We start from the raw sequence: 57,671 nt of genomic DNA, 5'->3' as shown, positions 1-57,671 counted from the left end.
TTGCTTTGGCGACATCCACCACTACCCCGCAATCCATTTCCTGCGATTCCAACTCGATCCACTTGCCGTTGAGCCGCACCTCAGTCCGTTGATTCGTCGAACTATAAAACCCCTCGGGCAGCGCGCCGTCCATGTCGGCCTCGACCAACCGGCAATCCTGTCCGGCAGTCGGCACCGCGCCGTGGTCGGAAATTTGGGCCAACAGCTCGTCGAGCTCGGCCTGCGAATCGGCGTACACCCCCAGCACGGCGTGGCTCGGGTCGTTGCGGTTGGTACCAACCGTAATATGGCGAATTTCGAAGGTTCCGCCGCTAGCGGTGATGGTGTCGAGCACCTTGGGAAGCAGCAAACTGTCGATGATATGGCCGCGGAGCTCGACTTCCTCCACGAAGTCTGGTTTCGACTGCGAATTCATGGCACTTCCTGGCAGAGGGATGGAATAGCTGGCTTTCTCCGTACGACGCAACTACTTATACTGTTTACACTTTTGGCCGCTGGTCGAGTACCCGAAACAACCGCAAAAGGGGTGGCCGCAGACACCAGGTCTGCCGCCGCGGCGGCCGAACGATCTCCCACACACTGGAAACGCGATTCCTATGGAACCTGCTGAACAAGACGACAAATGGGCAGCCCTGACCGATAGTCTGGGCATCGAGCGGAGCGAAGAATCCGAAGCGCCGGCCGAGGAAGAAGCGACCGCCGCCGCCCCGACTCCCGCTCCCGAGCCCGAGGTAGAACACCGCATTCCCTCGCGGCCCGCGAGTGCCTGGGATTCGCTGGCGACCGATTTTGGCCTGGAGCCTGCTCCGGAGCCAGAGCCAGAGCCCGAGCCAGAACCTACCCCGGCTCCCCAGCCCGCCCCAACTGCCAAACGGGGTCGCGGCAGATCGTCGGCCGGCAAGTCGAAGACAAAGGCCGAAAAGCCCACCATCGAAGAGACCCCCGAACCAGTTGCCGAGGCCGAGGCGGTAGACGAAGCAGTGGCCGCAAGCGAACCGGTAGAAGTGGTCGAGCCTGTCGCCGAAGCCCCCGTGGTGGAAGAGACCGCGGAAGCCGAACCCGAGGCCGAGAAATCGGCGTTTGCGGGATTCGCCGGCACCGGACTGACCCTGCCCGACTGGTTCCCGTTTGGTGGTCGCAAGAAGACTCCCAAGCCGGTTGAGGAAGAAGCAGCCCCGGCTGAAGCAACCGAAGCTCCAGCCACGGAAGAAGCCGAGGCCACAGAAGACTCCACCGACGAGAGCTCCGCCGAAGGCGAAGAAGCCGCCGAGGGTGGCGAAAAGCGTCGTGGCCGCAGACGTCGCGGACGTCGACGTGGTAAAGGGCGCAAGAAAGAAGCTACCGAGGAAACCGCCGATACAGGTGATAACGAACTCGCCGAAGCCATTTCGGAAGTCGACGAGAGCAGCCCCGCGAGCGATGACGACGACGATGATCGCCCCGCCCGCAACATCTCGCACAAGAACATACCCGCCTGGCAAGAAGCCATTAGCGTGGTGGTTGATGCTAATATCGCCGCCCGCGGCGAACGCAAGCGCACGTCGCGTGGCCGTGGCGGCCGCGGTGGTCGTGGTCGCCGACGTCCCAGCGGTGGTGGCAGCAGCAATAGTGGCGGCAGCGGTAGTAGTTCGCCGAAGCAGGAAAGCTAGCGCTGCTGGCGGTCAATCGCGACTGCCGACCAGCATGCGGCAAATGAATTCATCCGCAACGTGTTGTTTCGCCAAGCGTGCGAAACAACACGTAATGCACAACTGTCCCCAATTCCGGGGGGCCGATTCCCCCGAATTTCTTCGACAAAAATGATAATCCGTCGGGCCGGATGATTATCGGTGTTGCCTTTAATCTAGGGGCAATCAATACTTGAATTGAAGACTTGGGGTACGAACACCGCGGCAGGGAGATTTCATTTCGCGAGTTTTTGTATCAGTCGCGAGTGAACCTATAGCCGGTTTCGCCCCTCCCACCTTCCGCCGATCTTTGCCAACTCGCCCTCGGCAGGCGATTTTGCCAGTGTGTTTTTGCAACCAACATCCAATCTTTGGCTGTTGCTGCTGAGCACCAAGAGCAAAGTCGCAGGGTTGAGGTTCTATCGGGTGTTCGCGGCGAGCAGCACCTTCTCGTGGGGTCGAAAGTCTATCCCCCGCCCGGCTACCTACGCCGCACATCGTCGCGCAACGAGTGCGCGTGATGCCACCCGATGGCAGTCCCATGGCACACGTGCCATGCACTGGCTGCTTAGGAACGAGGGCGTCGCTGACAAAGCACCGGTATTTTGACAGTTTGATTTGTATTGGTGTTGCCGAAAGGCAACTCCCTAAAAATCCGTTCGTAGATACCTAGCGACACGATTCCATTCCTTACGACTCGCAATCGCACACGAGTCTTTATTCCTACCGGAGTGAACAGAGATGAGCGACGGACGAACGATCATCGACCTCGTTTCCCAACGCCAGGACCGCGACCAGTTTCGCCGCAAGAATTGGATCGGCACCTTCGAAGAGTATCTCGACCTGGTGCGGGCTAATCCCAAGGTGACGCGCACTGCCTATCAGCGTTTGTACGACATGATCAACTCCTACGGAGTCGACATCGTCGAGCGAGGACGCGAGAAAAAGAAGTACTACCGCTTCTTCGACGACCCCGACAACGGCGGCAAAGACGCCGTGTTCGGGCTGCGCGGATCGCTCGAGCACCTGGTGAACGCCCTCGAGAGCGCAGCAAATGGCTACGGCATCGAGCGCCGCGTGTTGTTGCTCCACGGCCCGGTCGGCAGCAGCAAGAGCACCATCGCCCGGTTGCTGAAGAAAGGTCTCGAAAGCTACTCGGCCACTGACGACGGGGCGCTATACACGCTTGGCTGGGTGAGCGAAGACGATCCGGAAGATTTGGACGCCATTGAGTGGTGCCCGATGAACGAGGAGCCACTGCACCTAATTCCCGAGCGGTTCCGCAGCGACGTGGAACAGGAACTGAATGCAGGCAAAGGCGAGCATGACTTCCGCGTGAAGATTACCGGCGAACTCGATCCGTACTGCCGTTTCACGTACCAGCAGCGACTCAAAAAGTACGATGGCGATTGGACCCGCGTGATCCAGGACGTTCGCGTGAAACGCCTGCTGCTGAGCGAGAAAGATCGTGTCGGCATCGGCACCTTCCAACCGAAGGACGAAAAAAACCAGGATGCAACCGAACTGACCGGCGACATCAACTATCGCAAAATCGCCGAATACGGCAGCGACAGCGACCCCCGGGCGTTCAACTTCGATGGCGAGTTCAACATTGCCAATCGTGGGCTGATTGAGTTCGTCGAAGTGCTGAAGCTCGACGTCGCGTTCCTGTACGACCTGCTCGGCGCGAGCCAGGAACACCGCATCAAACCGAAGAAGTTTGCCCAGACCGACATCGACGAAGTGATTATCGGGCATACCAACGAACCCGAATACAAACGGTTGCAGAACAACGAGTTCATGGAAGCACTCCGCGACCGCACGGTAAAGATTGACATTCCGTACGTGACGATCCTCGACAACGAGATCAAGATTTACGAGAAGGACTACAACAATCGCACCGTGAAAGGCAAACACATTGCGCCGCACACGATCGAGATGGCCGCGATGTGGGCGATCCTCACTCGGCTCGAAGAACCAAAGCACGCCGGGCTGACTCGGCTGCAGAAGCTCAAGCTCTACAACGGCAAGACGTTGCCTGGCTTCACCGAAGAGAACATCAAGGAACTTCGCGACCAGGCAGTCAACGAGGGCATGCTCGGCATCAGCCCCCGTTACGTGCAGGATAAGATCTCGAACGCTCTGGTGGCCCACCCCGAAGCGAAAAGCATCAACCCGTTCATGGTGCTGAACGAACTCGAAGGGGGCCTCAAGCATCACAGTCTGATCAACAACGAAGAAACCAAGCAGGAGTATCGAGAGCTCCTCTCGGTGGTAAAGGAGGAATACGAAAGCATCGTGAAAAACGAAGTGCAACGTGCCATCGCCGCTGACGAAGACGCCCTCGCCCGCCTGTGCGGCAACTACATCGATAGCGTGAAAGCGTACACGCAGAAGGAGAAAGTGAAGAACGCCTTTACTGGGCAGTACGAAGAGCCCGACGAGCGACTGATGCGGAGTATCGAAGAGAAGATTGATATTCCCGAAAGCCGCAAAGACGACTTCCGCCGGGAGATCATGAACTACATTGCCGCGCTGATGATGGACGGCAAGCGGTTCGATTACAAATCGAACGAACGGCTCTACAAAGCTCTGGAACTCAAGCTGTTTGAAGATCAGAAAGACACCATCAAGCTAACAAGCCTGGTTTCGAACGTGGTCGACGCCGACACGCAAAAGAAGATCGACATCGTGAAAGAACGCCTGATCCGCAACTACGGCTACGATCAAGAAAGTGCGACCGACGTGCTGAACTACGTCGCCAGCATTTTTGCGAGAGGAGATAGTAAGCAAGAGTAGGTGGTTTGTAGTCAGTAGTCAGTAGTCAGTAGTCAGTAGTCAGTGGTTCGTTGTTAGTGGTCAGTGGTTCGTTGTTAGTGGTTCGTTGTTAGTGGGGAGAACATGCATGTCATTCTGAGGGAGCTTCCGGCGACTGAAGAATCTTGCCTCACCATCGGCTGACAACCATGAACCAATACTACACCTACATCATGGCGAGCCATTCTGGCGTGCTGTATACCGGCATGACGAACGACCTCGAGCGGAGAGTCCAAGAACACAAGAGCGGAGTCGTTCCGGGCTTCTCCCAGAAGTACAAAACCACTCGCTTGGTTTGGTTTGAAACCTTTACCGACGTAAACGAGGCCATTGAGGCAGAGAAGAAAATTAAAGGGTGGGTGAGACGCAAAAAGATCGCGTTGATCGAAGCGATGAACCCCACCTGGCGAGACCTGGCGGAAGTGAACAGCGAAGCGTGAGATCCTTCGGTCGCTGGAAGCTCCTTCAGGATGACACGAAGCCGCACCAACTCCCAACTCCCAACTCCCAACTCCCAACTCCCAACTCCCAACTCCCAACTCCCAACTCCCCCAACCGCATGTCCCTTAAAATCGAACGCGATCAACGCCGGTTTCGTCAGATTGTCCGCGGGAAGGTCCGCGAGAATCTGCGGAAGTACATTTCGCATGGCGAGATGATTGGTCGCAAGAACAAAGACCTGGTGAGCATTCCGCTGCCGCAGCTGGATGTGCCGCGATTCCGCTTTGGCGATAACGGCAACGGCGGCGTCGGTCAGGGGGATGGTCAGGAAGGTACCCCTGTTGGCAAAGGGGGCCAGCCGCAGCCTGGTGGGCCGGGCGAGGCTGGCAGCGATCCCGGCGGCGGGCACCTGATGGAAGTCGACATGACGCTCGAAGAGCTGGCCGACATCCTCGGCGACGCGCTGGAACTGCCGAACATTCAGCCCAAGGGGACCGCTTCGATCGAGCAGGAGAAGGCCAAGTACAACAGCGTACGCTCGACCGGCCCCGAGTCGCTGCGTCACAAGAAGCGAACCTACCTGAAGGCCCTCAAGCGGCAGATCTCCACTGGGAGCTACACGCCCGACGATCCCAAAGTAACCCCCATCCGCGGCGATCAGCAGTACCGCAGTTGGACCACGATCACCAAGCCCGAGGTGAACGCGGCCGTGATTTACATGATGGACGTCAGCGGTTCGATGACCGACGAGCAAAAGCAGATCGTCCGCACTGCCGCATTCTGGATCGACACCTGGCTCGCACAGCAGTATGGCGGGCTCGAAACGCGGTACATCATTCACGACGCGGTCGCCAAGGCTGTCGACGAGCACACGTTCTACCACACCCGCGAGAGCGGCGGCACACGCATCAGCAGTGCGTATAAGGTGTGTGCCGAAATCATCGAAACCGAGCTGCCGCCAGCCGACTGGAACTTGTACTGCTTCCAGTTCTCCGATGGCGACAACTGGGGCGAGGACAACGAGCGGGCGTTTGCGACACTCAAGGAACGCATCCTGCCGCATGTGAACCTCTACTGCTACGGGCAAGTCGAAAGTCCCTACGGCAGCGGCGAATACCTTGGCCACCTCGAAGGACGATTCGGCGACCAGTACAACACGCTCGTCACGGCCGAAATGCCCGACCGCGATGCCATACTCGACGCGATCAAGATCTTCTTGGGAACAGGAAAGTAAGCATTTATGATTTATGAAGGATGATTTCTGATCGGATACATTCATAAATCAACAAGGCCTTGTTGACTAACTCCACTCGAACTGTGGAAGCCCGAGTTGGGTGAATTGATTGATGATTTTACAGCGCAAGCGGGCTTCCGTTTGTTGGTTTTCGAATACTCGGTTTTTGAGATGGCTCCCAAAGCTTTGTTTCACTCGGTACATGGTCGTTTCCGCCAAGCTTCTACGATGATAGCCCACTTCCTCTTTCCAACTCCTACGCCCCTTGCGTCGAATCTGACGAATTGCCTCGTCCCGGGGCAAAGGCTCCTCCGCAGAGTTGCCATGTTGTTTGATCTTGGCGTTGTGCTGCGGCGGAATCACCGGCTCAATGCCTTCGGATTCCAGCCCTTCATAAACCTTCCACTTGTCGTAACTACCGTCGCCGTGAAACTTTTTTACGGGCTGCTCCACCTGCTCCAGCATTTCGGGAACCGCATCGGCATCGTGGCAACTGTTCTCGGTCAAAATCTCCGCCACAATCTCGCGGGTGTCAGGATTCACCGACAAATGCAGCTTCCGCCATGTCCGCCGCTTCGACTTGCCATGCGTCCGCATCTTCCATTCGCCCTCGCCAAACACTTTCATGCCGGTGCTATCCACCACGATATCGATGTCGCCCCTCTTGTTAGCGATATCGAGCGAAACATTCAGCTTGCTGGCTCGCTTGGCGAGCGAAGAATAATTGGGAATCGCTGCCTCGACGCCCAACATCGCCACCAGCGAGCGGCCGAATCCCTCAGTCTGCCGATAGGGAAGTTTCAGCAGTTCGCGAATCGTCAGCAAGCACTCGATCGCCGTATCGCTGAAGACAAAAGGGCGACCGACTTTTGTCTGGTCGTTAGGATGTTCCCAGTTCTCCAACGCCTCGTCGCTAAACCAAATAGTGATGTTTCCACGCTCGATGAGCGACTTGTTATACTCCTTCCAGTTCGTGACTTTGTAGGTTCGTTTTTCTTTCGTAGCCATGTTCGATCTCCGTAAAAAAGGTACGTGGTTCCATTCCACGTTAGTTTTTACGGAGGTTTGTGACTAATTGTTCAACAAGGCCAATCAACAATCAGAAATCATAGATCGATATGAGCACTCCTAACTCCAACTTGACGCCCGAGCTTGCCGAACAGCAGGCGATCATGGAGCAGCATGCGCTCAACTACGGGCTCGATTTCTTTCCGACCATTTTCGAGTTGGTCGACGCCGATCAGCTCAGCGCGATTGCCGCGCGGGGGGGATTCCCCGTCCGCTATCCCCACTGGCGGTTCGGCATGGAGTACGAACAACTTTCGAAGAGCTACAACTACGGGCTGTCGAAGATTTACGAGTTGGTGATCAACAACAACCCGTGCTACGCCTACTTGATGCGTTCGAACGGGCTGGTCGATCAAAAACTGGTGATGGCCCACGTGTATGGACACTGCGACTTCTTCAAGAACAACTACTGGTTCAGCAAGACCAGTCGCAAGATGATGGACGAGATGGCCAACCATGGCACTCGCATCCGGCGATACATGGATGAAGTCGGCGTGGAGCCAGTCGAAGAGTTCATCGACGCCTGCTCGTCGATCGACGACCTGATCGATATCCACTCGCCGTTCATCAAGCGGCGGGTCGATCGCGAGCGGTACCGTTTCGGCGAGAACAACGAGCCCGAGCCCAAACCCGACGGGCGGTTTCCAGCCAAGTCGTACATGGACTCGTACATCAACCCCCGCACGCCACAGCCGGAGAAGAAAACCGAGGAGGAACCACCGAAGCGGCGATTCCCCGAGCATCCCGAGCAGGATGTGATGCTGTTCTTGCTCGAATACGCCCCGCTCAATCAATGGCAAGCCGACGTGCTGTCGATACTCCGCGACGAGGCTTATTACTTCGCCCCGCAGGGCCAGACCAAGATCATGAACGAAGGTTGGGCCAGCTACTGGCACTCGACCATCATGACCCGCCAGGGCCTCACGCCGGGCGACGTGGTGAACTACTGCGACCACCACAGCGGCACCCTGGCTTCGAGTCCTACGAAGCTCAATCCCTACAAGGTGGGCATCGAGCTCTTCCGCGACATCGAGGATCGCTGGAACCGCGGCGCGTTCGGCAAAGAGTTCGACGACTGCGACGACTACAAGACCCGGCAGAACTGGGACAAACAATTAGGGCTGGGCCGCGAGAAGATTTTCGAGGTTCGCAAAGTACACAACGACCTTACGTTTATCGACTCGTTCTTGACGCTCGACTTTGTTCGCGAGCACAAATTGTTCCGCTTCGGATACAATCAAGATACCGAGTATTACGAGATCGAAAGCCGCGCGTTCCCCAAGGTCAAGCAGCAACTGCTGAACAGCCTGACGAACATGGGGCGGCCGAAGATCGTGGTGGAGGATGGCAATTATCGCAACCGCGGCGAGCTGTACCTCAAGCACACCTACACCGGCGTCGAGCTCGACATGAAGTACGCCAACGATACGCTTTCGAACCTGCATCGCCTCTGGAACCGACCAGTGCATATCGAGACCGTGCTCGAAGAGCGGATGGCGGTGCTCTCGTTCGACGGCAGCGATCACGAAATCGACTGGGGCGACGAATCGCCAGAGGTCGACGAACTTTACGAACATCAGGACCAGAGCTAGGCAACCCGAGAGAACAGGAGAGAAGAGGAGCCGGCGAGATCGCGCAATCTGCTTAGGGGCAATTGCAAACGACTCGCCATGACCCACCATGTCGCTTACATCCCAACTCGAAAAAGAGATTGCGCTCGCCGGCACCAGCGCTACCAATCTGGCCATCCAGCAGCAGGGCGATACGCTCATCTGCGCGCTGGCGGCCATCGATAGCCTTGGTGTTTCGATCCACCGCTTAGAACTTCAGTCGACCAAACTCACAGGGCGGTCGCCCGAGCGGCTCCGCGAAGTGGCCGACAATCTCGCCCGGCGGGTCAGCTATCTGCTCGAAGCGATCGCGCCGATCGAAATCGACGACCAGGCCTGCACGATCCAAATGCGGAGCACCCCGCCGTACCGCAAGGAGAATGCGACGAGTTACTACGAAGTGCTGGTGACCGCGGGGGGCATCTCGCTCCGCCGGTTCAGCAAAAGTCGCGGCACCGCCCGCCAGCCAGAGCCCTTTGACCTAACCCGGCAGGTGCTTTATCGTTTGGTGGACGACTTTGTAGCCGCCGCCGAATCGGCCTAGCCCCGCAGCCAGCGGTGCCTCCACGCTCGGCAGTTGCTACAATAGTAGTAGACACCCCCTACCCTTTTCTCCTCGCGGACGAATGACCATGAACAGCGACCACCTTCGCGAGCACCTCACGCAGTTGCATCAAGAACTCAGCACGGTTCACCAAGTCGACGAGCCCACCAAAGAGATGCTCGTGACGCTGCTGAAGGACATCACCAACGTGCTCTCCGGCGAGGCGAGCAGCGACGACTCGTCGACCGCCCCCTCGAGCGACTCGATCCGCGCCATGATGGCCGACTTCGAGACCGAACACCCCAAACTCGCCCAAGCCCTGGGACAACTGGCCGACGGGTTGGCGAACCTGGGGATTTAAGCACCTCGCGATAATCGAGATGCAATTTCCAATGTCACATCGTTAGAATTGGTCCTATGCAAACCATCCACTTGTCCGACGATCAGTTCGAAAGCCTTACCGGTCTAGCCAAGGCTGCGGGGCACATTGATTTGCAGCATTTTTTGCAAGCTCTGGCTAACGAGCCAGCAAGAGATCCGCGTGGCCCCCTATCAGAGCAAGAACTTGCCGAGAGTCTGAGCATGCTTCAAGCAAGCGAAGCCGACATTGCAGCTGGTCGTACGCAAGATATGCGTCAGGCGATTCATGAAATTGCCGAAGAGTATGGGCTTGATATCAAACGATGAGATACACCGTTCGAGTTGCCACAACAGCCCGGCGTGCCATTCGCGATCTCATCCATCACATTGTCACCGAGCAACATTCTCCTCAGAATGCGAGTCTAGTTCTGAAAGCCATTGACAAAGGTATTGATTCGCTTGCCATCATGCCTCATCGATGTCCACGAGCCCCCGAAGACGCGATTGTTAATTACACGGGGCCTTGTTGAACAATTAGTCACAAACCTCCGTAAAAACTAACGTGGAATGGAACCACGTACCTTTTTTACGGAGATCGAACATGGCTACGAAAGAAAAACGAACCTACAAAGTCACGAACTGGAAGGAGTATAACAAGTCGCTCATCGAGCGTGGAAACATCACTATTTGGTTTAGCGACGAGGCGTTGGAGAACTGGGAACATCCTAACGACCAGACAAAAGTCGGTCGCCCTTTTGTCTTCAGCGATACGGCGATCGAGTGCTTGCTGACGATTCGCGAACTGCTGAAACTTCCCTATCGGCAGACTGAGGGATTCGGCCGCTCGCTGGTGGCGATGTTGGGCGTCGAGGCAGCGATTCCCAATTATTCTTCGCTCGCCAAGCGAGCCAGCAAGCTGAATGTTTCGCTCGATATCGCTAACAAGAGGGGCGACATCGATATCGTGGTGGATAGCACCGGCATGAAAGTGTTTGGCGAGGGCGAATGGAAGATGCGGACGCATGGCAAGTCGAAGCGGCGGACATGGCGGAAGCTGCATTTGTCGGTGAATCCTGACACCCGCGAGATTGTGGCGGAGATTTTGACCGAGAACAGTTGCCACGATGCCGATGCGGTTCCCGAAATGCTGGAGCAGGTGGAGCAGCCCGTAAAAAAGTTTCACGGCGACGGTAGTTACGACAAGTGGAAGGTTTATGAAGGGCTGGAATCCGAAGGCATTGAGCCGGTGATTCCGCCGCAGCACAACGCCAAGATCAAACAACATGGCAACTCTGCGGAGGAGCCTTTGCCCCGGGACGAGGCAATTCGTCAGATTCGACGCAAGGGGCGTAGGAGTTGGAAAGAGGAAGTGGGCTATCATCGTAGAAGCTTGGCGGAAACGACCATGTACCGAGTGAAACAAAGCTTTGGGAGCCATCTCAAAAACCGAGTATTCGAAAACCAACAAACGGAAGCCCGCTTGCGCTGTAAAATCATCAATCAATTCACCCAACTCGGGCTTCCACAGTTCGAGTGGAGTTAGTCAACAAGGCCATTACACGGTGCGAATGCTGGTAGTAGAAAAAACACTCTTGCTGCTCTACCGCGTGGACGATGAGGAAAAGATTGTAACCGTAGTAGGCTTCCGCCACGGTCGACAACTGCCCCTACAAGAATTGCCCTGAAAGGGGATAACGGTCCAATCTCTTTTCTTTCCTGCCGTTTCTTCCCCCGAATAGCCCACACTTCGGCACTTTCTTTTTGTTTCTAGCTGCTTTGCCCGAACCCTTGATTGCGGGGCGGTGTCTCGTCGGCATCTTATCGCTTGGTGGCCCTTGGTAGCATAGAAGGAGAGTGTGATGTCCGACGTTCCGTCGATCCATGAGTTCGATCTGAGTATCATCTGTGAGTACTTTGCCGAGATGCCTCGCCAGGGGCCGGGGAGCACGGAGATTACGAATCGGGCGTTGGATTTCGTCGAGCCGTTGGGGCCGGATGCTCAGGTGGCCGACCTTGGTTGCGGCACCGGTGGGCAGACCATGACCTTGGCCCAACGCGTGCCTGGCAAGATAACCGGATTCGATCTGTTTCCCAAGTTCATCGACCTGTTCAACGCCCAGGCCAAACAGCTGGGACTCGACGATCGCGTCTCTGGTTGCGTCGGCTCGATGGACGCCCTACCCTACTCGCCGGGACAGCTCGATCTGATTTGGTCGGAGGGATCCATTTACAACATTGGCTTCGAACGTGGACTGCGTGAATGGCGCGAGTTCCTCAAACCGGGCGGCTATGTCGGTGTGTCGGAAGCTTCGTGGTTTACCGACACTCGCCCGGCCGAGATCGAAGACTTTTGGATGGAAGCGTATACCGGCATCAACACGGTGCCGGTGCAGCTCGCCCAACTCCAAGCGGCCGGCTACAAGGCGATCGCCTGCTTCGCGGTGCCCGACTCGTGCTGGCTCGACGAATTCTATGCCCCGCACGACAAGGCCGCCGAGGTGCTGCTAGCCAGGCACCCCGAAAATCCAGCCGCGAAGGGCTTCATTGAAAACCAACGCCACGAGCGACGCCTGTACAACAAGTACAAGGAGTACTACGGCTACACGTTCTTTATTGGCCAGAAGCGATAGTCACTTGCGCTGCAAAATGTGAATAACCTGTGAAGCTTATTTCGTCCCCGGCGGCAGTGCATTAAACTTTGGTTGGCATGCTTGGCGGTTGTTTGCCACCGCATGCGCTGCTTGCTATTCAACCGTGGGGACCAGCATGTCATCGATTCGTCGCGTATCAACTCTCTTCTGGCTACACACAAGTTTCGCGTTGTTGTGTGCCGGGTTGCTTTGCCAGGCTTCTGTAGCGGCCGAACCACCTGCGGACGAAACCGTGGGGCCGAAGCCTGAGGGGCGGACCGTCACCCCGGTGAACCAGGTGCTCACTCCCCTTGGCCAGCAACTCGACCTGCCCGGACTGCGCCCGCAAGCGTTGGCCCTGTCGCCGAACGGTGGCATTCTGGTCACTGCCGGCAAGACGAATCAGTTGATCGTGGTCGATCCTACCGATCTGACGATTCGCGACCGTGTCGCGTTGCCAGGCGCGATTCCCGAGAATCGCTCGCAGCCCGAAACCAAGCAAGCAGTGGTGCCGACCGACACCCGCGGGCAGCTCAGCTACACGGGGCTACTCTTCAACTCGGCCGGCGATCGGCTTTACATGAGCGACGTGAATGGATCGATCAAAGTATTCAGCATTTATGCCGACGACAAAGTCGCCCCGGCGATGGCCTGGAAGCTTCCGGCCGCCAACGCCCCGCGACGCAGTGCCGAAATCCCCAGCGGTCTCGCGCTCTCGGCCGATGGCAAGCGACTCTACGTGTGCGGCAACCTTTCGAATCAACTGCTGGAACTCGATACCGAAACCGGCGACGTGCTTCGCACCTTTGCGGTCGGCGTTGCTCCGTTCGATGTGGTGCTGGTCAATAACAAAGCATACGTGAGCAACTGGGGAGGTCGCCGCCCTGCGGAGGGCGATCTCACCGGACCTGCAGGTCGCGGGACCGTCGTGCGTGTCGATCCCGTCAAGCACATCGCCAGCGAAGGCTCAGTGAGTGTCATCGACCTCAAGAGCGGCCAAGCGGTTGCCGAGGTGCTGACTGGGTTGCACGCCAGCGGACTGGCCACTTCGCCCAAGCATCCCTACTTGGTCTGCTGCAACGCTGCGAGCGATCACCTGAGTGTGATCGACACCCGCACGAACGCGAAGGTCGCGACCGTGTGGGCCAAGCCGAACGCGGCCGACCTGCTCGGCGCGGCCCCCAACGCGGCTGCGTTCGATCCCTCTGGCAAACGATTGTACGTGGCCAACGGTTCGCAGAACGCGATCGCGGTGTTCGACTTCGAAGACGACGAACCAGAGGAGACCAAGCTGCTCGGGATGATTCCCGTCGGCTGGTATCCCGGCGCGGTGGTGGTCGACTCCACCCGCAACAAGATCGTCGCGGCCAACATCAAAGGCTTGCCGAAGCAACCCAAGCCGTACAGCGGGGGTGCCGAACCCGATGCCGAGGGTTACAACACCCACCATTACTTTGGCTCACTCACCCAGTTCGACATCCCGGCCGACGAGCAGCTTCCCGCACTCAGCGAGCGGGTCTCACGCAACTTGCGGGCACCGCGGATCGCAAATGCACTGCTGCCGCCCCGGGCCGACCAACCCGCCCGCGCGATTCCCGAGCGGATCGGCGAGCCGAGCCTCATCAAGCACGTGGTCTACATCATCAAGGAGAATCGCACCTACGATCAGGTGATGGGCTCCGTGGCCCGCGGCAATGGCGATCCGTCGCTCTGCATCTTTGGGCCCGAGATCACGCCGAACCATCACAAGCTTGCCGACGAGTTTGTGCTGCTCGATAACACCTACTGCTGCGGCATCCTGAGTGCCGACGGGCATCAATGGAGCACCACGGCATACTCGACCGACTACATGGAGAAGAGCTTCGCCGGCTTCCCGCGCAGCTATCCCGATGGCATGGGAGTCGACGAAAACGACGCGCTGGCCTACGCTCCCTCCGGCTTTCTGTGGGACAACGCGATCGCGCGCAAGGTTTCCATCCGCAACTACGGCGAGTTCATGGGCCCCTCGGTCCACTACCGCGACCAACCGAACGGCGGCACCCCCAACTTCATGGCGTGTTACCTGGCCTGGAAGAACAACACCGATAACGTGGTGTTCCGTAGCTGGCCAAGCGTGGAATCGCTGCGGCCGATTTCGCCGCTCGATTACGTGGGGTGGGAGATGTCGGTGCCCGACCAGTATCGCGCCGACTTTGTGCTTCGCGAGCTGGCCGAGTTCGAGAAGAAGGGAGAGTATCCGCAGCTGGTGATCATCTGCCTGCCGAACGATCACACGAGCGGGACCTCGCCCGGGTGCCCCACGCCGGCCGCGTGCATGGCCGACAACGATCTAGCGTTCGGGCGGATTGTCGAGGGGCTGAGTCACTCGAAGTTCTGGAACGACATGGCGGTGTTCGCCATCGAAGACGACCCGCAAGCAGGCTGGGACCACGTGAGCGGCTACCGCACCATCGCCTACTGTGCGAGCCCTTACGCCAAACGCGGGGCACACGTGAGCACGCAGTACAACACCACGTGCGTGATTCGCACCATCGAGCAGATCCTCGGCCTGCCGCCGATGAACCAGTTCGACGCCAGCGCGACGCCGATGTTCGATTGCTTTGTCGACGAGCCCAACACCAAGCCTTACACCGCCGAGCCGGCGCTGGTGCCACTCGATCAGATGAACCCCGACCCCAAAGCGATCAACGACCCCGTGCTAAAGGAAGATGCGTTGGTGTCGGCCTCGCTAAACTTCCGCGAAGTCGACCGCGCCCCGGAAGACGTGCTGAACCAAATCCTCTGGCGAGCCATGCGCGGCACCAGCGATCCCTACCCGACCTGGGCCGTGGGTGAGGATGTGGAGGACGACGACGATTGAGGGGGTGGGCTTCCTCTGTCGAGAATGAGAACCAGTGCCGAGCAGTTGGTAGAGTGCCATGTTTTTAGCCTTGGACTATGTCACTTTTAATCTCCAAGCTCATTCAATTGTCTAGCAACCAGTCCTGCGTTTGGTGATTGACATTCTCGAAATAGTTCAAGAGCCTTTTGCAACATTTCTTTCGCTTGAATAGTTTCACCGTTGATAATGTGTAATCTTCCAAGGTTTGCGAGGTCATTGGCAATGTTTTCCTTATGACCCAATGACTCATGTATTGACAAAGCCTTCAGGTGCATCAACCTTGCTTGCTCACAGTTGCCGCGTACCTGAAATACTATCCCCAAGTTTCCGAACGCATTTGCAACGCCTGCGAGACTCCCCATTTCTTCGCAAACCGACAAGGACTTCCGTTGCATTTCCTCTGACCTATCTAGCTCATTTAGGTTGAGAAATACAACTCCGAGATTACCATAAGCATTTGCGAGACATTCTTTATCACTCACTTTCTCGCAAATTGCAATTGCCTCTTTATACATGCGCTCAGCTTGATCGAATAGTCTTCGTTTCTGGTAAACTAGCCCTAGATTGTTATAAGCACTAGCGATTCTTCTTTTCATGCCTAGTGCTTTGTTGATTGCAAGTTCCTTTAAATGCAATTCCTCCGCAGCATCAAGATTCCCTTTGACAATGTTCAGAGAACCAAGACGGTTGCAGCAAATTGCCACGCCTTCTTTTCGGTCTAGCAATTGTTCAATTTCTAGCGCCTTGCAATACATTTTTTCGGCACGACCAAGGTTTCCCAAGAATTGATACAAGACTCCTAGATTGGCAAACTGACTCGCCATACATTCGATATTCCCCACTTCCTTACTCAGGGATATTGAACTCTGATGCATCTGTTCCGCGAGTTTGTAATCGCCGCGCATATGGTAGAGTTTTCCGAGATTGCCAAAAACGATTGCCATTCCCCATTTATTATCTTGCGATTTCTCAATAGCCAGGCACTGCTGGTACATCTCTTCGGCTTTATCAAGCTCACCTCGCTGTCGGTACAATATTCCAAGATTGCCATAAGCTGCTGCTGTCTCCTTGCTCTTACTCTCAGATCCGTACATTCCTATCCATCTCTGCATGACGAACCTGGCAGAATCGAGATCACCCGTACGGCTAAAGAACTCAAATCCGAGCATTAAAATGCGAGCATTTCCCGTCACCGTCACAAGCTGTGCAAACTTCTCTCTGGCATGTTCGACCTTTCCCTCCTTGGATAGTTTTGCAGCATCTTCAGCAATCTGCAGTTGCATAGCTTCCAGTTTGCTGCGTGCCTCCTCAGCGGCATTGTGTGCCACTCTTGCTTCCTCTGTCTTCTCCAATGCGACCTGTTTAGCCTTTTCCACTTCTTCAAGTGCTTTTAGCGGAAGCACCACTGTGTCCATTTGCTCACATGCTTTTGGTAGCTCACCTTTAGCATAGGCTCTAAGATGACAGTCTACTTCATTTAAAAAACTCTCTACTGAATCAAAGGAGTGGTACAAGACTAGTTTGGTTTGCTCCAGGTGCTTTCTGAAGTCTATTACCTTGCGTAACTGAACTCCCGGGTCTGCTTCAGATTCAGCATCGACTCGCTTAAAGAACACAAATATCTCAGGCGTGCCACACTTCTTCCAACGCTCCAGTGCGCGGTGAAATTCTTCTTCAGTGTAAGATGAGTAAGGCTTTGCGTCGGGAGCTTCTTGTCCCCAGCGTCGATGCATTGCCAAAATGAACACATCGCACGTGTCGATCTCGCGATTGATAACACCCTGGCTTCTTCGCCCAGTGGAGGCTAGCACATCCTCCCAACCCAATGGGACAAACTCTACATTTGCACCGTCGCCGAACCCGAGATTGAGTTGCGTAATGGCATCCCTGAATGCCCGACGCTCCTCAACTAGATCACCTGGTGAAGCAATGAACACCCGGATCGTTCGCTTCTCGGTTCCGCCCATTTCTTACCACTCCGATTCTCGACAAGCCTAGCAGGATGGCATACCCCAACGCACTGTCAGGTCATAGCATTCAGTGCGATCTCCCCCCTTTCATACCACAAGACCCACGTGTAGGCCAACGATAGCCTTCCCTCAACAAATTGACCTTCGTGCCACCTGGTGATACCGTGCACACTGAAGACGATCCCTCCCACCTCCAAATCCTAACTATGCCCCCCACGCAAGACATCGATCTATCGACCCCGCTTGGTTGGAAACAAGCGTTTTGGTTTCCGGTGCAGAATCGGCTCGCCCGCCGCGAGGTGTTGATCGGTGGACTGCTGCTGTTGATCCCCATCGTCGGTTGGATTTTGAACATGGGGCATCGCATCGAGATGACGCATCGCATGCAGCACGGGCAGCCCGCCTGGCCGGCCTGGACCAACTATCGCCAGTTGTGGAAAGATGGCTGCCCCACGCTGCTCGGCATGATCGAGTACCACGCGCCGGCCGTGGTGGTTGGATTTGCCGGATGGTACTTTCAGCTCGTCGCGTTGCAGTGCCTGGCCAGCGTGCTGTGGATCGTCGCCACGATGGCGGTGCCGGGCTACATGACGCACTACTGCTACGCCCGCGACCCGCAAGAGATCTTCAACCCACTCCGGGCGATGCGTCGCGTCTGGCAAGCCGGCCCCGGCTACTGGCACGCCTGGGCAATCGCACTAGCCGCACTCGCGCTATCGTTCCTAGGACTACTCGGCCTGGGCATTGGGTTTTTATGGACAAGCGTCTGGTTCTGGCAAGTCGCAGGGTTCTCGTTCGCCACGCAGTTTACCGAGGTGTTTGATTTGCGGGGGGAGGAGCAAATGGCTTGAAGGTGCTCCCTCACTAATCCCGCTACTCCCGCTCTTCCCGGCTGATGCGGTTCATCATGTGGTTGTAGCGGTTTCGCTTTTTCTCGTCCAAATCGGGGCCGAAGAGTTCCATGATCAGGTCGGCTAGCTCTTTACACTGGTCGATGCTCAGTTTGCCGTCCTCTTCGGTTTGATAGGCATCGTAGCGATGCTTGATTGCTTTTTGCTTACGTTTCTCTCGGCGACATTCCAGGCAGCAGCCGGGATACGCGTCGATGAAAAACCCGTACTCTTCAAACCACAGCTTTTGCTCTTGGGCAGTAAAGCGAAAGTCTTTTCCGCACTGGCGACACACATGTAGCGTGGCAATGTAGTAGCCCCTGGCCCCCCAACTGCGATTCTGCTTGCTGATGTCGGCCTCAAGAATATCGGTCACGTCCGTCTTCAGGTAGCTGTAACGCCAATAACTACTTAATGCCTCCCGTTCCTTCTTACGAGAAATGTACGGATTGCCTCGCATGTAATTCGGTTTTTTTCTTTTTTTGCCCATAACCGACCACGTTCGTCGCGAAGAGAATAGCACTGCGGTGAAGTCAATCTTCCGCTTGCAGAGTTAACAGACACGCGGGCTTCGCGGAGGGTTCGCCTGCTTGCCAGACAGTTGCTGTTCAACAAGCACCACTGTTCAAGATATCGCCCCTCACTCCGTCCCCCAAACACCCCATCCATGCCCCGGCAGCTCCGTGGCCTCTGGCTGATGCACCAGGTCGCCGGCTAGGGGGCGTAGGCCTGGTGGTACTTGGCAGGCGGTGGGTTGGTCGTCGGTGTTTAGCACGACGACGAGCATTTGGCCGTCGCCGCGCAGTTCGATGGTGACCGCCAGGTTGCTGAGGTTCGTCACGTTCACTTCCGCGGTCGCCAGCCAGGGCCTTGCGCGGCGGATCGCGATCAGCTCACGGTGCAGTTGCCAGATCGGCGAGCTCTCGAGCTCCGCATCCCCGGGCGCGTGCGGCAGCGGCCGCCGGATTTCGGCATCGCCCCCTTCGCGGTCGTACTTCACGCCCTCGGCACCCTGCTCGTCGCCTGCGTACAGGGCCGGCATGCCGGGCATGGTCATCAACACCGCCAGGGCGTGCGGCAGGTGTCGGCGGTCGGTCAGCTTGCTTGCAATCCGCGTGGTGTCGTGGTTGCCGACGAACGTCCATGGCTGGAAGCTCTGGCAAAACTCCGCGTGGCGCGTGAGGGCGTGGGCCAGCTCGAAGAAGTTGCGATCGTTCAGCGAACTCCACAACGCCTTCCACAGTTCGTATTGCGTCAGGCTGTTGAGTTGCGACGCGTCGATCATCGAGCGGTAGTCGCCATGAATCATTTCGCCGACCAATAGCACGTCGGCCTTGGCTTGCCGCACCCGTTCGCCGAACGCCCGCAGGAAGTCCGCAGGAATCGCATACGCCGCGTCGAGTCGAAACGCATCGACCCCGCGGTCGAGCCAATGCCGCGCGACGTCGACCGCCCAGTCGAGCACTTCGGGGTTCGCGTGATTCAATTCCACCAGCCCGCCATGCCCCTCGAAGGTCGCGTAGCTGAACCCATCGTAGCCGGGCTGGTCGAAGTCGATACGAAACCAACCGCTCCGCGACGACTCGCGACCATGCGTCAGCACGTCGACAAAGTGAGGATGGGCGCGGCCGACGTGATTGAACACCATGTCGAGCGCGACCTTGATACCCCGCTCGTGGCACGCATCGATCAGCCGCACCAGATCTCCCTCGTCGCCGAGCCGACGGTCGATGCGAAACGGATCGACGATGTCGTAGCCATGCGTCTCGGACTCGAACACCGGCCCGAGCAACAGCCCGGTCACGCCGAGATCGGTCCAGTAGTCGAGCCAGTCGTTCAACCTCGCCAGGCGGTGCTCGGTGGGCCCCTCGGCCGCTCCCGGCGCTGGATTCCGCTCCTCAGCGGCCAGGAAACCAAGCGGATAAAGGTGGTACCAGATGTCGCTACAAGTCATAGGGCCTTCCGTCGTGGGTGGGGGTGCAGGTTGAACCTACCCGACGACTTCCCATCCCGTCCACCCTGCCATGCTTCGAAGGCTCGCCATGTGCAGAGAATTGCACGACTGGTGGTGAGTTACCGCTGTACTTTTTGGGGAACACTAATTTGCGCTGATCTTCGCTAATGGATGAGCAAGACAGCGTGGGATAGGAGTACTATTTCGCGCCTTGGGGAGGCTCCGACATCCAGTATAATTCCTGGAACGTTCCGAATGCATGAGGCAATTATCACGCAACACAGTCTGCAACGTGCACTACTGAATCCTCCAAATACTATCCAAGGACCTTAGAATTGTCAGAACAACCTCGACGCATTGGAATTGTCGTTGGTATTTCGGAGTTCGCACCCCAAGAACAAATCACACCTATACCATTTGCAACGAAGGATGCTGAAAGAGTCTATTCGGTCCTTCGTGATGAATGCGGCATCGCAACTGAGAAACTCTACCTTTTTACATGCACACGTCCAGAACACTTTAGTGGCAACTATGAACCACCAACTAAGCCAAACATACTCAACTGCGATAACCCAAGACTTTCGGACAGTGGCGGGAGCCGGAATAATGGTTCCCATAGGAGGTCCGAAATATGGACGAGCAAGCGAAGCGGCAGCGGCCGACGTATAGCGATGAGTTCAAGCGAGACGCGGTGCGACTGGTAGTTGAGGAAGGTTATTCGTTCAAGGCAGCCTGCGAGGCGGTGGGGGTATGCGATGCCACGCTGCGGGCCTGGCACGCCAAATTGGCTCCCCCGCCGGAGCCGTGCGGTGACGACGCCACGGTCGAGGAGATGCGAGCCGAGATCGCTCGGCTCCGCAAACAACTCAAGCGGACCGAACTGGAACGAGAAATCCTAAAAAAAGCCACGGCGTACTTTGCGAAGGAGTCGACATGAAGTACGCCTGGATTAGCGAGCATCGCGACTCCTTTCCGGTGGCCCTGATGTGCCAGCTCCTTCAGGTCAGTCGATCGGGCTACTACGACTCGGTCGACCGTCCGCGAAGTAAGCGAGCGAAACGAACAGCAAAGATTCACGATTCGGTCCGGCAGGTCTTCGAGGCAAGCGACACGATCTATGGTCCCCAGAAGATCGCTCACGAACTCCAGCAACACGAGGAGTTGGAGACGGCCTGTCGTAACACGGTGGCTTCTGCGATGAAAGAAATGGGCCTGAAAAGCCGAGTCCGTAAGCGGTTCACGCCGACGACGACCAAGGCGGATCCGTCCAAACAGCAAGCGCCGAACGTCTTGGATCGGGACTTCGATGCGGAGCGTCCGAACCAGAAATGGGTGACCGACATCACGTACTTGCCGACGCTGGCTGGTTGGGTGTACGTGGCGGTCGTCGTTGATCTGTTTAGCCGCAAGGTGGTAGGTTGGTCGATGAGTCATTCGCTGGCCACCCCGCTGGTGAGCGATGCGTTACGTCAAGCCATCGAGTCACGACAACCACGTACTGGCGAACTGCTGCATCACAGTGATCGCGGTTGTCAGTACACGAGTGAGAGCTATCAACGGACCTTGCAGACACTTGGCATCGAGTGTTCGATGAGCCGCCGGGGCAACTGCTACGACAACGCGGTTGCCGAGAGGTTCTTCTGGAGTCTGAAACATGAGTGGACGAAGCACTATGAGTACGCCGACCTTGAGTCAGCACGCCTGAGCGTGTTCAAGTACATTGACGTGTTCTATAATCGCCAGCGACTCCACCAGTCGCTCGGTTATAAAACCCCCGAAGCATTCGAAGCCGAATACGCCCCGGCCGTAGCGGCGTAATAGAAAATAGCCCCCGCCGCTGTCCGAAAGTCTTGGGCTATCGCAAACACACTTAAGTACATATCAGAGTCAGCAACGGAAGAAGATGAACTCTTCTTGTATATAGCGTCTCATGGCGTTGAGATTTCATCGGTGCCGTACTTACTCACGGCAGACACTCGCATGAATGTAGTCAAGGAAACCGCCATTGACACCAACGAAGTAAATGACATCTTAAAGGCTTCATCGGCGAGATGTGTTGTGCGTTTCTTTGATGCTTGTCGCTCCCCATTTGGTATAGCCCGCACTCCCGCTGGCCGAATGAGTTCAGTCTTTGAACATGCCCTCTTTGCGACCGCAACTGGTTGGGCAACCGTCAGCTCTTGCTCGACTGGTGAATACTCGTATGAAAGTGGTGACTTTGAGCAAGGAGTATTTTCCTATTACTTATGCGAAGGCATTTGTGGCAGAGCAGCAAACTCAAAAGGACTAGTACGTCTTTCCTGAAATCCATTCCGCTGCTATATGCTGCGGAATGAAAAAGCACATTGTTTGCCTGGACCACCAGGCCCGTGGAGGTTTGGAGCAGCTAGCACGCTCAGGCGCCCGCGCGGCGCAAGTGGTGCGTCGCTGCCAGATATTATTGAAATCGGACTCGGGATGCACCGACGAAGAGATCGCCGAGCATGTGGGCTGCACGACGCGCAACGTCCGAGCCGTCCGAAAGCGGTTCTGCGAAGAGGGCGTCCAGCGGGCGGTGTACGATGCGCCTCGCTCGGGCCGCCCCCCAGAGTTCACCAAGCGGCAGCAGCAACAGGTAATCGCCCTGGCGTGCAGCGAGCCGCCCGAGGGACGGGCTCGCTGGACGCTGGAATTGTTGTGCGAGCACGCGGTGAAGGAAGGCTTCGTCGATTCGCTCAGCGTGACGGAGGTCTCGCTGTGGCTCAAGGAACACGACCTGAAGCCGTGGCGAAAAAAACTTGGTGCGTGCCCAAGCTGAACGACGAGTTCTGTGAGCGGATGGAGGACGTCCTCGAGCAGTACGAGAAGCCGCTCGACCCGAACGAGCCGGTCGTCTGCCTCGACGAGCAGCCCTATCAGAGGGTCGACGACGCGCGGCCGCCCGAGCCCGCGGCACCCGGCAAGATCGCGAAGCAGGACTACGAGTACCGCCGCTGCGGAACCTGCAGCGTGTTCGTGGCGGTCGAGCCGAAGGCGGGCAAGCGATTCGTTCAGGCCAAGCGTCACCGCAAGCGAGCCGACTTCGCCCGGTTCGTCCGCGACCTCTTGAAGCGCTATCCCGACGCAGAGCGGGTTCATCTGGTGATGGACAACCTCAACACGCACAACGAGAAGTCGTTGATCGAAACCTTTGGCGAGGAGGCGGCTCGGCCAATGCTGGAGCGGATTGTGTGGCATTTTACCCCCAAGCATGCCAGTTGGCTCAACATGGCCGAGATCGAAATCTCGGCCATACAGCGACAATGCCTGGGACGTCGGTTGGCTTCGCTCGACAAGGTTCAAAGCGAACTCTCCCACTGTTCACGCGACCGCAATCGGAAGAAAATCAAAATCAATTGGACCTTCCATCGAAAAGACGCCAAACGCGTCTTCCCTGAACTCTATAGGAAATGACTTCCGGGACGACGTACTAGTCACACTCGAAGGTCTGGTTGAATACACCAAGATCAGTCTCAATAATTGGTGTGATACGCAAACGTTAAAGCAGACGCCCCACTTTCAATCAGACATGTCAGGCATTCTCGTACTATCCTCCCCACACAACACCACACAACCAGCCACTACTCTTGAACCGACTCATCCACTTTCAGTTCTCAGCTCAGGAATACAAAACGAGCTTTCTGCAACCCCGATGGATGCTCGTCATTTAAAGTTTACCAGCAAAGAAGGGGCCTCTAACTTCTCAAACCTAGTCTCACGTTCTATTGACAACATACTCAGCAGTTACGCAGATCCAGTTCTTACAATCACTCCAACTAAAGTTCGCGACAATCGGCTAGACAATGTGAATGGTTCTTGGTCACTCTTCAATGGCCATCTGCGCAATCACAATATCGCTCAAGAGCTGGCGGATCAGCCTACAGCATTTGCCATACGCTTTAAAAGCAATGAAGTAGTGATCCCCGACTCGACATTGATCTTAGCATGCGCTCGATTCACATTCTTCTATTTACTTTGGTATCACCACATTTGCGCGAGTCCTGCAAATTCACCGAAGTTTTCACCCTCCCCACAGTGGCACACGGGAATGATGACTTTTGCCACACCCGCGGCCCTCGATTCTACAAAGATCGACTCTAGCGTCTGTGAGATATGTACCCGGAGCGGTACAGCTATTATTGAATGGACAAAGCAACTTCGAAGCTATTTAGACACCCGCTTAACGCCATTGAGAGAACTAGACAACGTTGTTGAGTGAACGGCAACTCCCCCCGCTCCTGCTGATTCCCCACTCTCACCAAAGCGACTTCCAACTCCCTCAATCCTGCAGTACTTCAACCGCGGGCTTTTCGCCTTTCTCTCTGCGGATGTCGAAGTGCTGGTCGATGGCGATCGGAATCTGCTCGCCATCTTTCTTCGCGAAGTACCCTTTGATTTCAATCCGCAGCGGCTGGTCGCGGGTGATGAGCTTAGGGATCTCGCCAGAGATGTGCCACACGGTGCCATGGACGATCTTGCCCCCGCTCACGCTGTTCACCGCCTCGTACTCGCGGGCTTTGATCCGTAGCGGCAGCTTGAGCGTCTTCACGGCTGGCTCGACCACCGCGTCATCGTAGGTGACCTTCACGCTGGTGAATACGGCCGCTTCGATGGTCTCGCTATTGTCGGTGTAGTCGACCTTCACCGAGCAAGGCAAGCTGCTGGTGAGGGTGCCGCCCGACAAGCTGCTGAGTTTCAAGTTGGTGTCGATCCAAACGCTGGGCTGCGGTTCGGTCGCCGGCTTCGCGGGCTTCGTAGGCACGAACGCAAACGTATCGACCTGGTAAGTTCCCCCCGGCACTCCCAGCGTGCACGATTGCACTCCAGCCAGCAACGGCAATAGCGCAGGCAACAGCAGACCGAACTTGGCGACCTTCATCCGACACTCCTTATGGCAAGTAAATGGGCGAGGCGATGGAGGATCTGCCCGCGAACATACATTCATCTCGCGGCGGCGACCTGGGTCATTCTAGGCCGGTTCACAGGTTTTTGCAGCTGCTATGGATTGCGTGCATGAGATTTTCCATGACGGCTGGGCGCTCCCCTGCCCTCCCTCGGCCCAAGTAGCACAAGAGTGCCACGCGTCATCATCGGAATAAGTAAACCAAAGAAGGCGGGTAGGGTTTGTCGATGAACTCGCTCGTTTTTCCTATCCTGCAAGCATCCCCCCACGACTGCCCCGCCGGTTCCAGGGGTAATTGGTAGTTTCCGATTTTTGGAATGAGGACAACTGCGGATTATTGCATTCTCGGCTCAGCAATCTATAGTTCAGTCGGTTTAATTGCGTTTCGCTTGCGATTGCCGACGCTTATTTGGGGGGGCAGCTAGCCTTCCCGTTGTCTACTCACTACACGTGGACCACGGAGAAACTTGCCATGATTAAAACTGCTCTGCGCGTATGCGCGGGCATCGCCATGTTTTTTGCTGCGATCAGCATTGCGATGGCCGACGACAAACCGAACATCCTTGTCATCTGGGGCGATGACATTGGTACCTGGAACATCAGCCACAACAATCGTGGCATGATGGGCTACAAGACCCCTCATATCGATCGCATCGCCCGCGAGGGTATCAGCTTCACCGACTACTACGCCCAGCAGTCGTGCACGGCCGGTCGGGCGGCGTTCGTCGGCGGCTGCGTTCCGGTTCGTACCGGCATGACTAAGGTCGGTCTGCCCGGTGCCCCCGAAGGTTGGCAGGAATCCGACATCACCATCGCTGCGGTGCTGAAGGCTCAAGGCTACGCGACTGCGCAGTTCGGCAAGAACCACTTTGGCGACCGCGACGAGCACCTGCCTACCAACCATGGCTTCGACGAGTTCTTTGGTCCTCTGTACCACTTGAACGCTTCGGAAGAGCCCGAAAACCGCGACTTCCCCAGAGACTATGTGCTGCCGAACGGCAAGACCTTCATGGAGCAGTACGGCCCCCGCGGCGTGCTGAAGTGCAAGGTTAACGAAGATGGAACACAAACCATCGTCGACACTGGCCAGCTCACCAAGAAGCGGATGGAAACCATCGACGACGAAACCGTCGCCGCGGCTAAGGAGTACATCAAGAAACAAGCGAAGACCGACCAGCCCTTCTTCTGCTGGTGGAACGGCACCCGGATGCACTTCCGCACCCATGTGAAGGAAGAGCACCAAGGGCTCTCCGCCCCGCACGGCGATGAGTACCACGACGGCATGATCGAGCACGACATGCACGTCGGCGAGTTGCTCGACTTGCTCGACGAACTCGGCATCGCCGAAAACACCATCGTCATGTACTCCACCGACAATGGTCCTCACTACAACACCTGGCCCGATGCTGGCTACACTCCTTTCCGCAAGGAAAAGAACAGCAACTGGGAAGGTGCGTACCGCGTGCCCGCCTTTGTTCGCTGGCCCGCCAAGTACCCAGCCGGCGTCACGGTCAACGGCCTCGTGGCTCACGAAGACTGGATGGTGACCTTTGCGGCCGCTGCTGGAAAGGATGATCTGAAAGAGGACATGCTCGACGGTTACGAAGCCATTGGCCGCACCTACAAGCAACACCTCGACGGCTACGACATGAACGAGTACCTGTCGAAGGCCGACACCTACGAAACGTACCACGACAGCATCACAGCGTCGCCGCGTAAAGAGTTCTTCTACGTGAACGACGACGGTCAGATGGTGGCCATCCGCCTCGGCGACTGGAAGGCCGTGTTCCTCGAGAACCGAGCCGACGCGTTCCAGATTTGGCGCGAACCGTTCACCGAACTGCGGGTGCCGTTGCTCTTCAACCTGCGTCGCGACCCGTTCGAAAAGGCCCAGATTGACGCGAACGTCTACCACGACTGGTTCCTCGAACGTCCGTTCGTGATCGTGCCGATGCAACAGTTGGCAGGTCAGTTCTACGAGACGTTGAAAGAGTACCCGCCGAGCCAAACGCCGGGCTCCTTTAACCTCGACAAGGTGCAAGAGCAAATCGAAAACGCCGCCACCGGCAAGTAACACTTAAGGCGAGGGGCCATGCAAATGGCCCCTCGCTTTTTTTCTATACCCGGGCGCACCGCCGTTGCGGTAAGTCTCTTGGCCCAGCATTTCTAGCGTCCTGTAGGAGGCCTCTCCGAGGCCGATCCCCCATCGGTAGCACGACACTCCGTGTCGTTACCCCAACGAGTCGACTCTCTTAGCCGAGAAGTGTTCCACCAGGCAAACACTTGCCAACTACCAACGACTCGGAGAGTCGAGCTACGATTCGCAAAGCGAACGTTCATTCCCCCCACAAAGGTAGGCGGTCGAACTTCGAACACCCGGATATTCTTCCCATTTTCTTGTAGCAATTGGCCACCACATATGCACTAATGAACAGTGCATCACCGCGTGTTTGGTGCGGCCGATCTTTGACAACCGAAACCACATGACAGCAACCCAGTGTCGTTTGCCGTTTTGCCCCCACTTTTCGGTGGGGTGGGGCGAAATGCCAATCCATGCCAATCCGGCAAGTTGAAAAAACGCCGATAAACCAAGGCAAAATGCGCAGCACTCGCCGCGAAGGCGGAGAGAATAAAGCCCCCACGAATCGATTTCCGGGGATTGGGGGCAAAACGCCCGACCGCAGCCCCCTCCCATAAGGCCCCCACCCTAGCCCTCCCCCCGAGGGGGAGGGGAAGTTTTGGTAAGGGGATCCTTGCCCCAGTTACTCGGCCGCGACCAACCGCAGTGCTTGGCGGCAGGCGGTTTCGTATTCGGCGATCACCAACTGTTCGTCGACCGTGTGGATGTTCTTCTGACCGCAGCCCATGGTCACCGCTGGCAATCCTCGTGCGGCGAGCCAGTTGGCGTCGAGCCCGCCGTTGCTGATTTCGATGACCGGCGTCCCCCCTTCGGCTTCCACCGCCGAGGCGGCCGCCACCACCGACGCATCGTCTTCCGGCAAGCGGAACGAGTCGTAATCGAGCTGCCCGTTGAAGTCGATTCGGCCCCGTTTGCCTTTGTCGTTCGTCACCTTCTTCAAAGCACGATCGAACGCCTTTTTGATTTCCTTCACGATCAGCTCGCGGAACTTGGGATCGTGGCTCCGAGCTTCGGCGCGAAGCTTCACGTAGTTGGTCACCACGTTGGTAGCGGCTCCCCCTTCGAACACGCCGACGTTGCTGGTGCCGGTTCCATCGTACTTGTCGATGAGCCCGTGCCAGCCGTTTTCCACGAGGTCGGCAATGGCAATCGACGCAATCGCAATCGCACTAACGCCCTGCTCCGGAGCGCCGCCGGCATGGCTGGCGATGCCGTGTACTTCGATCGTCATGCGATACCCGCCGGTCGCGCCGATCGTAAGCTTGGCCGGCGAGCCGCCATCGAAGTTGAAACAAAGCTCGGGCTTGCCGAGCTTGCTGACCATCACGTTGCGTGCGCCGTACAGGCCGACTTCTTCCTGCACGGTCCACAACAGCGTGGTGGGATAGTAGTCGACGTCGCCGGCCAGCAAGGTCTCGGCGGTGTTTAGCAACACGGCCGCGCCCGCACGGTCGTCCGCACCGAGCCCGGTCGTGGGATCGGACGAACTAACAAACTTACCCTTTTTCACCGGCTTGCTACCCACGCAAACCGGCACCGTATCGACATGAGCCGAAAGCATGCGACGAGGCCCCCGAACCGTCCCTGGCAGCTTGAGCACCAGGTTGCCCACCTGTCCAGCGAGAGGAGTCTTCTTATGAGCGTTGTCGTGCACCAGATCTTTTTCGTCGGCGCCGGCCGCGACGAGCCGACCGCGAATGTAGTCCATGATGGCCTGTTCCTGTCCGCTCATGCCGGGGATGGCCATCATCTCCATCACCAGATCGAGCGGGCCAGTCGACGAGGCCTTGCTGCGGGACTTAGCGGCGGGTTTCTTCTTGGCTGCACGTTTTGCCATGGTGGGGGTAGCCTCGGTAACGAAAGAGCGGGGAACGACGCCTGCATTACACCACTGGCGGTTATTTGATGCTAGTAGCCCCGGCATTTGAGACGTAGAATGGAAGGCTCTCTCCCGCTCCCCCCTCTCCGAACTTGTTGCTGATTTATGATTCTGGTTATCGATAACTACGACTCCTTTACCTACAACCTGGTGCAACGACTCGGGGAGATCGATTCGTCGCTCGATGTGAAAGTGGTGCGCAACGACGAAGTCACTCCGGAAGAAGTCGAACAGATGAAGCCCGATCGGCTGATCGTTTCGCCAGGGCCATGCACGCCGAACGAAGCGGGCGTGTCGATGCAGGCCATCAAGCACATGGCCGGCAAGGTGCCAGTGCTCGGCGTTTGCCTGGGTCACCAGTCGATGGGCCAGGTCTACGGCGGCAAGATCGTCCGCGCCCGCAACTTGATGCATGGCAAGGTCGATCAGATCCATCACAACGGCAAAGGGTTGTTCGAAGGAATCGAGAGCCCGTTCCAAGCAACGCGTTACCACAGCCTGGTGATCGATCCGGCGACGCTGCCCGACGAGTTCGAGATGACCGCCTGGGCGAACGAGCCGCATGGTGGTCGCGAGATCATGGCGATTCAGCACAAGGAGCTTCCGCTGTACGGCGTGCAGTTCCACCCAGAGAGCTTCCTGACCCATCGCGGCTTCGACCTGTTGCGGCAGTTTTTGGCGACAGCTTGCGAGCCGACAACCACCTAACTCATGGTGCCATGCAACTACTTTCGGTAAACGTGGGTCGCCCGCGACTGGTGCAATACAACGGGCAGACCATCTCGACCGCCATCTACAAGGAGCCGGTAACCGGCGAAGTGGAGGTCGACGAAATGGGCCTGGTGCCCGACGACCAGGCCGACAAGCGCGTGCATGGCGGAGCCGACAAAGCGGTTTACGCCTACACCGAACCGAGCTACGCGTGGTGGCGCACCCAGCTGAGCGACCACCCGCTCCCCCCCGGCACGTTTGGCGAGAACCTGACCATCGACGGACTGACCGACGCCCAGGTGCAGATCGGCGACCAGTTCCGCATCGGCACCGTGCTGCTCGAAGTCACGCAGCCTCGCCAGCCTTGCTCGAAGCTCGGCGTCAAAATGAAGTCGCCAGCGTTCATCAAACAATTCCACCAGGCCGAGCTACCGGGGTTCTACCTGCGGGTGCTCGAGCCAGGGCGACTGGCCGTGGGGCAAGCGGTGGAGCGAGTTATGCAAGCAGAGCACTCGATGAACATCCCCGACATCTACCGTCTGCTACACGCGAAGTCGGTCGATCGCAACGAGCTACAACGAGCGGCCGAGTTGCCAGCGTTGTCGGCCGCCTGGCGGTCGGACTTCGAGAAGCTACTAAGTTCAACCTGACCCAAGCCTTGAGGTATTCAGGTGATTTCGTTCGAACAAGCCTTGGAACATGTTGCCGAGCAGGTAGCGACTCTCGCTACCCAGCGGGTGCGGCTGCGCGACAGCATGGGCCTAGTGCTCGGCGACGACGTAACCAGCGACGTCGACTCGCCACCGTATAACAAGTCGCTGATGGATGGCTACGCGGTAGCGGCCGGCGACACCTCGGCCGAGCGCAAGATCGTCGAGCGAATCATGGCGGGCGACGTGCCTCGCTACGCGATTCGCCCGGGTATCGTCACGCAAGTGATGACCGGTGCCCCCGTGCCCGATGGCACCGCGGCCGTGGTGCCGGTGGAGCGAACGTCGGAGCTGCCCGACGACCAGCTGCACCTCGACTGGGTCGATCCGGCGGTCGGCACCAACGTGCAGCCGCAAGGCTCGCTGAGCCGAAAGGGCCAAACCGTGGTCACCGCCGGCACGCGGGTCGCCCCGCACGTGATGGGAGCGCTGGCCGAAGCCGGTGCGGCCGTGGTGCAGGTGGTCCCCCGCCCGACAGTCGCGATCCTCGTCACTGGCAACGAACTGGTAAGCGTCGACGAACGCCCCGACCCCGGGCAGATACGCGACGCGAACGGGCCGATGCTCCGCACGGCGGTGAGCGAATGCGACGCGACTCCCTACTTGCTGCCAAGGAGCATGGACGATCTCGACGAGCTGACACGGCTCGTAGCCGCCGGACTCGAAGCCGACGTGCTACTGGTATCCGGCGGTATGTCGGTCGGGGTGAAGGACCTGATGCCGCAGGCGTTCGCCGAAGCCGGCGTCGAGCGGGTATTCCACCGCGTGTCGATCAAACCGGGCCGGCCGCTCTGGTTTGGCATCGCCCCGCGGCAATCCGAACGCCCGCGACTCGTGTTCGGCCTGCCTGGCAACCCGGTAAGCGGTCTGGCATGCTTTCACCTGTTCGTGCGACCCACGCTGGAGGTGCTCGCGGGCCGCTCCTCGCGGTTCGAGCTACCCTGGCAGCGCGGTCGGCTCACGCAGCCGCTGAGCAGCGGCCCCGGCCGCGAGGGTTTCCGCCCGGCGGTGCTAGCCTGTTCCGGCGAGGTGACCCCCTGCAATTGGCAAGGATCGGCCGATTTGGCCGGCATGGTTGCGGCCAACTGCCTGCTGCGAGTCCCCGGGGCAGGAGCCGCTTTTTCGGCCGGCGACTGGGTCGATCTGCTGCCGCTGGGAGGTTCTAGAGGCCAATGAGTCGATTCTCCGGTTTTTCCGCCATGTTTGCCCGAATCCAAAGGGTCTACTCGACACAAAAAGGTTGACAAACGAGGTACCCGTTAGCGATCATGGAGGCAAGTCCCCGTGCAGCGTCGCGGAGCGTCTAGATGCTCCTTGTATGGCCCAAAACGGCCAACCCGGCGTCGGGGGACTACGGAACACACCTTGCAATACCGTGCGATGGACCGCGGCGCGCAACCCTACTTTTCGAAATCCGTCGGGCCAGGACGGATCACCGAAGATAGCCCACCTTACGTACACGCACCTACGCCTGACGGTTAGATTTGGGGCGACACAAGAGAAAAAGGCACTGGAATGAATCATCGCTCGCTTTCACGTTCCCTTCCCCTGGGAATGGCTCTAGTTGCAGGTGCTTGCCTGCTGCTGGCTCCCCAATCCAAGGCGCAAACCGGCTTTCTGATTGAAGGCGACTACACGCCGGTCGACGATCGATCGACGGAGCAAGACTTCGTCTACGACAACACCGACCCTCGCGGCCTGGGCTACTACTACGGCAACGAAGGCATCATGCCTTACACCGAATTCTACGGCGGTGGCTTCAGCGAAGACCCTGAGGACTTCGCTCAGTACACCTTCGAAGAAGGCGACGACGACAAGGTCAATATCTCAGTCGGTATCGAGAGCGTCGGTTACTTCGAGATCTATCAAGGCACCCAGTTCCGCTACGGTCACCTGGTGATCGGTGGTACTGCCGACGACGTAAACCCCACCGGCAACAGCTTTTCGGGTGGTCAGGGCATCGGCTTCGTGACCATCGAAGGGGTCAACGCGGTCTACAACAACGATCCCAGCACCATTCCCTCGATCTACGAGAACATCAACGACCCGACTCCTCGCGCCGAGGACGATGGCTACGACGTGTACGTCGGCCTCACAGGTCATGGTTCGCTCGAAGTACTCGACGGCGGGCGTCTGGAAATCGGCGACTCGCTGTTCGTCGGTTTGGCCGAAGGCTCCACCGGCGTCGTGCTGGTAAGCGGATTTGGTTCGGTGATTACCCAGAGCGGCATCAAAGAACTCGAGGAAGATCAGGAACAGCCCGATTCGCAGCCGATGCTCATCGGTGCCTTGGGTAGCGGCTCGATGCGAATCGAAGAAGGTGGCATCGTGAACGCTAAAGCTGGTATCGGTATCGGTTCGCTCGGCGTGGTCGTCGAAGACGGGGTAGATGGCGATGCCGACAACCCGCTAGGCGTCGACTACTACGGCGGCAACGGCACCGTCGAAATCGATGGTTCCGGTTCGCGCATTAACTCCAACGGCGGCGTGACCGTGAGCACCTACTACCACGACGCAGCCGAGTATGAAAACGGCGCCGACCTCGGTGGTACGCTTGCGATTACCAATTCGGGGCTGTTGAACATCACCCAGTCCGACGGTAGTAGCTCGGCCGGTTTGTTCATCGGTCGCTACGGCAGCCTGCAATTCGACGGCGGTCGGGCGGTGATTACCGATGGCTTCTACAACGACGGTATCTCCTACGGTACCGGTCGCGTGACCAGCGGCACCTTCAACAATCGTCGCTTCGGCGAACTTACGATCAGCGAAGGAGAAACCTTGCGGTTCACTTCCACTGCCGATGAAGCCGCGTCCGACGACTCCGGTTCGTTCTTCATGGCGAACAGCGGATTGATCGAAGTAGTCGACGGCGAATTGATCTTCGAACGCAGCTTCGTGAACGAAGCCGACATGTTCATCAACCGCATCGAACTGGCGACCGGCATCCTGCCCGACAAACGGGGCTACATCACCGGCCAGGACGCGAAGATTCGCTTCCGCTCGGGCCTGATGAACCAGGCTTCGCTGTCGCTGACCGCTGGCGACAACATTGTTGCTGGCAACGTGATCAACGACGCGACCGGCGACATCCTGCTGTCGGGTAGCTCGAACACCGTGTTCGAAGGCGACCTGACCAACTTCGGCGACATTGAACTGGGGCCTGATGGCAGTGCGGTTTCGATGTCGGTGCTCGGCACCTTCACCGGCGCTCCTGCTTCGACCTTGAGCCTGGCCCTCGGCGGCGGCTCGACCGGTTACCTGCTGAGCACCATGGCCGTGACCGGCGACATCGTGCTTGGCGGCGGGCTGTTTGTCGACCTGTCGGCCAACGGTCCTTCGCCGCTCGACCCGATGGTCGGCGACCAGTACGAGCTGATCTCGGGCACCGGACTCTTGAGCGGTGCGTTCGAAGCCTTGAACCTGCCGACACTCGCTGCCGGTCTGGCCTGGAGCATCGATACTTCGAACTCCGACTTCACCCTGGTGGTGGTCGAAGACAACTCGATCGGTGGCGACTTCAATGGCGACGGCATCGTCGACGAACTGGACTACGCCATCTGGGAGACCAACTTCGGTATTCAATCTGGCGCGACCGGCGTGCTCGGCGATGCCGATGGCGATGGCGACGTCGACGGCTACGACTACTTGGTATGGCTCAATCAAGTGGGCATGCCTGGCATGGCTCCCGGTAGCCTGAACTCCAACTTCGGCGAGTTCGTCAGTCAGGTTCCCGAGCCCCAGTCGGTGCTGCTGCTCCTCGGCAGTGCCTTCGCCGGCCTGGCCCTCTACCGCCGCCGCTAAAGCGCGTCGCGGATAGCAACAACCAAGCAAACGCTCGCCATGGTTCCCCGCAACCATGGCGAGCGTTTCGCGTTCGTGATACCCTCGACGCTGACAGCAGTGCCAGCACAGCGACACCGATTTTGCCGGTTATGGCGATTTCTGTCGACTTTGATTTCTCTTCTGGATGCGCGGTGGACGATACTGCGCACGAGTGCAGATAACTCGGACAATTAGTGGAGTATCCAGTCCGATGTCTTAGCACCTGCCTTGAGATGCTAATCCTAGAGAGTTTCTAGGTTGCATAAGTTGTTCAGGAGGAACACTCCCATGCGTCGCCTAGTCCATTACTTCCAACACGAATCGAGCTTGTCGGACGTTACTCGTCTGGCCCTAGGAGCTGGTCTGGTCGGGCTTATGCTTCCGACAAGCTACAGTTCCGCCATCGACGACCTAGCTCCTGCAGTGGTCGAAACCATTGTGGTTGAGAACTCGGTAGTCGTGGCGAAACGCAAGCTAGACGACGTCGCCCCTTTGGAACTAGAAGAAGGGGACGATAGCCTGCAGCCGATCATGGTGTCGGACAAGGAACCGCAGCTAGCGGATCCCGAAGAGCACCTGATGCCAAAGGCGAAGGACGAAGCGGTAAAGGTGGCTGCCAACGCGGCGGAAGTACCCGCCAGCGACCAGCCCGAAGAGCCTGCCGAGTTGGCCGCACCCGAAGGTCCGCAGCCCGCGCAGCCGGCCGTGTTCCATGGCATTCAGCCCGGCGTATCGACCAAGAAGCAACTGATCGAATCGTGGGGCAGCCCCGACGAAGTCGCTCCGACCGACGCGGGGCAGCTGATGTTGTTCCAACTCGAGAGCTTCCGCGGCGTTGAAGTGTTGGTGGAAGATGGGCTCGTCACATTGATGAAAATCAACCTCCGCCGGGCGTTGTCGCCAGCCGAGCTGGCCGAGAAAATTGCCGCCGATACGGACGAAGCTGTTCCGCTGGAAGATCCCGAAGCCAATCGCGTGGTCGCGTATGCGTATCCCGAGCGTGGTATCGTGATGGTGGTCGACGAGTCGGATGGCATCACTCCGCTGACGACGGAGAAGATCTCGCAGATGATTCTGCAACCACTCGACCCCGATACCTTCTGCCTGCGTGCCGCAGAACGTTCATTCGGCGAGCTGACGAATCGCATTGCCGACCTGAAGCAAGCCTTGAAGCTGGCTCCTCGCGAAGCCAGCATCCACTGGCAACTCTCGCAAGCATTGAGCGACGCAGGACTGGCCACCGAAGCCGAAGCCTCGGCAAAGCGGGCGCTCGACATCGAGCCTGAGAATCTTGCTTATCGCCAACAGTGGGCCAAAACCCTGTCGGCTGTCGGCAAGTTTGATAACGCTGTGATCACGACTCGCGAAGTACTCGACTCGGAAGGGGCCAATCCGCTGATTCGCGCCCAAGCCCTCTACCAAATGGGATTGTTGGCCGCGTTGGGGGATTCGAGCATTGCTGAGAAAGCGATTCACTTCCACAACATGGCCATCACCGAAGCCGACAAGCTGGCGACTAGCAGCGACCCCACGGAGCGTATGGCTGCTAAGCGGTTGCTGGTCGACGCCCACCTGGCGATCGCCGTGGAACTGTCGAAGCAAGACTACGAAGACAACATGGAAAACGTAGGCGACTGGGTCGCCCGCGCTTCGGAGATTGCCGAGGGGTTGATCAGCAACGAGGGTGGTGATCTTGGTCTGCGGATCACGGTCGCCGAGCGTTCGCTGGCAGCTTTGGCGAACTTCAAGCCATCGAACGATCCCGAGCCGCTGATCAAAGAAATTGAGAAGACGCTGGAAACCATCAAGCTCGACTCCGACGATCCGCTGTGGATCGATCAACTCGAGTGGCGGGCAGGCGTGGCTTACCAACACGCGTTGGAAATTGAGCATCACCGCCGGCACCCGAAGCAGGCGTTGGAGTACTCGGAGAAAGCCATCGCCCTGATGGCCGACAAGGCCGAAGAGCGTCGCGACTGCCCTCAAACGGTTCAGCAGGTTGGCAAACTCTTCTTCCACATCGGAGCGGTCCATGCAGTGCACCAGACCCAGCATGGCGAAGCGGTGAAGTGGTACGAAAAGGCCATTCCGCTGATGACCACTCAGGCGTCGGAATCGGAACTACTGGTACCTCGCCACGAAGGTGAAGCACTGGTTAGCATGGCCGTCTCGTACTGGGACCAAGGCGAACGCAACCGGGCGATCCGGCTGACTGAGCAAGGTGCCGATCTGATTGAGCAAGCCGTGACCGCTGGCGTAATGAAGAAGAAGACGCTCGCGGTGCCTTACGGCAACTTGGCTGCCATGCATAAGAAGCAAGGCAACATGGTCGAAGCTCAACGCTACGCCAAGCTGGTCGAGTCGCTAAAGACCATCAACGAATCGCAGCCAGGCGTTGCGGAGGCCACCGAATCGCCAGCTCCGCAAGCTCGCACATCGCAGCCTCGCACGCAAGCGAATCGCAACACGCAACGCACACGTCGCTATTAGTTCGCCAGACGCGCTGTTACTAAAATAACTTGTGCCGGCAGGTTCGCTTTGCGAGCCTGTCGGCATTTTTACGTTTAGCGTGTCTCGAAAGTCGCGTACTGGTTCTTGGCCATACCACGACAAACCTGAGAGTCGATCGGTTACGTCGAACACAGATTGCGATGGCTACAGAACACCGTCGCCAAGGCAGCTGACTTGGAAAGATCGGCCCATCAGAAAGGCTGGGATTCCACCTTAAACGGAAGCAGGCCTGTCGCTTAAGAGGCGACCGCCGTAGGCCAAGAGACTTGCTCCTGGGCCGACTCGACCACGCTGGTATCGATGATCGACACCTCAGCGGCAGCTCCGACAACCAACGAGAAGTCGGCTAGGCGAGCCACATGTCGGGGAATGCCCTGTGCGAGGACATGAATGCGATACAGCGCGTCCTCGGTGAATACCGGCTCCAACCGCCCTGCTGACATCAGTGCATGCTGCAGATAGTCGAACGTGGTCTCTTCGTCCCACGCGTACAGCTCAATCCGCAAGTCCATGAGTTCGAGCAGCGTATCCGGCCAACGCGATGCTTCGCTCGGGGTGGCCGCCAGCACCAGGTTCCACGCAGCGCCGAGGTTCGAGGCCAACCGCACCAGGCGGACCATCTGCTGGCATAAATCAGGCCCGGCCTGCCCTGCGTCGTCGATGAGCACAAGACCCTGTTCGCCGCGCCAGGCGTGCTCGGTCGCCGAGTCGGCCAACTTCTGCCACAAACGGGAGACGCTATCGCCGAGCGCCGGTTGCGTTTCGAACGCACAGGCAACTTGCCACAAAAACTCGCGAGGGGTCAACCCGAACGCATCGATCGAGGCCACGTACTTGCCATCTCGCAGATGGTGTCGGCCAGCTTCTTCGAGCACCACGGTCTTGCCCAATCCACGCGGAGCAACCAGCGCTCCAAGATTGCGTTTTTCGCCCACCAAGTAGTCGATGCGAGCCATGGCTTCCTGCTGCGCAGGGGCGGGGTAGCTTCCCGCTTGCGGGCGGTAAGGAGACGTTTCGAGTTGCCAATGACGCAGATAAGACATGGTTCAGCTTTCCGAGCAACGTAACGCACGATATGGCTGTCGGTTCCACCGTTGGACAGGTAGCCAATATCGCTCCGTCGTCATCATCGGCCTGCCCGGCTAGCGAACTTCAACAGCAATGTGCTAGCATCACGGGTGAAATGGCCGATCGCTTCTTTTGCCCTGAACTTTGCGACACGCAAGAACCCTCGCTCACCGGAGCCGAGGCGCATCATCTGCTGCATGTGATGCGTGGCAAAGTAGGCGACGAGGTCCTGCTGTTCGATGGCCAAGGCCACCAAAGCACTGCGACCATCGCCAAGTGTGGTCGTAGCGAGGTGCTGCTCACGGTCGGTCCCGTGGAGCAGGTAAGTCGCGAGCCACGGATTGCAATCACGCTCGGCGTCGCGTTGCCAAAGGGGGATCGGCAAAAGTGGATGGTCGAGAAGCTTACCGAAATCGGTGTCGCGACCTTGGTACCACTGACAACCGAGCACAGTGTTGCTGACCTCCGTGGAAAGTCGCTCGAGAAGCTCGAGCGGGCGGTGGTCGAAGCTTGCAAGCAGTGCGGTCGCAATCAGTTGATGCAGATCACGCCGCCCCGCCCTTTCGGCGAGTTTATCGCTTCGGTCGACTCTGGCACCAAGTGCATCGCCCACCCCGTCGGGAGGTCGCTCTCGCAGTTTGGCCTGTCAGCCGCTACTGAGTTTGCCGCGGCGATTGGCCCCGAGGGAGGCTTCTCCGACAGCGAAGTCGCGCTGGCCAACGAGCATGGCTGGCAGAGCATGTGCCTCGGTGCTAGCATTCTCCGCATCGAAACCGCAGCTATCGCGGTCGCAGCGGTAGTCACTTCTAGCTGCTCGGTCGAGTCTTAGCAGTAACTGGCTTCGGGTGTGGTGAAGGGAAGCCGCACCTTGAAGGTGGTTCCCTCGCCCAACGTGCTTTCGACGCTGATCACACCCTTGTGCTTCTTGATGATTCCGTACGAGATCGACAGCCCAAGCCCGGAACCTTGGCCTTCTTCTTTGGTCGTGAAGAAGGGATCGAACAGCCGATCGAGATTATCAGCATCGATGCCCACCCCGTTGTCGGTAAACGAAAGCACCACGCAGTCTTCTTCTACATGGCTACCGACGACGATATGGCCATCTTCGCCGACTGCTTGAGCCGCGTTGGTGAGGATGTTGGCTAGCGCCTGACTCATTTCACCAGCGTTGCAGTTCAGTCGCGGTACTTCCTCAAACTCTTGCTCTACCTGGCAACCCTTCGGCAACAGGTGCGAGATCAGATTGCACACATTCTTGGCAATCATGTTGATGTCGGAGTCCGCAAACCCACTGCGATCCACGTCCGAGAACTCTTTGAGGCTACGGACGATATTCTTGATTCGCTCTACCCCTTCGCGGGCTTCGGTTACCACTTCCTTGGTTTCCGTGAGCACCCGCTCGAAGCCTTCGTCTTCAAGCTGTTGCTCGACGGCGGCGACACGGGCTTCGATTCTTTCGTAGCGTTGAATCAGTCCTTCGATGGTCGAGACATTCTCGTTCAATGTCTCCAGGTTCATATCGAGGAAGAACAACGGGTTGTTGATTTCGTGAGCCACGCCGGAGGCCAGCATACCCACGGTGGCCATTTTCTCGGCATGCACCAACTGAGCTTGTTGCTCAGCCAGATGGCGATTAGCTTCCTTCAATTCTTTATTGATGACCATGAGCGAGTCCATCGCTTCGTCGTACGACGCTGCGAGACTCAACCGCATTTGATCAAGACAGAAGAAGCATTCGATCTCGCCGGCCGAAGTTTGCAGCACTGCCTTACCGGTGCGGAACTGGGGATAGCGAATTTTCCCGAAGTACACCCGCGGAGCGGTAATGGTGAGCTTAGCGTAGCAGTCTTGCAGTTCGACTACCGCTTCGCCAACGATCAGATTAAGCGTTTCGGTCAGGGCGTCGCAGATGGTTTCTTGAGCAATGTCACGATCTTCACCATCCGATACTTGATCGATGCCTACCACTCGCGCGGCAACTTCTTCGTCCATCGCAAGTAGATATTCACCATACACTGAGCCGGTATAGAATAACGACACAATGAAGTTCTTTGACGTTTCTACCGATGGCACTTCAATCACCGGTGAGGGAACGGACTCCCCCAGCCCAAACATGTCGTTTAAGACACGTTCGGTGATGGACTGAAACGCCGAAGTGTAAGCTGCGATATTACTCATGGGCTCGGCTACTAGTGGGCGGCAGTTTCGAGGGTCGAACGCAAACGCTCCAGGTCTTCGGCATTGCCCCTACGAATGGGCTTCTGCAAAAACGCGATAGCGCCATACTCCAAGCACTTATTTACAGTCTCTTCATCGTGAACCGCAGAGAGCATAACGACGCGGGCGTCGTTGTCGATCTCGCGAAGCTTTACCAGGCATTCCACGCCATCCATGTTGGGCATCGTGACGTCAAGCAATACCACGTCGGGACGCAGCTCTTCGTATTTCTCAACGCCCTGGAAGCCATCGTGAGCAAGTGCCACGACTTCGAAATCCATATCCTTTAGCACGATCGCGACGGATCGAGCCATGAAGGCGCTGTCGTCGACTACTAAAACTCTATTCACCTGAATGCCTCCAAAGTGAGAACCCCTAGACTGTGCAAATATAGGTTGTTAGTTGTGTTGTGTGTCTCTTTTCCAAGAAGTGGACCGACTTCTCCAGTTGCCTCTCGTTGCAATCGAATTGCTAGTTCTGCCGTGGCTTGCGGGTGTGTGCTTCCACCTCGCTTCAGTGCATTGATTCGCAGGCAACCAGAACCTGCCTGGACCATCGCAATCGCGAGGTTCGTAAGAATCGTTACGCCAAGCGAATTCCCGATGCTGGCGCTGAATTTCCTGCAAAGCTGCCGAACGAGTTTGAGCTACGTTTGTAAAGGGGATACCGCTGTAGGCTGACTTGCCACCTGGACTCCGTGAGAGCCAACAGGTGTCAGTCGCCTTGGAACTTCTCCAACTTCTCACACGGGGCAAATAGTTATGGCGATTGACTGCGAACTCGATTTTGATCGAGCGGATCCGTTTCATTCGGCACCGCCCGTACGGGTGCTGGTGGTGGATGACGATTCGAAAGTGATTGATGGCATGAAACGCTGCCTGAAGCGTTACAACATCGAAGTAATCGAAGGGTATCACGGAGTCCATGGTATCTGGCGTACCATTACCGAGCGGCCCGATATCATCATTACCGACATCTGTATGCCCTTGGTGAATGGAGAAGAGGTGGTTCGTTGCCTGCGCAACAATCAAACCACCAGCAGTTCGCCGATCATCGTCTTGACGGGCCTTGAGGAATCGCACTGGAAAAAGAAGATGCTCGGCTTGGGGGTCGATGCGTACTTTACGAAACCGGTCGACTCCGAAGAGTTGGTGCAGGTCATTGCTTCTTTGGTGCCGCAGAGTCTCGCACGTAACGCCTAGCGCATAGCAGCCACCAACAACACGACGTCTCGACATTCGTCGCAGTTGCAGCATTCGACACATTCCATTTGATCGTTTTTTTGTGCACCCTACGCGTCTCCGACCGCATTGCCGGAACTTGCATTCTATAGTTGCCATGAGAATGTCTTTGCTTTGCCAAGGCAGGTTCATAAGTTCCTTCGCAAAGGGGTAGTTGTGAAAGGCGCCATCTTCAATCAATTTCTCGGTTGGGTTGATGACCAGTACGGTATGGTCACCACCGAGACACTTATTGATAGCGTTCCTCTGGAAAGTGGAGGCGCCTACACCAATGTAGGCATCTACGATCACCACGAACTGCTGGCTTTGGTCGACGAACTGAGTCGTCGCACCAAGACTTCCTCTGCCAAGCTTCTGTATGAGTTCGGTAGGTATGCCTTTGCCGAAATGCTGAAAATCAGCGCCAAGCAATTTGCCAAGGCCCGTTCGGTATTCGCGATGCTTTCCATGGTCGATCAACACCATCATGCCGAAGTCGCAAAACTCTATCCTGACGCAGAAGTACCGCGTTTCAAAACGTCCCGCCCCGCTGACGATACACTCGAGTTGACTTACCATTCCAGCCGTCCTTTTGCTGATTTTGCGGAAGGGTTAATAAAAGGCTGCATCGACCACTTTGGGGAGTCCATTGATTTGATCCGTGAGGATTCTGAATCTGGCGACGACACCTACGCTCGGTTCCGGCTTACGGTTCACCAAGAAGGGGCGGTGCCGTGCAACACATAGAAGTCATTGAACGACGCCTGACTCGCGAACAGAGCGCCCGCTCGCAGGCGGAATTGCTGCTGGAGGAAAAGTCGCGCGCGGTGTACGATGCCAACTCCGAACTGAAGGCGTTGACCGAATGCCTTCGAGAACAGGGAGAGCGTACCCACGCGATTGTGGCCAACGCCGCTGAAGGCATCATCACGATCAGCAACGCAGGCTACATCGATTCGGTAAATCCGGCCGCGGAACGCATGTTCGCTATGGCAGCCGACGAAATGGTAGGCAAACGAGCCGACTCGCTGTTTGCAAACCCGTGCCGGGAGACTTCGCCCGACGCAACAATCTGCACTCCTCAGTGGTTGATTTCGAGCAAACGAGAAGCGGACCGCGAGATACTCGGCCGGCGGAGTGATGGCACTGAGTTTCCGATGGAACTGATCATTAGCGAGGTCACCATCAACAACCGCCATGCCTACATGAGCTTGGTTCGCGACCTTACCCGACGCAAGCAGCTCGAAGCTCAACTGGCTCACGCCCAACGGATGGAATCGGTAGGTCAATTGGCCGCTGGCATCGCCCACGAAATCAACACTCCCATTCAGTACGTGGGAGACAATACTCGGTTCCTCAACAATGCATTTCACGATCTCGAAGACTACTTCGAGAGTGTCGATCAACTGATTCAGGCATGCGAAGACAACAATCTCTGCTCTTCGCTTGTGAAACGCACGAAGGCGCTCATGGAAGAGTCCGATCTGGAATACCTGCGGGAAGAAATCCCCCTGGCCATCCAACATTCTCTCGATGGTGCCGAACGCGTGGCGACGATCGTTCGCGCGATGAAAGAGTTCTCGCATCCAGGCATCCGCGAAAAGGCCGCCATCGATCTGAATCATGCGATTCAAAGCACGGTGACCGTTTCGCGCAACGAGTGGAAATACGTCTCGGAAGTCGAGATGCAATTCGCCAACGACCTGCCTTTGGTGCCTTGCTATGCGGGGGACTTGAACCAAGCGTTGTTGAACATGATCGTGAATGCCGCCCATGCGATTGAGTCGACTCGCGACGACGAAACGCAGCCGCTCGGCACGATTACCATCAGCACGAAACAAGTCGACAACTGGGCTGAAATCCGTATTTCGGACACTGGCTCTGGGATACCTCTCGACGCTCAGAGTAAGATCTTCGACCCCTTTTTCACCACTAAAGCGGTGGGCAAAGGAACTGGTCAAGGTCTTGCGATTACCTATTCGGTAATTGTCGAGAAGCATGGCGGTACCATCAGCTTTGAAACCGAACAAAACGCTGGCACGACTTTCATCGTCCGCTTGCCGATTGAGTGATTGAACATGAGTTTGAACCGAATACTTTTCATCGACGACGAACACTACGTCCTGCGGGCGTATGCGCGGATTTTGCATCCGTTCCGAGAAGAATGGACGATGTCGTTTCATCAAGACGCGATGTCGGCCTGGGATGGCCTGCTCGAGTCGTCGGCAGATGTGGTCGTCTCCGATATCAACATGCCTGGCATGTCGGGACTGCAACTGCTGGAGCGGATGCAAGAACATCCCGATATGATCGATATCCCGGTGATCATCGTCACCGGGCGGGACGACAATGGACTGAAGAGTCGCGCACTGTCGCTTGGTGCGACCGACTTGTTGCATAAACCTGTCGACTGCAGCGAACTGGCTGCCCGACTGCGGAGCGCTTTGCAACTCAAAAAGTGCACCGATCAACTGAAACAACAAAACGAGCGACTCGATCTGCTGGTGCGCGCCCGCACGAAACAGCTGTTCGATTCGCATGCCGAACTGGTCTGGCGGCTGGCCAAAGCCGCGGAGTGTCGCGACGACGACACTGGCAACCACGTTGTCCGCGTGGGGGTCTATGCCAAACTGATCGGGCAAGCAATGGGCATGAAGGCCGAATTCTGTGAGAACCTTTGTTTGGCTGCCACGCTGCACGACATTGGCAAGATTGGCGTCCCAGATGCCATCCTGCGCAAACCGGGCAAGCTGAGTCCGCAGGAATGGAAGATCATGCAGGAGCACTGCTTGATCGGACGCTCCATTCTTGTGGAAGGTCACGCTGGGCGTACGCTGGTGCCAGGCGACCTGTCGCTCGACACTTTGACCGAGCGTTACCCTTTGCTGGAAATGGCCGCAAACATTGCAACCTACCACCATGAGAAATGGGATGGCACCGGGTATCCCTATGGCCTGGCCGGCGAAGCCATTCCCCTGCCCGCCCGCATTGTTGCGATTGCCGACGTTTACGACGCCTTGCGAAGCAAACGCCCGTACAAGAAACGATACGATGTAGAGCAAGCGCTCGACATCATTGCAGAAAAAAATGGCACCCACTTCGACCCGGAGGTTTACCTGGCGTTCCTGCAAGTACTGGAAGAGATTCTTGAAGCCGAAGTAGCTTACTCCGATGCCGACAAGCGTTCCATCACCCCCACAGAGATACTCCAAGAAACGACGCCCTGAGCTAGGAACTGTATGATGACAAGTTTGTTGTTTGTAGACGATCAAGCGAATGTGCTTTCGGGCATTCGTCGTATGCTGCGCAGTTATCACAAGCAGTGGGACATGGAGTTTGCTTGCGGAGGGCATGAAGCGCTCGAGTTGATGCAGGACAAGCGGTTCGATGTGGTGATTACCGACATGCGGATGCCAGGCATCGACGGCGCCGCGCTGCTGGGGAATGTCCGTGAGAAGTGGCCTTCGACCATACGGATCGTGCTGTCGGGACAGTCCGACCGCGAGCGGATTCTCTGCGCGCTCGGTCCTGCTCATCAATACCTGTCGAAACCATGCGACGCGGAGAAGCTGACCTCTACGGTCGCTCGTTGCTGCATGCTTCGCGATCGTTTGAAGAACGATCGGTTGAAGCAATTGGTTTCGCAGTTGGACACCGTACCCTCGTCGGCTCACTCGCTGGAACAACTCACCAGCGAACTGAACTCCTCGTCGGCCACCATCGACAATGTCGCCAAAATCGTAGCCGGCGATGTCGGCATGACTTCGAAGTTTCTGCAACTGGTAAGTTCCTCGTTCTTTGGCCAGCCGCAACGAGTCAAGTCGGCCGAGCAAGCAGTTTCGTTGTTGGGCCTCGACTTGCTGCGTGAACTGCTGCGAATCGAAGGGGTGTTTCGCGTGTTCGAGGAAGAGCAGTTTGCTCATTTTTCGCTGAACGAACTGACTAACCATAGTCGCGACGTTGCGGAGTGCGCTTACAACATCGCGAAGCTCGAAAGCGACGATCCTCAAGTGCATGGCGATTCGCGACTCGCTGGCTTGCTGCACGACGTGGGCAAACTGGTGCTGGCCACTTGCGCGGCCGACGAGTTCCGCCAGGCGGTTGATCTCGCTCATGATCAGCAAATCACGCTTTGGGAAGCCGAGATGCATGTGTTCGGATCGAGTCATGCCGAGGTGGGGAGCTATCTGCTGGGACTGTGGGGTGCACCGCTGCCGGTGATGGAAGCGATTTGTTTGTACCGCACTCCCGAAGAAGCCGAATCGACGGGCTTCAGTCCCCTGGTTGCCGTGCATGCTGCTAATATCTTGTGTCGCAAACGCGTGTCGAGTCGGGCGCAGGAAGCGACGCTGCTCGAGCGGTCCGAGTTCCTGGCCAATGGCCCGTTCGCCGATCGAGTTGAACAATGGCATCGGGCAACTAACACTTCTGTACCAAAACATCAGGCAGTTCCATGAAAGAGCGAATTCTTCTAGTCGACGATGAGCCCAACGTGCTGTCTGGTTACAAACGGCACCTGCGCAAGGACTACAATGTGTTTCTTGCCGAGGGGGGTCCCCAGGCGCTGTCGATGATTGCCTCCGAAATTCCGTTTGCAGTTGTCGTGTCGGACATGAAAATGCCCGAGGTCAATGGCATCGCGGTGCTGGCCGCCGTGGCGAAGCGCCACCCCGACACCGTGCGGGTGATGCTCACCGGCGACGCCGACCAGCGAACCGCCATCGATGCGGTAAACCAAGGCAACATCTTTCGCTTCCTTACCAAACCTTGCTCGCCCGAAACCATGGCCGCCACGCTCGAAGCAGCGGTCCGGCAGTTTCGGCTCGTGCGGGCGGAGCAGGAACTGCTCACCAAAACACTCAGCGGCAGCGTGAACCTGATGGTCCAGATGATGTCGCTCACCAATCCGAAAGCGTTCGGCCAGGCGTCGCGGGTGCGGCGGTACGCTCGCGATATTGCCAATCGGCTAAAGTTAAAAAACGCCTGGGAAGTCGAAATCGCAGCCATGCTCTCGCAAATCGGCTGCATTGCGATTCCTAACGAAATCCTCGAAAAAGTTACCGATGGCATTCGGCTGAATCCTACTGAACAACGCATGTGGGACGAGCACCCCGACACCGGGCGCGAACTGGTGGGCAAGATCCCTCGCTTGGAAGGGGCGGCCGAGCTCATTGCTTTGCAGCGGTATCATGAACCAAACAACTCCATTCCGATGGGCGCGCGAGTGCTCAAGGTGGTACTCGACCACGACGTGCTGGCGACAGTCACCTCGCCCCCCGAGGCGCTGCACACCATGCTGCGGGAGCATCCCGAGCAATACGATCCCGACGTGCTCAAGGCGCTCAGCGAGCTGGTGACCTCGTCGTACATTACGAAGGAAGTTCACATCATCGGCCTGCGCGAAGGCATGGTGTTCGACGAGAACGTGCAGACGCTCACCGGTTCGGTGCTGATTGCCAAAGGCCAGGAAGTCACCGAGTCGCTCATGAACCGACTACGCAACTTCGAACGCTCCACGCATGGCGTGCAGCAGCCGATTCGGGTGCGGTGCTACAGCAGCGAGCAAGCCGCCGAAGCGCCGACCGAAGAGCAACTGGCTCAACCGGTTGGTTAGTACCGAATCCCCCTACTGTTTACATTCGTTTTTCCTTCTGTTTGGATCGACTTGCCGAACTCGATGAATACTCCTGCGAAGCCAACGGTCCTGTTAGTGGACGACGAACCGAACCTGCTGCACTCGCTCGCTCGCGAGTGGCGGAAGCAGCCGTTCGTCACGCTCACCGCGCGGTCGGCCGAGGAGGCTGTTGCGGTGCTCAAGGCCCACGCGGTGCAGCTCGTGGTGACCGACGAGTGCATGGTCGGCATGCGAGGTTCGGAGCTCGTCACCTGGATCGCCGAGCATTACCCCAACGTGATTCGCATCGTGCTCACTGGGCAGCCGAGCATTCCAGCGATGCAAACCGCCATTAACCATGGCGGAGTGTTCCGCTACTTCACCAAGCCGACCTCGGCCGAGGCGTTGGCCACCGCCATTCTCGAAGGCTTGCAGCTCCCCAGCACCAGCACCAGCACCTGCTAAAGCCAGCGTGCCCGCTCGCGAGCGGGGGCTCCCCCTACTGGCCTCCCTCGCTGCTTTGAGCCCCGGCGTTTTGCCCCCAAACCACCGAAATCGATTCGTGGGGGCTTTACTTTCTCTCGCCGACGCCGACCGCTTGTCGTAAGTCGTTTCTAATCCACCATTTACAGCGACACCCAAAATGGCCTCCGAGTTCGTTTCGCCCCACCTGTTTCGGGTGGGGGCATTACCGACAACCAACCACCCCGCGCCGAGTGCGAACACGAGCGACAATGGCAAGCAGCAAACAGTGGATGGTGAGCATCGAATAGACATGTGTACATTAGATCGCATGTCGCGCCAAATTCAAGGAAAAAGTGGGAGAGAAGATGGGGCAAAGCTTGCAATCAAACTACTTCTACACTGTGATTGATGATCTTGATTTGGCATACATGGCTGCATAGGAATACCGCCTAGACGATGCCTGGATAAGCAATTGTGTGATAGCAGATTTCGACAGAATGTCGAAACGACCGATCTAGACATGACCACAACTAGTGATATACTTCACACCCGATGAAAACTCCACGAGATACGCGGCTCGTGGAGCGCGAAAACCATCCGCGTATAGTTAGTTGCTCCAAGGCGCAACTTACCCTTTGGTGCTTAAAGCACCACTACCTTTTGGTTCTTCCAACACCTGTCATCGCGTGGAAATTTGATCGACAGAGTGTCTGGAAAAACCACAGCAGGATTCTAGCTTTCAATGCTATTACTCCTGAGATCCTTAACGCGGGTTGGGTGCTCTAACACCTACTTCCGCGGAAGCCGATGCATATAGAGCCGCTCGGTGGCTTCAAGCCGAGCGGCTCTTACTGTTTCTTGCACCTCATGATTCTCTCCTTTCCGACAAGGGACACTAACGAACAAAAAAAACGGCAGCACCAAATACTTGGACTGCCGTTAACCTATCAATGGTAAGTTGGCAGACTCCGTCCAATAGCTTTAAGTGATTGGCGTCCTACCAGTCACTGGGAAACGTAAAACCGCTTCCCAGGTTCCCACGCCAGGAAACGAACTCATCCGTGCATCGAGAGCACGTTGAATTGGGAATCCCCGACGTGGCGCGAACATACTACCAGATCACATATGTTCACGCAAGTGTCATACTTCTTCTATCTTCTCAGAATTCCCGAAATTTGTATACCCACCTCCGGCCAGAGCCGCAAATTGCCTATCCCATAACCGAGTAAATCATTGTCAGTTGCTCCGGCGTAAGTCGCTTGAGTTCCTCCTTAGACATCTGTGCATGTCCTCTAACAACTAATTCAATAATTTGAGCTACCGGAATACGATCACGCTCTTGTCGATCCAGCACAATTGTGCCGCTGACTGCGAGTATGGCGAGTTGATTGGGGATAAGCCGCTGTCGCTCAGCTTTGGTCAGTTCCAAATATCCACGATTCGCTAACAAAGTAAGATCTTCCGCTGAGAGACGAGTACGTTCTACTATGGTTAGCTCAAGGCCACTCATTGCTTTTAGTACTAGCATTGCTGAATCGTTCGGCATGGGTCAATCCCTTCGATTGTTGAAGTTCTAGTACTTTTACCCATCCCGCAACATCGGGACGGCTGGTACACCAGCTTTGTTTATGATCGGTAGGACTATCTTCTGCAACAGCACCGCCAAATGGCATCAATACGGAGCCCCTCGCAACTCCCCAAGAATGCCGTGAGTCGCGAGGGCTTCACAAGCTACCAATCAGCACAGCCTACGCTTCAGGGCACCAAGAACCGCGTGGCGATGAAGTCGCTGCCGGCGTAGCTTTGTAGATGGATGTCGATTGGTTTCGTCGCGCAGTCGTTGGCTCGCTTTCGCTCGTTCATCACCGGTTGGTAGTCGTAGATCAACTGCGACTCGATGCTCTCCAGCATTTCAGCCGCCAGCGCGTGGGGGAGCATCCACTCCAGCGGCAGGTATTGGGTGCCATCGTGGAACCACACGGCCGCGCGAAACAGCACCTTGCGATAGCCCGCGTACTTGTCGTCGTGCAACCAGAGAGCCGCTTTGTGCCCGTTAGCAAACCGGCAACTGGAACTCGTGATGCCAATGTACAAGGGCTCGCTGTAGGTGCCATCGCGTTCGAGGGCGATGAAGTAAATCGGCAAGCATGGCAGCGGTGGCTCCCCCAGGTACTGCCGCAACAGATGCGACTCTTCGTGGTCGAGCCAACCTCCGCAGAGTCCCCCGATTTCTTCCGACGCCCGCTCGAGGTAGTCGCTAGTACACGCTCGCGATTCGTCCATTCCTTGCCAATGCGCTTCGGCGGCTAAATGCAATGGCAGCACCTCTTCCAGGTTCACCCAACAACACCAGCGACTATCGATGTGGTCGGGTTTGGCAGGCAGATAGAATCGCTTTGGCAATGGCTCGTGGCCATTGCCCCACGCTTGTAAAGGGTAAGCAGACTTATCGAGCATTGGGTGAGGAACCAGGGGGATGAGAGAGGAGCAGCAAGCGTTCGACATCGCGATTGGCACTTGCCTAACATCAAGCCTAGCTCAAAGAACACCGGCAACCCGTAGATGAATAGTACGAGTCTGCGCACCCAAAACTGGAGTTTGCGGGAGTCGGGTTGTGCACGACATCGCGTATCGATTTCGTACGCTATCCGCGAGAACGCTACAAACACCGAGCAAGACGTAAACCGCGACGCGAACCCGCAGCACCTATCACGAACAGGACCAATAGCAGCGACGCGGGCTCGGGCACCTGGCTGGCTTGGGCCTCGGCAGCCTGGCTGGCGGAGAAGTTGGTTTTCCAGATTTCGTAGTCGGCGAAGTCCAGGCTTGCTCACGGCCCTCGCTCATAGTGGTCACGATAGGGCTGCTTCGCACGATTCTTAATCGGGTTGTGCAAGAACTTTAGCACATCGACATAGAAGAGCGAGTTCCTGCCGTTGCTGCCATCGTTCGGGCTTAAAGCAAGCAGCTCTCCAATCACCAAATTCACTCAGCCCGATTTTGGAGCTGAGTCGCAGTGGCGTTGTCGTAGCCGCCCTTTACCCCTTTGAACACCACATAAGCACCGATACGGTGTGTTGTACAATCGCTTCAGAGGTCCGCTCGACCTCGCCTGTCCAGGTGACATCGGCCTTGACGGCCAAAGCGAAGCCAAATCCGGCAGCAGGATACGAGCCGTTGGTACCGTGGAACTGGCCAGAGATGCAAGGCTTCTGGAGACGGTGGTGCGACCTTTCTTTCGCTGGGAGCGTTCCGCTCGCTTCGCGGTTCACCAATCCCGCGCAACAAGCCCCCCCCACGCCCAGGCAAACCAAGCCCGCATCATGTCGCTGGCGGCGTTTCACTCCACGTCGAACGATCCCTTACTTGTAGGGGCTGCGCACCTTGAAGTCGACAATCAAAGTTTGTACTGTGGGCGGTGACGAAAGCATGGCGAGTTGGAGAGAGGTTGGAATTGCCCTGAATGGGATTCCAACTGGAAGGACCATGTTGGCCATCACTCCGTGATTACCACGCATTCGACGGCTCGGAATGTCATCAGGAGCGATTGATCATGACTCGTACGGTCGAAGTAACGGAACTCGCGCTACGGGATGGACATCAAAGCCTCCTCGCCACTCGCATGGCGATGGAAGATATGGTGCCGATCTGCGAAGACATCGATCAGGCTGGCTATTGGAGCGTCGAGTGCTGGGGCGGTGCCACTTACGACTCCTGCATCCGCTTCCTGAACGAGGATCCCTGGGAGCGACTGCGAACGTTCCGCAAGCTGTTGCCCAACAGCCGCCTGCAAATGCTGCTGCGGGGGCAAAACCTCTTGGGCTACCGGCATTATGAAGACACCGTGGTCGACCGCTTTGTCGAAAAGTCGGCCGAAAACGGCATGGACGTCTTCCGCGTGTTCGACGCCCTGAACGACGTGCGGAACATTAAGCGTGCTTTGGAAGCAGTGCGCCGCACCGGCAAGCACGCCGAAGCCACGATCTGCTACACGACCTCGCCGCTGCATTCGGTCGACATGTTCGTCGACATGGCCGAGCAACTTTGCGAAGCGGGTTGCGATTCGATCTGCATCAAAGACATGGCCGCTCTGCTGCGTCCCCAACCGGCTTACGACCTGGTAAAGGGCATCAAACAGCGGTGCGGTGAGGACACCGTGGTGCATGTGCACGTCCACTCGACCACTGGCGTGACGCTCGTCAGCCTGATGAAAGCCATCGAAGCCGGCGCCGACATCGTCGATACTTGCATTTCGTCGATGAGCCTAGGCCCAGGGCATAATCCCACCGAGGCACTGGTCGAGATGCTGCCCGGCACCGGGTACGAGACGCGACTCGACAAGGACCGGCTCCGCAAGATCAAGAAGTACTTTGCCGGCATTCGTCCCCGGTACGCCGAGTTTGCCTCGAACATCCTGGGCGTCGAAACCGACATCTTCGACAGCCAAATCCCCGGCGGCATGATCTCCAACATGGAGAGCCAGCTCAAACAGCAGGGGGCGGCCGATCGCGTGGAAGAAGTGATGGCCGAAGTGCCGCGGGTGCGCGAGGCGGCAGGTTTTCCCCCGCTGGTCACGCCCTCGAGCCAGATTGTCGGTACGCAGGCGGTGTTGAACGTGCTGATGGGACCATTCAAAGTGCTGACGGCCGAGTTCGCCGACCTGATGCTCGGCTATTACGGCGAAACCCAGGGCGATCGCGACCCCAAGCTCATCGAGGCCGCCTCGAAGCAGGCCAAGAAAGAACCGATCACCTGCCGCCCCGCCGACATGCTGAAGCCCGAGTGGGACCAGCTCCGCACCAACGCGCTGGAGCTCGAAGGTTGCAACGGCACCGATGAAGACGTGCTGACCTACGCCATGTTCCCGAAGGTCGCCCCCAAGTTCTTCGTCGATCGCGCAAATGGCCCCAAGAATCTGGGGAAGAGCCCCGAGAGTCAAACCGAGCCCTCTGCGGTCAGCGCCTCAGGCGGTGGAAAGTCGATCACGGGACCAATCTCATACAAAGTGAAGCTCGGCAACCGAACGCACAGCGTCAGCGTCGAACCCGCGTGAGCAAGAATCGAACGTAATCGAAGGTACGGAGAACACCTGTGTCCAAGCCAACTAAGACGATGCAGAGTTTGATTGCCGAAGTGCAGAAAAAGCGCGAGGCGCTCGAAGCTGGCGGCGGGGAAGCGCGACTCGAGAAGCAGCGAGCGCAGGGAAAGCTCACCGCCCGCGAGCGAGTCGCCAAGCTGGCCGACGCCGATAGCTTTGAAGAGTTCGGCTTATTCGCTCAACATCGATCCACCCAGCTCGGCATGGCCGATAAGGAAGCGGCAGCCGATGGCGTCGTAACCGGGGCAGCGTCGGTTGATGGCCGGCTAGTGCATCTGGCCAGCCAGGATTTCAGCGTGCTCGGTGGCTCGGCAGGCGAAGTCCATTCGCTCAAAGTGGCCGACGCGATGCACCGCTCGCTCAAGACCGGCAGCCCCTTTGTGTTCATCAACGACTCGGGCGGCGCCCGCGTGCAGGAGGGCATCGACTCGCTCTCCGGCTACGGCCAAGTGTTCTACAGCAACGTGCTGCTGTCGGGGGCGGTGCCGCAAATCTCGCTGATCTGCGGTCCCTGCGCCGGCGGGGCGGCTTACTCGCCCGCGCTCACCGACTTCGTGATCCAAACTCGCAAGGCTCAGATGTTCATCACTGGGCCGCAGGTCATTAAGCAGGTCACCGGCGAAGACATTACGGCCGAGGCCCTCGGCGGCGCCGACGCCCACATGGCCCACTCGGGCGTGGTTCACTTTGTGGCCGAGGACGACGAAGAAGCGCTCTACCTCTGCCGGCGACTATTGAGCTTCCTGCCTTCGAACAACCTGACCGAAGCGCCGCGAATCGTGACCGACGAGAGCATCGATCCGAACCCCGCGCTCAACGACGTCGTTCCGGTCGACACCAAACAGTCGTACGACGTGCGGGACGTGATCGCCGGCATCGTCGACCAGGGCGACCTGCTGGAGGTTCAAGCCGGGCACGCTATGAACATGGTGGTCGGCTTCGCTCGCATTCTGGGTCGCAGCGTCGGCATCATCGCCAACCAGCCTGCGGTGATGTCGGGCGCGATCGACATCAAGGCCGCCAACAAGGCAGCCCGCTTCATCCGCTTCTGCAACGCGTTCAACATTCCGCTGATCACGTTCGTCGACGTCCCTGGCTACCTGCCCGGCGTGGAACAGGAGTACGGCGGCATCATCCGCAACGGGGCGAAGCTGTTGTTCGCTTACTCCGCGGCGAGCGTGCCGAAGATTCAGGTGATCCTTCGCAAGTCGTACGGCGGCGCGCACGTGGCGATGAGTTCCCGCGACCTGGGCGCCGACTGCGTGCTGGCCTGGCCCACTGCCGAAGTGGCCGTGATGGGGGCCGAAGGGGCCGTAGAGATTGTCTTCCGCAAAGAAATGCAAGAGGCCGAGGACAAGGCCAAGACCCGCGAAGAGCTAATCGCCCGCTACCGCGAAGCGTTCGCCTCGCCCTACGTGGCGGCCGGGCGGCGGTTGGTGGACGACATCATTGAACCAGCCAGTACCCGGCGACACCTGGCCCGGGCGCTGGAGTACCTGCACAGCAAGCGCGATCATCGCCCGCCGAAGAAGCATGGTTTGATTCCCCTGTAGTGTATCTCCCAGAGCACCTAAGCCGCCGCGAACAACGCCGAGAACGTTATGGCCTCTGATTCCGAACTATCGAAGGAAATCCTCTCCACGCTCGAGAGTCTGCGCGCGGAAATCGCTCAGTTGAACGATCGCGTCGCCGCGCTGGAGTTGCATCAGCCGGCAAAGGTCGTTGACGAAGATATGATTTTGACCATTAGCGCAGCGGTGGCCGCGTATCTAGGCGTCAAGCCGAAGATTCGCCAGATTCGCCTGATGAGCAATCCACAGTGGAGCCACCAAGGCCGTGCCACGATTCAAGCGTCCCACGATTTAGCTTCCAGGAGTCCGCATTGAAACTCAACATCAAGGTCGATGGCCAACTATTCGAGGTGGAAGTCGAAGTCGACGAGCCGGAATCCCCGCGCCCGGCGTACGTTCCGCCACCAGGCCACGTCCGCGCCCCGGCCGCTGCGGCCACCCCAGCAGTCCCAGTGCCCGGCGGCAGCCAGGAAGTGGTGGCCGACGAGAGCAAAGTTTGTCGCAGCCCGATCTCTGGGGTAGTGGTCCGCGTGACCGCTAAGGTGGGCGACGCAATCGCCGCCTCCGACGTGCTGCTGGTCGTCGAAGCGATGAAGATGGAAACCGAGATCACCTCGCCGAGGGAGGGTAAGGTCTCGAACATCAAAGTCACGCCTGGCGACTCGGTGAAGACCGGCCAGGTGCTGGTTGAGTTCGAATAGCGGTGCAGCGTGGCAGGGCTAACGCCGCATGACTCTAGGTGCGACCTGGGGATAGCGAGTGGGATCGGCTGGTAGTTTTATGAACTCCCAGGTCCGCCTAGAAGAGAACCACTTCGCCGGATTCAAGCAGTTCAGTTCCGTCGTCGCCAACTACCTCTACGATGTTGTCGGCCACGGCTGAGACCACGCGGGTCTGCTACGGTAAACAATCCAGATACGTTGGTACCTATTCCAACTACGGTTTCCCCCAAGAACACCGCACGAAGCGAAGAAACGGTCGTCGCCGCGCGCAGCGGGCCGCAGGGCGGCTGAATTCTCGTAGCACCAAGCCTCAAAAGCTCTCAATTCTCCCAGCGTTTTCGCCGCCAAACCCTGCAGCAGTTTACGGGCCGTTGGTACAATGGAACCGGACAGAGATGCAAGGCTTCTGGAGACTGTGATGCGACCTTTCTTTCGCTGGGCGATCTGCGCGATCGGCCTGGCCAATCTATGCGTGTGGAGCGCGTGCTGCCAGGCGGATTTGCCGCTGCAGCCATATGCTTCGTATTGGAAACCCGACGACGAGCCGAACTCGTTGAAGGATTACGTGTACGACTGGGACCCCGACGCGCAATTCAACAAGGGGAGCGTTCCGCTCGCTTCGCGGTTCACTAATCCCGCGCTGCAAGCAAATCCCAACGCCCGAGCGAACCAAGCCCGCGTGATGTCGCTGGCGGCGTTTGATTCCACGTCGAACAATCCCTCGCAAGGGAGCGACACCTCACGGTACTACGCGTTCAACAACTGGCAATACCTCGACGCGATGGTATTCTGGGGTGGTTCGGCCGGCGAGGGGAACATTCTCGCCCCTAATGGCCCGGTGATCGACGCGGCCCATCGCAACGGAGTGCCGGTCTATGGCACGATTTTCCTGCCCCCCAACGTGTACGGTGGCGACATCGACCGATTGAGCGACCTGGTCTCCGAATCGCGTGGCGGGCGATATCCGCTGGCCGACAAGCTGATTGAGATCGCCGAAAAGAATCGCTTCGATGGCTGGTTCTTCAATCAGGAAACGTCCGGCGCGGACAGCGGCCTGGCTCAGCAAACCATCGACTTCTTGCAGTACATCCAAGACAACAGCGATCTTGAGATGATCTGGTACGACTCGATGCTCGAAAACGGCAACATCAGTTGGCAAGGCGAACTCAACAGCTTCAACAATGGCTTCTTCGAAGGAAGCTCGACGAACGATCGCGCGTCGGACAGTATGTTCCTCGACTTTCGCTGGAACGCGAATAAGCTTAATAACTCGGCCTCGTACGCCGAAGCACTCGGCCGCGACAAGTACGAGATCTACGCGGGGGTCGACGTCGAAGGCTCGGGGTGGGACCAGTCGCGGGTGTCGATGAGCGATTTGTTCCCCAACGGCGGTGACCATCGCGCGTCGCTAGGCCTCTACCGTCCGGAGTGGACGCTGAACTCTACCAGCACGGTCGAGCAGTTCTACGAGCGCGACAACCAGTTCTGGGTGGGTGCCAACGCGGATCCGAGGGATACCTCGGGCAGCGTTGGTTCGCGAGGCTGGAAAGGGCTGGCGAACTACGTGCCGGAGAAGTCGCCGATTACCGATGGCCCGTTCGTCACCAACTTTAACATGGGGCAAGGCAACCATTATTGGATCGACGGAATGGTTTCTCGTCGCGGCGAGTGGAACAACCTGAGCCTGCAGGATGTAGTGCCAACCTGGCGATGGTTGATCGACGCCCCGTCGAACCCGCTGACTCCCGAGATCGACTTTGGCATCGCCTACTACGGTGGCAGCAGCCTGCGTGTGAGCGGCAACCTAACGAGCCAAAACGACTTGCGGTTGTACATGACCAACTTGCCGGTCACCGCGGAGACCAATCTGCAGGTGGCCTTCAAGACCGACGTAGCGGCCAGTGATTCGAACATGGAAGTGCTGGTGGCCTTTACCGACGATCCCACGAACTTCACCGCGGTGCCGGTGGGTGCGAGCAGCGGCGGCGGTTGGGAACTCGCAACGCTCCCTTTGGGAGATTACGCAGGCAAAACGATCGCCCAGCTTGGCTTTCGTTTCGATGGCACCGACGACGACTACGGCATCAACATCGGCCGCCTGGGAGTGATCGATGGCGAGGCCGATCCGGTCGCCCCGCCAACCAACCTGGCGCTGCTCGACTACGCGGAAGTGAACGACCGACAATACACGATGCGGCTCGAGTGGCAGCACTCGGCCGACTACGCGCCCGACGACTCGAACGAGGTATACAACTACAACGTGTACGAAGTGGTCGACGGTCGGCGCGTGTTCCTCGGCGGCACCTTGAACAACTCGTTCTTCGTTCGCAACCTGATTGCCCCGACCCGCCGCAACTTGGTGACCGTGGAAGTGGTATCGATCAGCAACGAGTTCGGCGAGTCGACCGCGTCATCGTTCGATTTGATTTGGACGAACCTGCCGAACGAGCTGGCGGGCGACTACAACAACGATGGCGTCGTCGATCTCGGCGACTACACGCTCTGGCGCGATAACTTCGGCGGCGAAGCCGGCACGCTGACCAACAATCCCTACACGTCGTCGATCGGCATGTTGCAGTACAACCTCTGGAAAGAGAACTTCGGAGCCACTGCCGCGGCGGTGGTCGGCACGCTGAACGTGCCGGAGCCAAGCAGCTGCACGCTGCTGCTAGCCGCCGGGCTGGCGGTGGGGTGGTACCGCCGACGATAAGGCATCGCAGGCCTAAGCCAGGATGCCGTGGACGAGTTCGCCGTGGACATCGGTGAGTCGCATGTCGCGGCCGCCGAAGCGGTAGGTGAGCTTCGTGTGGTCGATGCCCAGCAGGTGTAGCATGGTCGCGTGCAGGTCGTGGATGGTCACTCGGTTTTCGACCACGCGGTAGCCGAACTCGTCGGTCTGGCCATAAGTGGTGCCGCCGCGGACGCCGCCGCCGGCC

The 57,671-nt window shown here is 57.7% G+C and carries 50 protein-coding genes (2 of these 50 cut by a window edge); 36 read left to right on the top strand and 14 right to left on the bottom strand.

Features of this window, described 5'->3' with window-relative positions; all coding sequences use genetic code 11:
* Nucleotides 1-415, bottom strand: the start of a protein-coding gene (locus Pan181_RS01835; protein WP_145245214.1) for an ornithine cyclodeaminase. 836 nt of this gene lie to the left of the window's left edge; 415 of the gene's 1,251 nt are visible here — the first part of the coding sequence; the start codon lies at nucleotides 413-415; the stop codon falls past the left edge of the window.
* 181 nt (nucleotides 416-596) lie between these two features.
* Here Pan181_RS01835 and Pan181_RS01830 point away from each other — a divergent pair, with 181 nt between their 5' ends.
* The 4 genes from Pan181_RS01830 to Pan181_RS01815 all read left to right on the top strand — a co-directional run bounded on the left by Pan181_RS01830 (nucleotide 597) and on the right by Pan181_RS01815 (nucleotide 6,159).
* On the top strand, nucleotides 597-1,649 hold the full coding sequence (locus Pan181_RS01830; protein WP_145245213.1) for a hypothetical protein: 1,053 nt from the start codon (nucleotides 597-599) through the stop codon (nucleotides 1,647-1,649).
* A gap of 759 nt (nucleotides 1,650-2,408) precedes the next feature.
* Nucleotides 2,409-4,466, top strand: a complete 2,058-nt coding sequence (locus tag Pan181_RS01825) for a PrkA family serine protein kinase (RefSeq protein ID WP_145245212.1) — start codon at nucleotides 2,409-2,411, stop codon at nucleotides 4,464-4,466.
* Between the two features lie 167 nt (nucleotides 4,467-4,633).
* On the top strand, nucleotides 4,634-4,924 hold the full coding sequence (locus tag Pan181_RS01820; RefSeq protein WP_145245211.1) for a GIY-YIG nuclease family protein: 291 nt from the start codon (nucleotides 4,634-4,636) through the stop codon (nucleotides 4,922-4,924).
* Nucleotides 4,925-5,043: 119 nt separating this feature from the next.
* Entirely contained in the window at nucleotides 5,044-6,159 is a 1,116-nt protein-coding gene (locus tag Pan181_RS01815; RefSeq protein ID WP_145245210.1) for a DUF444 family protein, read from the top strand.
* Nucleotides 6,160-6,225: 66 nt separating this feature from the next.
* Here Pan181_RS01815 and Pan181_RS01810 read toward each other — a convergent pair whose 3' ends face one another.
* Nucleotides 6,226-7,167: an IS5 family transposase gene (locus Pan181_RS01810; protein ID WP_145244898.1), complete on the bottom strand. Its 942-nt coding sequence runs from the start codon at nucleotides 7,165-7,167 to the stop codon at nucleotides 6,226-6,228.
* A 110-nt stretch (nucleotides 7,168-7,277) separates the two neighbouring features.
* On the opposite strand from Pan181_RS01810, the gene Pan181_RS01805 reads away from it, so the two are divergent.
* The 7 genes from Pan181_RS01805 (at nucleotide 7,278) to Pan181_RS01770 (ending at nucleotide 15,231) form a co-directional block, all read left to right on the top strand.
* The gene (locus Pan181_RS01805) at nucleotides 7,278-8,819 is read left to right on the top strand and encodes a SpoVR family protein (RefSeq protein WP_145245209.1); all 1,542 of its coding nucleotides are present in this window, start codon (nucleotides 7,278-7,280) and stop codon (nucleotides 8,817-8,819) included.
* 88 nt (nucleotides 8,820-8,907) lie between these two features.
* Entirely contained in the window at nucleotides 8,908-9,381 is a 474-nt protein-coding gene (locus Pan181_RS01800) for a hypothetical protein (protein ID WP_145245208.1), read from the top strand.
* An 88-nt stretch (nucleotides 9,382-9,469) separates the two neighbouring features.
* The gene (locus Pan181_RS01795; protein WP_197528818.1) at nucleotides 9,470-9,742 is read left to right on the top strand and encodes a DUF4404 family protein; all 273 of its coding nucleotides are present in this window, start codon (nucleotides 9,470-9,472) and stop codon (nucleotides 9,740-9,742) included.
* A gap of 71 nt (nucleotides 9,743-9,813) precedes the next feature.
* Nucleotides 9,814-10,068, top strand: a complete 255-nt coding sequence (locus Pan181_RS01790) for a hypothetical protein (RefSeq protein ID WP_145245206.1) — start codon at nucleotides 9,814-9,816, stop codon at nucleotides 10,066-10,068.
* Between the two features lie 274 nt (nucleotides 10,069-10,342).
* Nucleotides 10,343-11,284, top strand: a complete 942-nt coding sequence (locus Pan181_RS01780) for an IS5 family transposase (protein WP_145244898.1) — start codon at nucleotides 10,343-10,345, stop codon at nucleotides 11,282-11,284.
* Between the two features lie 316 nt (nucleotides 11,285-11,600).
* A complete protein-coding gene (locus Pan181_RS01775) occupies nucleotides 11,601-12,371 on the top strand; it encodes a class I SAM-dependent methyltransferase (RefSeq protein ID WP_197528816.1) in 771 nt (256 codons plus the stop codon).
* Nucleotides 12,372-12,507: 136 nt separating this feature from the next.
* Nucleotides 12,508-15,231, top strand: coding sequence for a bifunctional YncE family protein/alkaline phosphatase family protein (locus tag Pan181_RS01770; protein ID WP_145245203.1), 2,724 nt, complete (start codon nucleotides 12,508-12,510; stop codon nucleotides 15,229-15,231).
* A gap of 86 nt (nucleotides 15,232-15,317) precedes the next feature.
* Here Pan181_RS01770 and Pan181_RS01765 read toward each other — a convergent pair whose 3' ends face one another.
* Nucleotides 15,318-17,219 (bottom strand): tetratricopeptide repeat protein, encoded by a 1,902-nt coding sequence (locus Pan181_RS01765; RefSeq protein WP_145245202.1) that lies wholly within the window; start codon nucleotides 17,217-17,219, stop codon nucleotides 15,318-15,320.
* Between the two features lie 209 nt (nucleotides 17,220-17,428).
* On the opposite strand from Pan181_RS01765, the gene Pan181_RS01760 reads away from it, so the two are divergent.
* Nucleotides 17,429-18,073 (top strand): DUF4013 domain-containing protein, encoded by a 645-nt coding sequence (locus Pan181_RS01760; protein ID WP_145245201.1) that lies wholly within the window; start codon nucleotides 17,429-17,431, stop codon nucleotides 18,071-18,073.
* 22 nt (nucleotides 18,074-18,095) lie between these two features.
* Here the strand turns inward: Pan181_RS01760 and Pan181_RS01755 are convergent, their stop codons facing one another.
* Both Pan181_RS01755 and Pan181_RS01750 read right to left on the bottom strand, forming a co-directional pair.
* Entirely contained in the window at nucleotides 18,096-18,572 is a 477-nt protein-coding gene (locus Pan181_RS01755; RefSeq protein ID WP_231943724.1) for a zinc-ribbon domain containing protein, read from the bottom strand.
* 180 nt (nucleotides 18,573-18,752) lie between these two features.
* Nucleotides 18,753-20,066 (bottom strand): alpha-amylase family glycosyl hydrolase, encoded by a 1,314-nt coding sequence (locus Pan181_RS01750; RefSeq protein WP_145245199.1) that lies wholly within the window; start codon nucleotides 20,064-20,066, stop codon nucleotides 18,753-18,755.
* Between the two features lie 631 nt (nucleotides 20,067-20,697).
* Here Pan181_RS01750 and Pan181_RS01745 point away from each other — a divergent pair.
* The 5 genes from Pan181_RS01745 to Pan181_RS01725 are packed head-to-tail and all read left to right on the top strand — an operon-like array spanning nucleotide 20,698 to nucleotide 23,498.
* Nucleotides 20,698-21,003: a transposase gene (locus Pan181_RS01745; RefSeq protein ID WP_145245198.1), complete on the top strand. Its 306-nt coding sequence runs from the start codon at nucleotides 20,698-20,700 to the stop codon at nucleotides 21,001-21,003.
* Entirely contained in the window at nucleotides 21,000-21,884 is an 885-nt protein-coding gene (locus tag Pan181_RS01740; protein WP_145245197.1) for an IS3 family transposase, read from the top strand. Before Pan181_RS01745 ends, Pan181_RS01740 begins: the two co-directional genes overlap by 4 nt.
* A gap of 6 nt (nucleotides 21,885-21,890) precedes the next feature.
* Complete coding sequence (locus Pan181_RS26910; RefSeq protein ID WP_145251928.1) at nucleotides 21,891-22,370, top strand: caspase family protein; 480 nt, start codon at nucleotides 21,891-21,893, stop codon at nucleotides 22,368-22,370.
* A 28-nt stretch (nucleotides 22,371-22,398) separates the two neighbouring features.
* Nucleotides 22,399-22,863: a helix-turn-helix domain-containing protein gene (locus Pan181_RS01730; RefSeq protein WP_145244956.1), complete on the top strand. Its 465-nt coding sequence runs from the start codon at nucleotides 22,399-22,401 to the stop codon at nucleotides 22,861-22,863.
* Nucleotides 22,851-23,498 carry an IS630 family transposase gene (locus tag Pan181_RS01725; RefSeq protein WP_145244957.1) on the top strand — a complete coding sequence of 216 codons (648 nt, stop codon included), beginning with the start codon at nucleotides 22,851-22,853 and terminating at the stop codon, nucleotides 23,496-23,498. The genes Pan181_RS01730 and Pan181_RS01725 overlap by 13 nt, the downstream gene beginning before the upstream one ends.
* 865 nt (nucleotides 23,499-24,363) lie before the next feature.
* On the opposite strand, the gene Pan181_RS01720 is transcribed toward Pan181_RS01725, so the two are convergent.
* Nucleotides 24,364-24,963 (bottom strand): hypothetical protein, encoded by a 600-nt coding sequence (locus tag Pan181_RS01720; protein WP_145245196.1) that lies wholly within the window; start codon nucleotides 24,961-24,963, stop codon nucleotides 24,364-24,366.
* A 535-nt stretch (nucleotides 24,964-25,498) separates the two neighbouring features.
* On the opposite strand from Pan181_RS01720, the gene Pan181_RS01715 reads away from it, so the two are divergent.
* Nucleotides 25,499-27,061, top strand: a complete 1,563-nt coding sequence (locus tag Pan181_RS01715; RefSeq protein WP_197529246.1) for an arylsulfatase — start codon at nucleotides 25,499-25,501, stop codon at nucleotides 27,059-27,061.
* 688 nt (nucleotides 27,062-27,749) lie between these two features.
* Here Pan181_RS01715 and Pan181_RS01710 read toward each other — a convergent pair.
* The gene (locus Pan181_RS01710) at nucleotides 27,750-28,964 is read right to left on the bottom strand and encodes a M20/M25/M40 family metallo-hydrolase (protein WP_145245194.1); all 1,215 of its coding nucleotides are present in this window, start codon (nucleotides 28,962-28,964) and stop codon (nucleotides 27,750-27,752) included.
* A gap of 147 nt (nucleotides 28,965-29,111) precedes the next feature.
* On the opposite strand from Pan181_RS01710, the gene Pan181_RS01705 reads away from it, so the two are divergent.
* From Pan181_RS01705 to Pan181_RS01685, 5 genes are all read left to right on the top strand, one after another.
* Nucleotides 29,112-29,714 (top strand): anthranilate synthase component II, encoded by a 603-nt coding sequence (locus tag Pan181_RS01705; protein WP_145245193.1) that lies wholly within the window; start codon nucleotides 29,112-29,114, stop codon nucleotides 29,712-29,714.
* A gap of 11 nt (nucleotides 29,715-29,725) precedes the next feature.
* The gene (locus Pan181_RS01700) at nucleotides 29,726-30,367 is read left to right on the top strand and encodes an MOSC domain-containing protein (RefSeq protein WP_145245192.1); all 642 of its coding nucleotides are present in this window, start codon (nucleotides 29,726-29,728) and stop codon (nucleotides 30,365-30,367) included.
* A gap of 21 nt (nucleotides 30,368-30,388) precedes the next feature.
* Nucleotides 30,389-31,603, top strand: coding sequence for a molybdopterin molybdotransferase MoeA (locus Pan181_RS01695; protein ID WP_145245191.1), 1,215 nt, complete (start codon nucleotides 30,389-30,391; stop codon nucleotides 31,601-31,603).
* Between the two features lie 378 nt (nucleotides 31,604-31,981).
* On the top strand, nucleotides 31,982-34,228 hold the full coding sequence (locus Pan181_RS01690; RefSeq protein WP_145245190.1) for a dockerin type I domain-containing protein: 2,247 nt from the start codon (nucleotides 31,982-31,984) through the stop codon (nucleotides 34,226-34,228).
* A 309-nt stretch (nucleotides 34,229-34,537) separates the two neighbouring features.
* Nucleotides 34,538-36,739 (top strand): tetratricopeptide repeat protein, encoded by a 2,202-nt coding sequence (locus Pan181_RS01685; RefSeq protein WP_145245189.1) that lies wholly within the window; start codon nucleotides 34,538-34,540, stop codon nucleotides 36,737-36,739.
* Between the two features lie 257 nt (nucleotides 36,740-36,996).
* Here the strand turns inward: Pan181_RS01685 and Pan181_RS01680 are convergent, their stop codons facing one another.
* Nucleotides 36,997-37,803 carry an AAA family ATPase gene (locus tag Pan181_RS01680; RefSeq protein WP_145245188.1) on the bottom strand — a complete coding sequence of 269 codons (807 nt, stop codon included), beginning with the start codon at nucleotides 37,801-37,803 and terminating at the stop codon, nucleotides 36,997-36,999.
* 32 nt (nucleotides 37,804-37,835) lie between these two features.
* Here Pan181_RS01680 and Pan181_RS01675 point away from each other — a divergent pair, with 32 nt between their 5' ends.
* Nucleotides 37,836-38,657 carry an RsmE family RNA methyltransferase gene (locus Pan181_RS01675; RefSeq protein WP_145245187.1) on the top strand — a complete coding sequence of 274 codons (822 nt, stop codon included), beginning with the start codon at nucleotides 37,836-37,838 and terminating at the stop codon, nucleotides 38,655-38,657.
* Here Pan181_RS01675 and Pan181_RS01670 read toward each other — a convergent pair.
* Together Pan181_RS01670 and Pan181_RS01665 are read right to left on the bottom strand one after the other, a co-directional pair.
* The gene (locus Pan181_RS01670) at nucleotides 38,654-40,006 is read right to left on the bottom strand and encodes a sensor histidine kinase (protein ID WP_145245186.1); all 1,353 of its coding nucleotides are present in this window, start codon (nucleotides 40,004-40,006) and stop codon (nucleotides 38,654-38,656) included. The genes Pan181_RS01675 and Pan181_RS01670 overlap by 4 nt on opposite strands.
* Before the next feature lie 11 nt (nucleotides 40,007-40,017).
* Nucleotides 40,018-40,395 carry a response regulator gene (locus Pan181_RS01665; protein ID WP_145245185.1) on the bottom strand — a complete coding sequence of 126 codons (378 nt, stop codon included), beginning with the start codon at nucleotides 40,393-40,395 and terminating at the stop codon, nucleotides 40,018-40,020.
* A 411-nt stretch (nucleotides 40,396-40,806) separates the two neighbouring features.
* Here Pan181_RS01665 and Pan181_RS01660 point away from each other — a divergent pair, with 411 nt between their 5' ends.
* The 7 genes from Pan181_RS01660 (at nucleotide 40,807) to Pan181_RS01630 (ending at nucleotide 47,344) form a co-directional block, all read left to right on the top strand.
* Complete coding sequence (locus Pan181_RS01660; RefSeq protein WP_145245184.1) at nucleotides 40,807-41,247, top strand: response regulator; 441 nt, start codon at nucleotides 40,807-40,809, stop codon at nucleotides 41,245-41,247.
* A gap of 195 nt (nucleotides 41,248-41,442) precedes the next feature.
* Nucleotides 41,443-42,012, top strand: a complete 570-nt coding sequence (locus Pan181_RS01655; protein WP_197528812.1) for a heme NO-binding domain-containing protein — start codon at nucleotides 41,443-41,445, stop codon at nucleotides 42,010-42,012.
* The gene (locus tag Pan181_RS01650) at nucleotides 42,000-43,337 is read left to right on the top strand and encodes a two-component system sensor histidine kinase NtrB (protein WP_145245182.1); all 1,338 of its coding nucleotides are present in this window, start codon (nucleotides 42,000-42,002) and stop codon (nucleotides 43,335-43,337) included. The genes Pan181_RS01655 and Pan181_RS01650 overlap by 13 nt, the downstream gene beginning before the upstream one ends.
* A 6-nt stretch (nucleotides 43,338-43,343) precedes the next feature.
* Entirely contained in the window at nucleotides 43,344-44,492 is a 1,149-nt protein-coding gene (locus Pan181_RS01645) for an HD domain-containing phosphohydrolase (protein WP_145245181.1), read from the top strand.
* A gap of 12 nt (nucleotides 44,493-44,504) precedes the next feature.
* Nucleotides 44,505-45,722 (top strand): HDOD domain-containing protein, encoded by a 1,218-nt coding sequence (locus Pan181_RS01640; protein WP_145245180.1) that lies wholly within the window; start codon nucleotides 44,505-44,507, stop codon nucleotides 45,720-45,722.
* On the top strand, nucleotides 45,719-46,879 hold the full coding sequence (locus Pan181_RS01635) for an HD domain-containing phosphohydrolase (protein WP_145245179.1): 1,161 nt from the start codon (nucleotides 45,719-45,721) through the stop codon (nucleotides 46,877-46,879). The genes Pan181_RS01640 and Pan181_RS01635 overlap by 4 nt, the downstream gene beginning before the upstream one ends.
* Nucleotides 46,880-46,942: 63 nt before the next feature.
* Nucleotides 46,943-47,344: a response regulator gene (locus tag Pan181_RS01630; RefSeq protein ID WP_145245178.1), complete on the top strand. Its 402-nt coding sequence runs from the start codon at nucleotides 46,943-46,945 to the stop codon at nucleotides 47,342-47,344.
* 1,210 nt (nucleotides 47,345-48,554) lie between these two features.
* On the opposite strand, the gene Pan181_RS01625 is transcribed toward Pan181_RS01630, so the two are convergent.
* The 3 genes from Pan181_RS01625 to Pan181_RS26905 all read right to left on the bottom strand — a co-directional run bounded on the left by Pan181_RS01625 (nucleotide 48,555) and on the right by Pan181_RS26905 (nucleotide 50,093).
* Complete coding sequence (locus tag Pan181_RS01625) at nucleotides 48,555-48,890, bottom strand: hypothetical protein (RefSeq protein ID WP_145245177.1); 336 nt, start codon at nucleotides 48,888-48,890, stop codon at nucleotides 48,555-48,557.
* A 209-nt stretch (nucleotides 48,891-49,099) separates the two neighbouring features.
* Nucleotides 49,100-49,801 (bottom strand): hypothetical protein, encoded by a 702-nt coding sequence (locus Pan181_RS01620; protein WP_145245176.1) that lies wholly within the window; start codon nucleotides 49,799-49,801, stop codon nucleotides 49,100-49,102.
* Nucleotides 49,802-50,003: 202 nt separating this feature from the next.
* Nucleotides 50,004-50,093, bottom strand: a complete 90-nt coding sequence (locus Pan181_RS26905; protein ID WP_197528810.1) for a PEP-CTERM sorting domain-containing protein — start codon at nucleotides 50,091-50,093, stop codon at nucleotides 50,004-50,006.
* 804 nt (nucleotides 50,094-50,897) lie between these two features.
* On the opposite strand from Pan181_RS26905, the gene Pan181_RS01610 reads away from it, so the two are divergent.
* The 5 genes from Pan181_RS01610 to Pan181_RS01590 all read left to right on the top strand — a co-directional run bounded on the left by Pan181_RS01610 (nucleotide 50,898) and on the right by Pan181_RS01590 (nucleotide 57,445).
* Nucleotides 50,898-52,397, top strand: a complete 1,500-nt coding sequence (locus Pan181_RS01610; protein ID WP_145245175.1) for a methylmalonyl-CoA carboxytransferase subunit 5S — start codon at nucleotides 50,898-50,900, stop codon at nucleotides 52,395-52,397.
* Between the two features lie 38 nt (nucleotides 52,398-52,435).
* Nucleotides 52,436-53,995: an acyl-CoA carboxylase subunit beta gene (locus Pan181_RS01605; protein WP_231943723.1), complete on the top strand. Its 1,560-nt coding sequence runs from the start codon at nucleotides 52,436-52,438 to the stop codon at nucleotides 53,993-53,995.
* 48 nt (nucleotides 53,996-54,043) lie between these two features.
* The gene (locus tag Pan181_RS01600; protein ID WP_145245174.1) at nucleotides 54,044-54,328 is read left to right on the top strand and encodes a hypothetical protein; all 285 of its coding nucleotides are present in this window, start codon (nucleotides 54,044-54,046) and stop codon (nucleotides 54,326-54,328) included.
* A complete protein-coding gene (locus Pan181_RS01595) occupies nucleotides 54,325-54,714 on the top strand; it encodes a biotin/lipoyl-containing protein (protein WP_145245173.1) in 390 nt (129 codons plus the stop codon). Before Pan181_RS01600 ends, Pan181_RS01595 begins: the two co-directional genes overlap by 4 nt.
* A gap of 439 nt (nucleotides 54,715-55,153) precedes the next feature.
* On the top strand, nucleotides 55,154-57,445 hold the full coding sequence (locus Pan181_RS01590; protein ID WP_197528801.1) for an endo-beta-N-acetylglucosaminidase: 2,292 nt from the start codon (nucleotides 55,154-55,156) through the stop codon (nucleotides 57,443-57,445).
* Nucleotides 57,446-57,457: 12 nt separating this feature from the next.
* Here Pan181_RS01590 and Pan181_RS01585 read toward each other — a convergent pair whose 3' ends face one another.
* Nucleotides 57,458-57,671, bottom strand: partial view of a DUF1501 domain-containing protein gene (locus Pan181_RS01585; RefSeq protein WP_145245171.1) — the final stretch only. It continues 1,184 nt past the right edge of the window; 214 of the gene's 1,398 nt are visible here — the last part of the coding sequence; the start codon falls outside the window, past its right edge; it ends in the stop codon at nucleotides 57,458-57,460.

The sequence above is a fragment of the Aeoliella mucimassa genome, from assembly GCF_007748035.1.
Lineage (GTDB): Bacteria > Planctomycetota > Planctomycetia > Pirellulales > Lacipirellulaceae > Aeoliella > Aeoliella mucimassa.
This window is presented reverse-complemented; position numbering and strand designations above follow the sequence as displayed.

Excerpts from the sequence above, each read along its gene's own strand:
- Pan181_RS01830 (WP_145245213.1), top strand. The coding sequence starts at position 597 with ATGGAACCTGCTGAACAAGACGACAAATGGGCAGCCCTGACCGATAGT.
- Pan181_RS01825 (WP_145245212.1), top strand. The coding sequence starts at position 2,409 with ATGAGCGACGGACGAACGATCATCGACCTCGTTTCCCAACGCCAGGAC.
- Pan181_RS01820 (WP_145245211.1), top strand. The coding sequence starts at position 4,634 with ATGAACCAATACTACACCTACATCATGGCGAGCCATTCTGGCGTGCTG.
- Pan181_RS01815 (WP_145245210.1), top strand. The coding sequence starts at position 5,044 with ATGTCCCTTAAAATCGAACGCGATCAACGCCGGTTTCGTCAGATTGTC.
- Pan181_RS01810 (WP_145244898.1), bottom strand. The coding sequence starts at position 7,167 with ATGGCTACGAAAGAAAAACGAACCTACAAAGTCACGAACTGGAAGGAG.
- Pan181_RS01805 (WP_145245209.1), top strand. The coding sequence starts at position 7,278 with ATGAGCACTCCTAACTCCAACTTGACGCCCGAGCTTGCCGAACAGCAG.
- Pan181_RS01800 (WP_145245208.1), top strand. The coding sequence starts at position 8,908 with ATGTCGCTTACATCCCAACTCGAAAAAGAGATTGCGCTCGCCGGCACC.
- Pan181_RS01795 (WP_197528818.1), top strand. The coding sequence starts at position 9,470 with ATGAACAGCGACCACCTTCGCGAGCACCTCACGCAGTTGCATCAAGAA.
- Pan181_RS01780 (WP_145244898.1), top strand. The coding sequence starts at position 10,343 with ATGGCTACGAAAGAAAAACGAACCTACAAAGTCACGAACTGGAAGGAG.
- Pan181_RS01775 (WP_197528816.1), top strand. The coding sequence starts at position 11,601 with ATGTCCGACGTTCCGTCGATCCATGAGTTCGATCTGAGTATCATCTGT.
- Pan181_RS01770 (WP_145245203.1), top strand. The coding sequence starts at position 12,508 with ATGTCATCGATTCGTCGCGTATCAACTCTCTTCTGGCTACACACAAGT.
- Pan181_RS01765 (WP_145245202.1), bottom strand. The coding sequence starts at position 17,219 with ATGGGCGGAACCGAGAAGCGAACGATCCGGGTGTTCATTGCTTCACCA.
- Pan181_RS01760 (WP_145245201.1), top strand. The coding sequence starts at position 17,429 with ATGCCCCCCACGCAAGACATCGATCTATCGACCCCGCTTGGTTGGAAA.
- Pan181_RS01755 (WP_231943724.1), bottom strand. The coding sequence starts at position 18,572 with ATGCGAGGCAATCCGTACATTTCTCGTAAGAAGGAACGGGAGGCATTA.
- Pan181_RS01750 (WP_145245199.1), bottom strand. The coding sequence starts at position 20,066 with ATGACTTGTAGCGACATCTGGTACCACCTTTATCCGCTTGGTTTCCTG.
- Pan181_RS01745 (WP_145245198.1), top strand. The coding sequence starts at position 20,698 with ATGGACGAGCAAGCGAAGCGGCAGCGGCCGACGTATAGCGATGAGTTC.
- Pan181_RS01740 (WP_145245197.1), top strand. The coding sequence starts at position 21,000 with ATGAAGTACGCCTGGATTAGCGAGCATCGCGACTCCTTTCCGGTGGCC.
- Pan181_RS01730 (WP_145244956.1), top strand. The coding sequence starts at position 22,399 with ATGAAAAAGCACATTGTTTGCCTGGACCACCAGGCCCGTGGAGGTTTG.
- Pan181_RS01720 (WP_145245196.1), bottom strand. The coding sequence starts at position 24,963 with ATGAAGGTCGCCAAGTTCGGTCTGCTGTTGCCTGCGCTATTGCCGTTG.
- Pan181_RS01715 (WP_197529246.1), top strand. The coding sequence starts at position 25,499 with ATGTTTTTTGCTGCGATCAGCATTGCGATGGCCGACGACAAACCGAAC.
- Pan181_RS01710 (WP_145245194.1), bottom strand. The coding sequence starts at position 28,964 with ATGGCAAAACGTGCAGCCAAGAAGAAACCCGCCGCTAAGTCCCGCAGC.
- Pan181_RS01705 (WP_145245193.1), top strand. The coding sequence starts at position 29,112 with ATGATTCTGGTTATCGATAACTACGACTCCTTTACCTACAACCTGGTG.
- Pan181_RS01700 (WP_145245192.1), top strand. The coding sequence starts at position 29,726 with ATGCAACTACTTTCGGTAAACGTGGGTCGCCCGCGACTGGTGCAATAC.
- Pan181_RS01690 (WP_145245190.1), top strand. The coding sequence starts at position 31,982 with ATGGCTCTAGTTGCAGGTGCTTGCCTGCTGCTGGCTCCCCAATCCAAG.
- Pan181_RS01685 (WP_145245189.1), top strand. The coding sequence starts at position 34,538 with ATGCGTCGCCTAGTCCATTACTTCCAACACGAATCGAGCTTGTCGGAC.
- Pan181_RS01680 (WP_145245188.1), bottom strand. The coding sequence starts at position 37,803 with ATGTCTTATCTGCGTCATTGGCAACTCGAAACGTCTCCTTACCGCCCG.
- Pan181_RS01675 (WP_145245187.1), top strand. The coding sequence starts at position 37,836 with ATGGCTGTCGGTTCCACCGTTGGACAGGTAGCCAATATCGCTCCGTCG.
- Pan181_RS01670 (WP_145245186.1), bottom strand. The coding sequence starts at position 40,006 with ATGAGTAATATCGCAGCTTACACTTCGGCGTTTCAGTCCATCACCGAA.
- Pan181_RS01660 (WP_145245184.1), top strand. The coding sequence starts at position 40,807 with ATGGCGATTGACTGCGAACTCGATTTTGATCGAGCGGATCCGTTTCAT.
- Pan181_RS01645 (WP_145245181.1), top strand. The coding sequence starts at position 43,344 with ATGAGTTTGAACCGAATACTTTTCATCGACGACGAACACTACGTCCTG.
- Pan181_RS01640 (WP_145245180.1), top strand. The coding sequence starts at position 44,505 with ATGATGACAAGTTTGTTGTTTGTAGACGATCAAGCGAATGTGCTTTCG.
- Pan181_RS01635 (WP_145245179.1), top strand. The coding sequence starts at position 45,719 with ATGAAAGAGCGAATTCTTCTAGTCGACGATGAGCCCAACGTGCTGTCT.
- Pan181_RS01630 (WP_145245178.1), top strand. The coding sequence starts at position 46,943 with ATGAATACTCCTGCGAAGCCAACGGTCCTGTTAGTGGACGACGAACCG.
- Pan181_RS01625 (WP_145245177.1), bottom strand. The coding sequence starts at position 48,890 with ATGCCGAACGATTCAGCAATGCTAGTACTAAAAGCAATGAGTGGCCTT.
- Pan181_RS01620 (WP_145245176.1), bottom strand. The coding sequence starts at position 49,801 with ATGCTCGATAAGTCTGCTTACCCTTTACAAGCGTGGGGCAATGGCCAC.
- Pan181_RS01610 (WP_145245175.1), top strand. The coding sequence starts at position 50,898 with ATGACTCGTACGGTCGAAGTAACGGAACTCGCGCTACGGGATGGACAT.
- Pan181_RS01600 (WP_145245174.1), top strand. The coding sequence starts at position 54,044 with ATGGCCTCTGATTCCGAACTATCGAAGGAAATCCTCTCCACGCTCGAG.
- Pan181_RS01590 (WP_197528801.1), top strand. The coding sequence starts at position 55,154 with ATGCGACCTTTCTTTCGCTGGGCGATCTGCGCGATCGGCCTGGCCAAT.